Source organism: Streptomyces sp. NPDC044002, from assembly GCF_056434525.1.
Map to the genome: position 1 here is coordinate 128,046 of NZ_JBWKEZ010000008.1, position 40,515 is coordinate 168,560.

The window sequence follows — 40,515 nt, forward strand, 5'->3', positions numbered from 1 at the left end:
ATCTTCTCCCGCCACCTTTCGGCGCAGCGCGGCGCAGCGTAGAGCCTCTCAGATCCCACACCACCCGCGGGACGCCCGCTCTCCCCCCCCCCCCCCCCCCCCCCTCCCCCATGCGCTACGCGCCACGTGCTACGCGCTCTTGAACTCCTGCCGCTGCCGGCCGAGCTTCTCGATCTCCAGCTCCACCACGTCGCCGGCCCGCAGGTACGGCTTCGGCTCCGGCTGGCCCATGGCCACGCCGGCTGGGGTGCCGGTGACGATGACGTCACCCGGGTACAGGGTCATGAACTGGCTCAGGTACCGGACGACCTCGCCCACCGGGAAGATCTGGTCCGCGGTGTTGCCGTCCTGCTTGAGCTCGCCGTTGACCCACAGCTTGACGTCCAGGACCTGCGGGTCCGGGATCTCGTCGGCCGTGACCAGCCACGGGCCGAGCGGGGTGAAAGTCTCGCAGTTCTTGCCCTTGTCCCAGGTGCCGCCGCGCTCGATCTGGAACTCGCGCTCCGACACGTCGTTGACCAGCGTGTAGCCGCCGACGTGCGCGAGGCCCTCCTCGGCGGAGCCCAGGTAGCGGGCGGTGCTGCCGATGACGACGCCGAGCTCGGCCTCCCAGTCGGTCTTCACACTGCCGCGCGGAATGAGCACGGTGTCGTCGGGGCCGACCACGGTGTCCGCGGCCTTCAGGAACAGGATCGGCTCGGCCGGCGGCTCCGCGCCGATCTCGGCCGCGTGCCCGAAGTAGTTCAGCCCGATGCCCACGACCTTGCCGATCCGGCCGACCGCGGAGCCGATCCGCAGCCCTTCGGCGTCCAGCACCGGCAGCTCGCCGCCCTCCGCGGCCTCCCGCACCCGGGACAGCACGGACTCGTCGGACAGCAGGGCGCCGTCCACATCCGTGATCAGGCCGGACAGGTCCCGCAGGGTCCCGTCCTGGTCGAGCAGCGCGGGGCGCTCCGACCCGGCGGGTCCGACACGCAGCAGCTTCATTTGCATTCTCCCGTGGTCGTGGGTGGTCGACCCATGGGCATGCCGGTGGAACGGGCATGGCACGGGCCGGCCGATGGGTTGCGGCCATCGGAGGATTGGTCGATCCTCCAAGATGTCCGCCCAATCCGCAAGACCCCGTTCACAGACTGGAACGCGCGGCGCTGTCCTTGCGGTACTGGAGCCAGGCCCGCTCCCCGACCGACCAGGCGGTGGTGGTCAGCAGGTAGAGCCCGGCGGCCAGCGGGACCACGGCGGCCGTGACCAGCGTCCCGAACGACAGCAGGGGCAGCACGCCGCCCACCTTCCGCATCGCCTCCACCTGCTCGGCACTCAGCGCGGGCTGGCCACCCTTGCCCTTCCCCGCGACCGGCACGGCCACGGACACGGGCACGGGCGCGGCCGCGGCAGCCCGCCGCCCCCGCACCGCGCTCCAGGCGGCCACCACCGCGATGGCCGCGAACAGCCCGAGGAACACCAGCCCCTGCGCCCCGAACGGGCCGCCCTCCTCCAGCGCCCCCGTCCAGCGCGCACCGAGCGGCGCGGCGAACAGCCGGTGCCCGAGCAGCTCACCGCCCGAGGAGAAGGACTGGTACATCAGGTAGAACACCGGCAGCTGCAGCAGCATGGGCAGGCAGCCGGCCGCCGGCGTCGCCGCACGGAACGCGGCCCGGCCCAGCGGGTACAGGGCCAGCCGCACGAGAACGGTGAACAGCACGATCGCGGCAGCGGTCGCGGACTCGGCCAGCACCGGCTCCAGGAGCCGGCCCAGCTCGACGACAAGATCAGTGAAAACGGACACGCGGGCCCTCCGAGGGGTCTCGTCAAACGTCGAAAAAGGTGCATTTCGGCGTGACGACCCGCGAGGGGCGACAACAGCGATGGATCAGCAGAAGGCAGGAGGCACTGCGCGCCCCTACGCGGCCGTCAGGACCAGACGGCCGGGCGCCCTGGGCCGCGACCGGCCCGAGGCGTCGGGATCGCGCTGCGGCAGGAACGCCGTGCGCTGCTCGCGATCACGGATCGCGGTACGTATTCGGTGCGGAGGCACGGGCCGCACGAGGCACGCGGCCAGCACGGCGGCCCCGAACGCGACGGCGGCGGCCAGCACGACCACCCCGGCGGCCAGCCCCGCTTCCCCGGACACCAGCCCGAGGAACCCGCCGAGCAGCAACAGCGCGACGAGAAGGCGCACCACTCGCGAGGACGAGAGGACGAAAGAGCCGGCAGCGGACCGCGCACGAACAAGCCGCTCGAACACCATCCCCACCCCTCCTCGAACCCTCATCGACTGAACGAACTCACGACCGATACTAACGCTCGGCACTGACAACGGTCTTGAGGGTCCCCCACACCACCAGCCGGTACTTGGAGGTGTACTCGGGCGTACACGTGGTCAACGTGATGTAGGACCCGGCCGCCTCGTACCCGTACCCGGGCTTCACCCCACTCCGCGGCACCGCCCCGATCACCCCCACGTCCCCCGGGCTCGTCTCCGCCAGCACCTTCCCCACCACGTACACGTACCGCCGCCCCCGCACGTCGACGTACACCTCGTCCCCGTCCCGCAGCCGGTTCAGATACCGGAACGGCTCCCCGTGCGTGTTCCGGTGCCCGGCGAGCGCGAAGTTCCCCTCCGCCCCGGGCTGCGCGGTCCCCGGGTAGTGGCCGGCGTACCCCTTGTCCAGCACGGCCCGCTTGTCGACCCCCTCGGCGACGGGCACGGCGAGCCCGAGCCGCGGAATCCGCAACACCGCGTACGCCTCGTCCCGCGCGGGCGCCCTCACCGGCGCCTTGCCCGGAGCAGGCTGCCCGGCCGACGGCGACGCCACCCCTCCCCGCCCGGGAGCACGCGACGCCGGAGGACCACCGGAGCCCCCCTCGACGACGACCGGATCCCCACCCCCGGAAGGAGACTCAGACGCGCCCCCGACCCCGGCCCCAGCCCCCACCTCGGCCCCCACCTCAGCCCCGACCTCAGCCCCGCCCCCGGACCGCCCCCACCCCTCCTCCAACACCTGGACCTGCTCCTGCGCGGCGGCCGCGGCCTGCCGGTTCGTCCACCACACCTGGTGCACGACCAGCAGCGCCACCACCACACCCACCGTGGTGAGCACCTCGGCACCCACCCACAACAGCCGCGCGAAGCCCGCCCGCCCCACCGGCCGGCCGCCCCTCTGCACCACCACCCGCACGCGATCCCGCACGGCGGGCACCCTAAGACCTCCCCCCTCAACTGACCAGCAGCAGTACGGTGTGAACCATGCGCCCCGACACGCCTGCCGAGCACACCGCCGAAGCCGAGCGTCTGATCCGCACGGCGACCCGCTACCCCGAGGACCAGGAGCCCTTGCTCCTCCAGGCCGCCGCCCACCTCGAACTGGCCGACGCCCGGGAACGCGCGAGCGCCCTCTACGACCAGCTCCTCTCCAGCTCCCCCGCCAACCCCCACCTGATCAAGGCCCTCCAGGCCGCGAACCTGTGGGAGTACGGCCACGAGGCCGAGGCCCGCGCCCTGATCTCCGGCATCCGCGCCGCGGCCCCCACCGACCCGGCCCCCTGGGAAGTCATCGCGGAAGCGCTCGAATCCCACGACGAACTAGAGGCCTCCCACGAGTGCTTCACGGAGGCGGCCACCCTCCTCACCTCGGAGGACACCCCCCTCACCCACGCCACCACCGCACTCCTGACGGGCCGCCACCGCGTCCGCCGGCTCCTCGCCCTCCCCCACGACGACTGGGACATGGTGGCCGACACCCGCCACACCGGCCCGATCCCGCTGGACGAACTCCACGACCCGAAGCGCATCTGGGCCCTGGGCTCCAACGACCCGGCCGAACTCCGCGCCGAGATCGCCCGCCTGCGCGCCGAACTCGGCGACCGCCGCGCCGCCCTGTCCCGCCCCTTCCCGGTGGCGATCCTGCACTGGCCGGCCCGCGAACTGTCCGAGCTCCTCACCTCGTACCCCACCCTCTCGACGGAGTACCCCACCAGGGAAGCCCACCTCAAGTCCGTGGAATCCTCCCTCCGCGCCCTGTCGGCCTCGGGCACCACGAACCTCGGCATCGTGACGGGCAGCGTCCCCTCGTACGAGGCCTTCGCGGCCTCGGAGAAAACCTCCCCGGCCTCCCCGGCCCTCCTCCCGGAATACGCCACCACCCTGGCCGCCCGAGGCAAAGCCACCCCCTGGCCCCCCACCCCCACGGCCCCCTGCTGGTGCACCTCGGGCAAGCCGTACGCGGAGTGCCACGGTGAAGACGCGGGGGCTGCGCGCGCATGAGCAAGGGGCGTCTCGTCCTCCAGAAGCCGGGCGAGATCTGTACGAACTCCGACGCGGGCGAGCACGTGCTGTTCGCCCCCTCCGATGACCCGGAGGCCCAGGCCGTCCTGGACTGGCTGCGGCCCTTCAATGTCGGCGGCCTGTACACCGGAGCAATTGCCAACTCCATCGACTACGTACTGGACGGAGCACGGACCGGACGCTTCGACCTGCTGTCTCCTGATGTCCACCCGGGCGAGAGGGCTTCGGTAGGTGCGAAGCTCGAATACGAGGTGCTGCGGTCGTTCAGCCTGCCGAAGCAGGCTCCGCTCGACACATGCATCGCGTCGGTACCTGTAGACATCAAGGCGACCGTCGGGGCGAACTGGGCGATACCGTCAGAGGCTCACTGCCAGCTCTGCATCTGTACCCAGATACAGCTCGGGCGCAATCGGCACCGCTCGTGGCTGGTCCGGGCCCACCGCTCGTGGCTCTACCGCGGCAAGGGCAACAAGGACGGCAAACGAGGTCTCGCCGTAGATGCCCGGGAGCTGTGGAGCGTTCCGCTGTACGACTGGACGCCGCTGCCGGTCAACCCCCTGACGCGGCTCACGGCGGAGGAGGCCGCCCGTGTCCTGGCGAAGCGTCCTGGGCAGGAGCACCGTTTCGCCATGATGTTCCGCTACCTCGAAGGGCAGGTCATCCCGCGCAGCGTCATCGCGACGGTCGGCGCTGGCAGGCACGATCCGCTGCGCCGGGCCCGCAACATCAGGAAGCACCTAGCGCGGGACGGTCTTACGCTGCTGTGCGGGAAATGGCGTGAACAGCAAGATCTTGCGGCCGCACACAAGATCACGCTGGGACCGGAGGACTGGGTCGCACTGCGGCTGGAGGAAGGGCTGACCCGTGACGGCTGAGGACCAGTGGCAGCCCCCTGAGGGTTCCTGGGCCTCCTCGGCTGCCCGGCGGCGCAACATGCAGGCGATCCGCAGCCGGGACACCAAGCCGGAGTGGGTCATCAGGCGTCTCGTCCACGCACGGGGACTGCGCTACCGGGTCGCCGCCCGGCCGCTTCCCGGGCTCCGGCGGACGGCTGACCTTGTTTTCGGGCCGGCGAAGGTGGCGGTCTTCGTGGACGGCTGCTACTGGCACGGATGCCCCGAGCACTACGTGCCGCCCAAGACCAACCAGGGCTACTGGTCGGAGAAGGTCGCCCGGAACATCGCGAGGGATCGCGACACCGACCGCCAGCTCGAGGAGGCCGGCTGGCTCGTGCTGCGGTTCTGGGAGCACGAAGGATCGGAGGCCTGCGCGGCGGCGATCACCGCCGCCGTGCAGGAGCGCCGCCGCTAGTTCCCGGCCTGCGCGCCCTCCGGGCGCGGCCCGCGCAGTACCTTGGCGATGGCCTCGCCGACCACGCGGGCGACCGGCGGCGGGAAGGCGTTGCCGACCTGCCGGTACTGCGCGGTCTTGCCGGGGAGCCGCTTCTTGCCCTCGGAAAGGTCCCCCTCGAAGTCCCATTCCGGGGGGAAGCCCTGGATGATCGCGGCCTGGGTGACCGTGAGCATCGGACCGGCGCGGAAGAGGTCGCGGACCGCGCTTTCCTTCTTCTCGACGTCCTTCGGCGCGTTGGCCACGCCGAGAGCGTTCACGCCCAGCTTCGCCCAGGCCGCCTTGGCCCGGCTCGGCCCGAGGTCGGCGCCGCCGTGCTTCTTGGACCCGCCCACGAGGGTGGGGGCGATACCGGTGGCGTTCTTGCGCCACTCCTCCAGCGCCTGAACGGCCTTCTGGCCCAGCTCGCCGCCCTTCTCGATGAACGGCTGGTATCGCTCTTCCATCGTTTTACCGAGGGCTTGGCCCACCGTCGTGACCTTCGCATTCGGAACAGGCCACTGGAAATCGTCAACGCCCGGGATGTCCTCCCGGATGGCTACGAGGATCGCCCGCGGCCGCAGCTGCGGCACACCGAAATCGCTGGCTTCCAGCACCTCCCAGCCGCATACCTTGTACCCGGCACCGGGCAGCTCGCTGCGGACACCCGTCACGGGATCCACGGCAATTCCGCCCTGCAGACGCGCCTTGACCCAGTCCCGGTATTCGATGAACTTGTCGTCCTTGATGCCGCGGACATTCTCGATCATGACCGCCTTGGGCCGGAGCTCGTCCACGAGCTCCAGCATCCGCGGAAAAAGGTCACGTTCGTCGTCTTTCCCCAGTTGCTTTCCCGCATGCGAGAAAGGCGGGCAGGGAACGCCACCCGCGAGGAGGTCCAGTTCCCCCTCTTTCACGGAGTGTCCGAGGAATTTCACAGCCTTTTCCAGCTGCACCGTCGGCTTGAAGTCATTGACATCACCCTCGATGATGTCGCAGAAATCCCGCTCGAATTCCCAGCCGTCCCGGTGGGCGATGTTGCGCCGCAGGGTCGCCGCGGCGTACTCATCGATCTCGACGAGTGCGAGGTGCTTGAAACCAGCCTGGTGGAGGCCGATGGCCTGCCCCCCGGCGCCGGCACAAATCTCAATCGAGGTCAGCGCGTCGTCGCGGGCGCCCATCGAGTCCTCCTGGTGTAGCAGATGCAGACAGGCAAGTGTCGCATCTGCCACCGACACCAGGGGACACATCGGCCCGCAGCGGTGCGCCAGCTCCCGTCCGGCACACCCGGCCGCAGCCTCTCAGTGGACTCCCGCGACCCGTACGTGCTCCAGGAGGGCACGCATGTCGGCCTCGTCCATGCCTGCGGTCACCAGCTGCTCCTCCTGGAGATCGCCCAGCTGCCGCACCGAGGGATCGTCCAGGATGGCCCCCATGAACTCCAGTTTCTCCGCAAGACGCAGGGCCACCACCTCGTCGATCGTGCCCTCTGACGCGAGCACCGTGACCCGGGTCTCAGTATCCGGGGCCAGGCCCAGGCGGTGGATGCGGTCCAGGCTCTGAAGGAACCGGCCCGCCATGAAATCACGGTCCACGTAAACGGCGTCGTGACAGTGACGGTGCAGGCTGATGCCCTCACCCAGCGTGGCCGGGTTGGAGATCAGCACGAGGCAGTCCGGATCATTACGGAACCTGTCGATCTGCTCCTCCCGGTCCTGTGTGCCGCCGTGCACCACGGCGGGCTGGAACTCGCCCAGCAGCCGCTCAAGGCTCGTGATGTTGCGAACGAAGGTCGACCACACCAGGGTTTTACGGCCCGCTGCCGCATTACTGGAAACGATCTCCCGCAGTTCCCGGTACTTGGGCGGCATCTCATATTGAGGAAGCCGCTGCAGCAGAGCGTAGAGCGGCTCGTCCTGCGGAATATCAAGGGGCGGCACCTGGAAATTGAGGGCCTCGTGCCTGCTGCTTCCCTCCACCAGCAGGGCAGGGCTGGTGGCGGCCATGAGCAGCCGGAGCATCGCCTTGCCCAGAGCGTCGAAGTCTTCCCTCGACAGCTCGGCGCGCGCGGTGAACCGCCCGACGAGTGCGTCGTAGATCTCCCTGTGCAGCCCCTCCAGCGGCACCGTCCGGAGAACCGGCTGGAAGGGAGGCAGTCCCAGTTCCTTCTTCGTCGTGCGGGTGAACAGCGGACGGAGTACCGAACTCGCGTGCGCCAGGTCGCCGCCCGCCACCGCTTGTGTCACCACCCGGCGGCCGTGGCCAGGCCAGACGAACGACAGCAGGTTCTCCAGGTCGCGGGCTCCGTTGGGAGCCGGCGTGCCGGTGAGGATCAGACGGCGCCGGCTCAGCGGGCCTAGCGCCATACAGGCGCTCCCGTAGATCCCCTCGGCCCCCAGCTTCATCCGGTGCGCCTCATCGAGGATCACCATCGACGGGGCAGCGCGCAGCCACCCGGCCAGTCCTGTCAGCGAGCGGTCCAGGCGCTCGTAATTGACCACCAGGATCTCGGCGTGCGGATCCGGCGTCCTGCCCATGACGGTGATCACCGGCGGGTTCCCGAAACACTCCAGGGTCTCGGAGATCCAGGACTCATAGGCCGACTTGGGGCTCACCACGAGCAGCCTCCGGGCCGTCCCCCGCTCCCGCATAGCCGCGTAGACCGCCAACCCGACCCTCGTCTTTCCGGCACCGGGGACACTGAAGTTCGCTCCGTGCCTCATGGCGAGCAGTCTGGCGATGTCCCTCTGCTGGAAGCCCGTGAGGTCAGCGCGCCAGTCATCACCGAGGAGACTGGGAACCGCGTCGACGTCTGCTGAACCGGCGCTTCCGGTGCCGTCCTCCTGCGGTGCCTCCTCCAAGCAGGCAGCCGCCTGGTCCGCGTCGTCGAAGACATCGCTGACGAGCGCGAGCAGGTCCGCGTCCCACTCGACGGAATCGGGAGCAGGCCAGTCCGACAGCACGTGCAGACCCGCGAGGAAGTCGTCGAGCGGGACCTCCAGCAGGTGAGGACCGCGCTGTCCGCCGACCGGGAAGCCCGTGGCCACGTGCGTCAGGTCAGCGCCGAACGGCTCGGCAGCACGGAGCACGGCCTTCGTCCGGGAGACGTCGAAGGCCAGGTGCAGTGACGGCCCGCTCACTCCTCCTCCTTGCGCTGCACCGCCTGGAGCAGCCACACCACACCGTCGCCGGGTTCCTCGATGCGCGACGCCTCACGGGCGAGCTTCATCAGGCTCGCCCTGAGTGCCAGGATCGCCTCGTCGAGCGTCTCCTCGTCGAGGTTGCGCGAAGCCCGGGCAAGGGTCATGTCCGTGACGCACTGTTCGATGTCCTGGACGGCGTCGTTGAGGCGGTCCGGGGCAGCCTGCTTGCGCTTGCGGACACGTGCGTCCTTGCCCGCCGGCACGAGCGCTTCCTCCACCGCCTCCCTAGCCTGCCGCCACAGCTCGGCGGCCTCGTCGGATTCCTGCTGGTTCACCGCCCCGGGGGCTCGCTCCACCGCCTTCGCCTGAAGCAGCGTGTTCGTGAAGGCCTTCGCAGCCGCCACGTGCGGATTGTCAGCCGGCAGAGACCGGTTGAGACCCGGAATGACGCGGGCGGCTGCAGGCTGTGCGGGAGCCTGCTTGAGCTGCTCCGGAAGGTGCCGCTGGAGGTACCGGCTGCGGAAGTCCACATCCGCGAGACGCACGTCCGTCTTCGAGAACTCCAGCACGATCAGCGCGAGCCGGTTCTCCTTCAGCAGGTCAGCCTGCCCCGGGTTCTGCCGGGCCGCCTTGGTGAAGGCGCGGTGGAGCTCGCGCAGCTTCTCCTGCTGGTCCTCGAAGTCCAGCAGCTTGAGCTGTGCCGACCCCGTCCTGGACCGCGTGACGAGGTCGTTGAGCGTGGACAGCACCCAGCGGTCCTGCTCGGCGGTCTCCGTCCGGATCCGGAAGTCCTTGGCGATATCGGCGAGCGGCCGGCCTGCCGCGGCCTGCTCCTCGATGGTCAGCAGCCGGTTGATGTACGAGTACGGCCGACGGGTGTCATGACGCAGCTGCAGCGACAGCTCGACCGCGTTGATGTCGGACCAGGTGCAGGACTCCGGAAGCACTCCGACCCGGACGCTCGGCACCCCGAGTTCGCGCAGCGCGGCAACCCGGGTGTTGCCGTTGACGAGGATGCCGTCACGCGTGACGAGACCGGGCTCGTTCTGGCGGTACTCCTTCAGGCTCGCCTTGAGATCCTCGAAATCCCCGTCCCGCTTGGCCGGGTTCGAGGGGAGCGCCTGGAGCAGGTACCGCAGGTAGTCCTGGCTCTCCGGCGTCCACGGGTTCTCGGTGAGCAGACGGTCACGCTCCAGGTCGAAGCTGCGCTGGGCCCGGATCCGGTGCGTGGAGGGGTTGAAGTACAGCTGGTCGACCGGCAGATCGATGACCTGGACCACCAGCGGCTTCGTCCGCCACTCAACCGTCAGTGTTTCCTGGAGGCCGTCGCCCGCGCTGACTTCCTTGAGCCGCTTCTCGACCAGTTCCTCGTTTTCAGCGGCACGGGGCGGCCGGCCGAAGTCCATGCTCACGGTGCATTCTCCTCTGACTGCATGTCCATGGATGCGTAGTTGGGCAGGAGGCGGGTGGGGGCCGCTGCGCCATGCAGCCCCCACCCGTATGCCTATTGTCAGACCGGCGGCAGCGACAGGGCCGCGCGGATCTTGTTCCTGGCCTCGGCCGGCAGCGTACGGAAGTCCGCCCACAGGCGCTCCACCTCGGCGAACTCCCGGGCGTCAGCGGCAACCCACTCCGTCAGGGTCTTACGGTCCAGCCCTCCGAGCCGGCCCACCCGGGCCAGGACAGCCTCCGCGTCAGCCGTCAGCCCCTTCCCTCCCACACGGCAACGGTTGCACTCGGCGACCTGCTCCACCTCGGTGCCGCCGCCCGGCTGGACGACCTTCCGCCGGGCGATGTCGAGCTGGGCGGACAGGAAGGTGTCCGCGTAGGTCTCCCCCGGGGTGATCCCGCACGAGCGGCAGTGGTGCCCGTCACGGGCCAGGATCTCGCGGCGCCGCGTATCGGTGATCGACGAGGCCGGCCGGGATCCCTTGCCCGGCTCCCACACCGGCTCGCCCTGGGAAACGAAGCGCTGCTCGTGCTGGTTCAGCCCCAAGTCCTCACGGTTGGTGTCGATCCTCCACCCGAAGTCACGCAGGTCGCGGACCCTGCGGTCAGCCTGGCTCACACCCGGGAATGCCTGCTTCACGTCTTCCTTCGTGAAGACGTTCCCCTCCCCCACCACCGTGACCAGCCACAGCGCCGCACGCTTCATCGTGCCGAACTTCTCATCCGTCCAGGACGGAAGACTCATGCCCATCTCCTTAATTCTGGTCAGGGTTGAACTGTCCGGCTGTCCCCTAGGGCAGCTGGAGGCCCCCCACCGGCACCTCAGCGAACGACGTAACTGTTGCTCAGCAGCCCGACGGAAAACCAGTGCTGCCGGAATATCGAGGTCAGATGAAAACTCAAGACGGTTCACCAAAGGTCCTTCTGCCGGAAGACTTCTGCGAGATACCGGGGTCTGGGAGGAATGGAGTAGGGATGCCGCGGCGTGCTGGGAAATGGAAGGAACTGCCTGCGGGCCTGTCGGCTGCGCACCGGGAGCTGGTTCAGATGCTGCGCAGGCTGCGCGACTGCAGCCACAGCACCCAGGCTGAGATCGCCAGGTCGGGGTTCCTCGTGCCGAGCAGTCTTTCCAACCACCTCAACGGGGGCAGGATCCCCGAAGAGCCCCAGGTCAAAGCCTTCTTCAACGCGATCCAGAAGGACCTCCAGAGCTCCGGCGCAGACCCCGCGGACCTGCCTTGCTCCCTTGATGAACTGCTGGAACTGAGACAGCAGGCACGTATCCAGCACTGCGCGTGTGTCCCCCACGACGAGGAATCAAGGACTCCCAGGACTGCTGACGATCCGCCGGCTTTGCCGGTCTCCCGCCCGATGGCACATCTCCCAGACCGCCAAACCCGCCGTTTGAGGCGCCAGGCCCTGCAGAGGAGGACGGTTTCGCGTCACGTCCTGCGGAGGGCATCGGCCAGGCCGCAGGTGCCGGTCCCCCTCCCAGAAGGGGACCGGCCGCGTACCGGACACCCCAGCGCCGCCGAGTGGAGCGAGCTGGAAACGCTCTTGGCCTTCCTCACCGACGGCCGTCACCGCGACGCGGGACTGCTGCTGTGGCGTGCCGGGCGGACCCTCTCGCCGGCAGAACTCCTGGAAGCGGTGGGTTCCTGCCGGGCCGCCGGGCAGACAGATGCCGCCGAAGCGGTGCTGACCAGTGCGACCGAACGCGCCGACAAGCAAGCCGTCTTGAACATCGTGGCCGCGTTCCAGCACGCCGGGCGGACCGAGGACGTGGCATTCCTGCTGGCCGCCGCCCTGGCTAGCTGAACGGAAGCGGGAGTTGCTGGTGGCCCCTGGCCGTTGCCGTGGGTGGGGTGGGGCGGGCTGCGGCCAGGGTCAGGAGGGTGCGTAGGGCCCCGATGACCTCGTTCGGGGTGTCGCGGATCACCGACGGGGTTGCGCTGGCCACCAGGATGCCGTGGGACTCCAGGCGGAGGCGGCGGCGGAGGGTGGCCTGCCAGGCGTCCCGGGTGTAGTGGTACTCGGCGGAGTCGACTTCCAGGGCCACGCCCTCGTCGGGCCAGTAGGCGTCCGGGCTGGCCAGGAAGGTGCCGTCCGGGGTGTAGAGGCGGGCGTTCCACAGCGGGGGCGGGAGGTCGGTACCGGTGAGGGCGTCGCGGGCCCGGGCCTCGGCCGGCGAGCGGATCCCGGCCAGGAGTTCCCCGGCGGCGGCGCGGATGGCCGGGCGGGCCAGGAGGCGGGCGCTGCGGAGTTCGGCGTGGAGGTCGTGCGGGTGGCACCAGCCCGACTGGACGACCTGGGCCAGGACCGAGCGGATCCGGTCGGAGCTCATGCAGCGGGCGGCGAAGTCGGCGGCCGCGCGGACCGGGCGGGTGCTGGGGACGCCCGCGGCGGTGATGGTGCGCGGCCAGCGGGAGGTGGTCAGGGGCCGGACCTCCGGGGTGCCGGCGAGGCGGCGCGGAGCGCGGATCAGTACGTCGGCCGGGGCGGGCGGGGTGTCGCGGACGCCGAGGAGGGAGAGGGCGGCGGCGCCGGTGAGGGCGGCGGTCTCGCCGGAGAGCGGGTCCGCGGCCGGCTCGGCGGCGTACAGGACTGCGGCCAGGGCCCGTTGGCGTTGGTCGGGCGGGCCCGTCTGGAGGAGGTAGACGCGGGGCAGCAGGCGTTGCCAGGGCCCGCCGGGGCGGGTGCGGGAGGTGACGGTCCTGCCGGGGACCCCGGCGGTGGCGGTGAGCTGGTGGCGGGTGGCGAGGCCGAGCTGGCGGCGGGCCACTTTGGCGGTTCCGGGCGTGATCATGCCGCGGGTATGCCCGCTGCGCACCCGGTCTAGCGGGGGCGGCCCGGGTGGTTCGGGGACAGGAAGACGACGACGCCCGTCCGGGTGCCGGGGAGCGCGGGCACCTCGTGCCAGCCCAGGCGGCGGTACGTGGCCACCGTGTCCGTGGCGAGCCGCGAGGTCAGCAGCCAGGCCCGTCGCTGCGGGGCGTCCGCGGTGATCTCCGCGAGCAGGGCCCGGCCGGTGCCGTGGCCGCGCGCGTAGGCCCGTACGGCGAGCTCGTCGATCTCCAGCGCCCCGACGAGCAGCTCCCGTACCCGGTCGGCACCGAGCTGGGCGGCGACCTGCGGGTACGCGCGGTGCTGCGGGAAGGGGTCCTGCGTCAGCCAGCCGGTGGCGAACCCGTCGACGCCGGTCGCGGACTGCGCGAAGGCCATACGGAACCCCGGGCGCCGGACGTCCGTCTGGAGGCGGGTGGAGAACTGGCGAATGGTTTCTTCGCACTCGTTCCAGGGCGCGGCGGAGAAGACCTCGGCGTAGGCGTCGACCAGTTCGTGCTCGAGGTCCAGGACGGTGCGTCCGTAGGAGATCACTGTGTCGACTCCTGGGGTGATTGGGTGGATTCCTGCTGGAAGACCGAATTTACGCCCAGGAGGTTCCCGCGTCCGGTGATGCGCAGAAGCGGCGAGTGTGCGACAAATCGCCTCCGCGTCGTCCGTGTCGCGGATGGGGGTGGGGCGTTGAGCAACCCGTGAACACGGACAGACTGCTGCGGGCGGCGGGGCGATACGCGCTCGCCTTCCTCCTCGTCCTCGGGGTCGTCGCACTGCTGCCGCGCGCGGTACGGGAGGCACTGCCGGACGCCGTGGTGGGCGGGGCGGTGCTGGTGCTCGGAGCGGTGGGGGTCAGGCGGGCGTCGAGGCGCCCGCGTTAGGTTTGACGGGTGGGTGCGGTGCCGGCCGCGTGCAGGGCATCTTTGTCTTCAATCTTTATCTTCATATTCATTGGAAGACACGACGTGTGAGGGAGTTCGAGATGGCTCGGGTACCGAGTTCCGCGGTGGCGGCGGCAGGGCTGGTCGGCGGTTACGCCGTGGCCCGCTGGACGAAGAAGCGGCCGCTGGGCGGTGTCGTACTCGGCGCCGCCGGGCTCGTGGCCGGGCGCGAGTGGCACAAGCGCGGCGGGGTGCCGGCGGCGGCCGGGCTGGGGGCGCTGTACCTCGCCGGCTTCGCCGGGGCGCATCCACTGGCGAAGAAGGTCGGGGCGTGGCCGGCGGTCGTCGGCGCCGCCGGTGTCGTCGCCGCGACCGCCTGGGCCGTGGCGGACCGCTCCGCCTGACCGGTCCCTCTGGGGGTTCGCCGAGTCACCCTGGGGGTGTCCTGTCCCCTCGGGGGTGCCCCCTCCCCTCGGGCCGGCGTCCCGTACCCCGGGCGGGGGCCGTTCCCCTGGCCCGGGGGCCGGTGTCCCGCCCTCGGGCCGGGGCCGCTCCCCTTGCCCGGGTTGCGGGTGGGGCCGCTGCGCGGAGCTGTCCCCTACCCGCCCTTCCACCGTTCCCCGGGCTCCGCCCGGACCCGCGCCTCAAACGCCGGCGAGGCTGAAAACCCAGGCACTGCCCGGCCCCGCCCCAACAAGCGCCGACGGGCTGAAGGCCCCTGGGGCTCCGCCCCAGACCCTGCGCTTCAAACGCCGGCGCAGCTCCGAATTGCCGAACGGGGCTGAGGGCGGCCGCAAGGCCAGGATGTGCCGGCGGGCCGGAGCACGGCGGCACCGGCGGGTGGGCCGCCGGACGCCGAGCGGGAAGAAGCGCGTAACGATCTGACGCGCCCACCGACTTCCCCCGCTGCTCTGTTCGTCCTCAGGCGCAGGTGTCAGCCCTAGACGAGCCGAGGACGCCGAAACGGGCGGGAGCGCGTAGCGATCTGCTGCGCCTGGGGCTGGCTCCCCAGGAGCACTGTTCGTCGTTTAGTGCAGGTATCAGCCCCAGGCGGTCGCCGGACGCCGGCACACGAGAAGCGCGTAGCGATCTGTCGCGCCTGGGCTCCCGCCGGGGGCTCTGGGCAGCCTCTCGTGCGGGTGGTCGGGCCTGTGACCCGGGATCACGACTACCGAGGGCCCGGATGCCCGGCCGGGCAAGGCCCGGTCCCTCGCCTCATCCCTGAGAGAGCCGCCCCTTCCCTCTGGACCGTCCCGTTCCTTTGGGGCTTCCCGGCAGTCTTTCGGCTTTCCGGGGCGGGCTGGTCTGTCAAGGGTGGAGCGAAGCGACATCGCGTAGCGACGCGACGAAGGAGCGCCCTTGACAGGCCGGCACGACACGGAAGGACGATGGGACTGACGGGAAACCCCAAACCGGCCGTGAGGCCGCCCAGGGGGATACCGCTCCCCGCCCCACCGGACCGCAGACGGGGAGGCGGGTGGGCAACCGCCGCCCGGCCCCTGTCCCTCGAGGGGGAGATAGCGGGCCCGCATGACACGCACCCCACCGCAGCCCCGCACCACGAGGCGACGCACCCCGAACCGCGCATTCCCCTAAGCCCCATCCCCCATCCCGCTCCCCGCACCCCGCTCCCCTCCGAGCCGGGCCCCCTACCCCCCCAGCACCCGCGACACCGTGTAGATCAGCAGGCCCGCCAGCGCGCCCACCACCGTGCCGTTGATGCGGATGAACTGGAGGTCGCGGCCGATGTGGGCCTCGATCTTGCGGGACGTGTGCTCGGCGTCCCAGGCCGCCACCGTGTCCGTGATCAGCGACGTGATCTCCCTGCGGTACGTGGTGACCACGTACACCACCGCGCCCTCGATCCAGCCCTCCACCTTCCCCTGCAGGCGGCCGTCCGTGGCGAGCCGGGAGCCCAGGGACATCAGCGAGGACCGGACCCGCAGCCGCAGCTCGCTCCGCTCGTCCTCCGCCGCGGAGATGATCATCGTGCGGATCGCGGACCACGCCGAGGCGATCACGTCCTGGATCTCGTCCCGCGCGAGGACCTCGGACTTCAGCCGCTCCACCCGCGCCCGCGTCTCCGTGTCCGACTGGAGGTCCGCCGCGAAGTCGCGCAGGAAGCGGTCCACCGCCCCGCGCGCCGGGTGGCCCGGCATGTCGCGCATCTCCGTGACGAAGCGCAGCAGTTCCTTGTACACCCGGTCGCCGATCTTGCGGTCGACGAAGCGCGGGGTCCAGCCCGGGGCTCCGCCCTGGACGGCGTCCATGACCGAGTCCCCGTGGGTGACCAGCCAGTCGTGGGCCTTGGCGCACACGAGGTCGACGGCGCGGTGGTGGCCGCCGTCGGCGACGACCCGCTCCAGGGTCTTGCCGATGCCCGGGGCGATCTCGGCCGCCTCCGCCCGCCGCGTGATGGCCTCGCCCACCACGGCCTGTACGTCGGAGTCCCGCAGCACGGTCAGGGCGCCGCGCAGCGCGGTGGCCAGCTCCGCCGTGACCCGGTCGGCGTGCGCGGGCTCGGCCAGCCAGGCGCCGAGCCGGCCGCCGATGCCGAGGGAGTGCAGCCGTGCGCGCACGACGTCCGCCGACAGGAAGTTCTCGCCGACGAACTCCCCCAGGGAGATTCCCAGCTGGTCCTTCTTGGTGGGGATGATCGCGGTGTGCGGGATGGGCAGGCCAAGCGGCCGCCGGAAGAGGGCCGTCACGGCGAACCAGTCGGCGAGCGCGCCCACCATGCCCGCCTCGGCCGCGGCGGCCACGTACCCGGCCCAGGCGCCGGCGCCCCAGGCGTTCTGGGCGCACTTGGCCAGTACGTAGACGACCGCGACCAGGACCAGCAGCCCCGTCGCGGTCGCCTTCATCCGGCGGACTCCGCGCTGCCGCTCCTCGTCCGCCGCGTTGAAGACGAACCCGCCCCGTGGCGGGGCCGACGGGCCGCCCCTCGTGCGCTCACCCGTGCTGCTGTTCACGTGCCGCTCCTGCCCTTCCCCCGATGGCCGGTTTTGTCTGCATAGCATCCGACTCCCGGGAGGTCCGGGGAGTTCCCGGCACGCCGCCGGCAGCCCTAGAGCTCCTTGCGGGGCGCACCTCCGCCGAGCCCGTTCTGCCCCTTCTGTCCCTTCGGCCCCTTGGGCTGCTTGACCTTGACCGCGACCCCGCCCCAGAAGGCGAGGCCGTTCACGACGACGCGCGGGGCGCCGGGCTCCGGCCGGTTGTCCTGGGACTTGCCCTGGTCGAAGGCGCCCATGATGCCGATGCCGCGTACGTCGACCTCGACGCCCGGGGGCACGGTGATCTCGATGCCGCCCATGACGGCGACGCAGGTGATGACGACCTCGCGCTCCGCGAAGTCCGCCTCCCGCAGGTCGAGCTCACCGCCGCCCCAGATCGCCACGGCGTTGAACCGTGCGGGCACCGTCCAGCGGCCCTTGCGCTGGAAGCCCGACATGACGGCGACGGCCGTGGCGGAGGTCCCCGTACCGCCGATCCGGTCCGGCCATGCCGACGAGGGGGCCGGAGAGGAGGCGACAGGGGACGGGGAGGACCCGGCCGCCGCCGGCAGGTCGCGGGTCAGCGGTTCGAGTTCCGCGTACGTACGGGACTTGTACGCCGCCTCCAGCCGCTCCTCGAACTCCTCCATGTCGAGCCGGCCCTCGGCGACGGCGTCCCGCAGCCGGTCCACCACGCGCTCGCGGTCGGCGTCCGACGCCCTCAGCGCGGGCGGCTCGGCCGCCGCCGCCTTCTCCAAGGAGGCCTTCTCCATGGAGGCCTTCTCCAAGGAGGCCTTCTCCAAAGAGGGCTTCTCCAGCGAGGTCTTCTCCGGCAACGGCTTCTCCGGCCGCTCGTCACTCATATGGCCCACCCTATGCAGACACCCGCCACCCCACCCCGGGGCGAACCCTGATTTCCCCCTTACCTCAACCCCCCACCCTCACGCCCCCACCCCTCACCCCCTCCCCGCGTACATCCGCGCGATCACGTCCTCGATGTCCGGATCCCGCACCGACAGGTCCAGCAGCGGATACCTGGCCGCCACCGCCGCCACCAGCGGCGCCGCCGACTCCCCCGCCGGGAACGCCAGCCACTGCCGGGGCCCCTCCACCTTCACGACCCGGGCCCCCGCCACCTCCACCGGCGGGAGCGCCCGCTCCAGGTCGACCACCAGCGTCCGCTCGCTGCCCTCCCCCAGGGCGTGCAGTCCGCCGAGCGCCCCGTCGTACATGAGCCGGCCGTGGTCGATCACCATGACCCGCTCGCACAACTGCTCGATGTCCTGGAGGTCGTGGGTGGTGAGGAGCACCGTGGTCCCGCGTTCCTCGTTCAACTGCCGCAGGAAGCCCCGCACCTTCGCCTTGCTGACGACGTCCAGCCCGATCGTCGGCTCGTCCAGGTACAGCACCTCCGGATCGTGCAGCAGCGCCGCCGCGATGTCCCCGCGCATCCGCTGCCCGAGCGACAGCTGCCGTACCGGTACGTCGAGCAGCTCGGCCAGGTCCAGCCGTTCGACGCACCTCTCCAGGTTCTCCGCGTACCGCGCCGCCGGGATCCGGTACATCCGGCGCATCAGCCCGCACGAGTCCTTCAGCGGCAGGTCCCACCACAGCGTCGTGCGCTGCCCGAACACCACCCCGATCCGGTGCGCGAGCCGCATGCGCTCCCGCGCGGGGTCGATGCCCGCGACGCGCAGCCGGCCGCCGCTCGGGGTGAGGATGCCGGTCAGCATCTTGATGGTGGTGGACTTCCCGGCCCCGTTGGGCCCGATGTAGCCGACCACCTCCCCGCGCGCGACCGCGAAGCTGATCCCGTCCACGGCTCTGACCTGCCGTTTCTCCCGGCGCATCAGCCCCACCCGGCGCCGCACGTCGAAGACCTTCTCCACCCGGTCCAAAGAAATCAGCTCATCGGACACGACCCGTTCCCCTAACTCCCCGTACTCCGGTACGAACGCACACCCGCCCGCCACGCCAGCGACGCGGGCAGGAACACCGCGAAGGCCACCAGCGGGCTCAGGAACGCCACCCACCCCGGCAGACCCAGCGGATCGGGCCGGCCCAGCACGTACAGCGCGGGCAGCCAGTTGACGAAGGCCAGCGGGACCACGAAGGTCGCCCCGCGCAGCAGCTCCTTCGCGAACACCGTCGGCGGGTACTGGAGCATGGTGCAGCCCCCGTACGTGAAGGAGTTCTGCACCTCCGCCGCGTCCCCGGCGACGAACTGGAAGGCCGCGCCGGCCACCAGCACCCCGCCGAAGATCCCCGCCCCGGCCACCACCATGACGGGCACCAGCAGCACCTTCGCCGGGGTCCAGTGCACGTCCAGCACCGAGACGGCCCAGCCGAGCAGTCCCAGCCCCTGCGCGATCCGCCCCAGCCGGCGCAGCGCGAAGCGGTCCGCGGCGACCTGGGCGAGCAGCGGGACGGGGCGTACGAGCATGGTGTCGAGGGAGCCGTCGCGGATCCGGGTGCCCACCCGCTCGGTGTTGCCGAGGAGCAGGTCGGCCAGGCCCAGGGAGGCCGAGCAGGCCCCGTACAGCAGCGCGATCTCGGGCAGGGTGAAGCCGCCCAGCGCGTCCACGTGGGAGAACATGACGGCGATCGCGACGAAGTCGAGGGCGGTGATCGCCGCGTTCCCGAAGGTGGCCAGCAGGAACGACATCCGGTACGTCATCGTCGAGCGGATCCACATCCCGGCGATCAGCCCGTACCCGCGCAGCCCCTCCCGGAGCCGGCCTCCGGGCGGCGCCCCCGCCTCGTGCGCCCGCCCGCCCCCGGGCGTCCGCGTACGGCGGTCCACCGTCGCCTCAGCCACCCTGGACCACCACCTTCCGCGTCGCCGCCGACTGGACCAGCCGCCCCGCGCCCAGGAGGGCCAGCGCCCACGCGGCCTGGAACCCGAGCGCCCGTACGGCTCCCCCGGCCCCGGCGTGGGTGCCGAGCAGCACGTCCAGCGGGACCTGGAGCATCGCGGCCCACGGCAGCAGCCGCACCAGCTCGCCGAAGCCGCCCGGGAAGACGGTCAGCGGCAGCAGCATCCCGGAGCAGAAGATGGTCACGACGGTGGCCATCATGTTGACGCCCGCTCCGTCCAGGAGCCAGAACGCCGCCAGCCCGAGCAGGTACCGCACCCCGAACCCGACGACCAGCCCGAGGCAGACCGACACCAGGAACAGCAGCCAGCGCAGCGGGTCGGACGGCAGCGCGAGGGTGAAGGCGCAGGCCCCGGCCGCCAGGGGCAGCACGCCGCGCCCCAGCAGCTGGAAGCCGGCCCGGCCGAGGTCCGCCGCGAGCCACCACGCCTGGAGGTCGGCCGGGCGGTACAGGTCGACGGCGATGTCACCCGTACGGATGCGTTCCTGGAGCTCCTCCTGGAAGCCGCCGCCGATGAGCGAGCCGGCGGCCAGCAGGGACTGGCTGACCCAGACGAAGGTGAGGGCCTGGGCCTGGTCGTAGCCGCCGAGTCGGGGGCGCTCGTCCCACAGGGCGACGTACGTGTACGCGACGATGAAGCCGAAGACGGTGTTGGTGAACACCCCCGCGGCCGTCGCCGTCCCGTAGGTGGCGTACCGCCGGAATCCGCCGGCCGCGACGGCCAAGTACAGGCGCACCGCATCCCTCCGTTTCTCACACCGTTCCCGCTTCGTTCCCACGTCGGCCAAAGCGCGCGAGCTTAGTGCGGAGGGGCGAGCCACGCGACCGTTTTACGCCAGTCCATCTGGACACCATGAGGTAAAAATGTGGATATTTCCCACGGTCACGAGGAGCCCCGGAGATGAGCGACCAGTCACCACCCCCCGGCTGGCCCCCTCGCGACCCCGACACCCCGGGCCGCACCCCGGACGACGCCCCGAGGCCGCGCCCCGCCTCCGGCACCGGCACCGGCACCGGCACCCGCCCCGGACCCAAACCCCGGCGCACCGGCTGGCGCCGCCTCCTGCCCACCTGGCGCATGGTCCTCGGCGCCCTGCTGCTGGGCGCCCTGCTGATCGGCGGCGCGCTCGTCGCCGGCTACCTGCTGGTCGACATCCCGCCGGCCAACGCCGCCGCCACCGCCCAGTCCAACGTGTACCTCTACGCCGACGGCTCCCAGCTCGCCCGCGACGGCGAGGTCAACCGCGTCAACGTCCCGCTGTCGCAGGTCCCCCGGGGCGTCCAGGAGGCCGTACTGGCCGCCGAGGACCGCGACTTCTACTCCGAACGGGCGGTGGACCCCAAGGCGATGGTCCGCGCCGCCTGGAACACGGCGACCGGCAAGGGCACCCAGTCCGGTTCGACCATCACCCAGCAGTACGTCAAGAACTACTACCTGGGCCAGGAACAGACCATCAAACGGAAGGTCAAGGAGTTCTTCATCGCGATCAAGCTCGGCCGCGAGAAGTCGAAGGACTACATCCTGGAGGGGTACCTGAACACCAGTTACTTCGGCCGCAACGCCTACGGCATCCAGGCCGCCTCCCAGGCCTACTACGGCAAGGACGTCAACAAGCTGACCACCGCCGAGGGCGCCTACCTCGCCACCCTCCTCAACTCCCCCAGCGCCTTCGACGTCGTCTCCCACCCCCAGAGCCGCGACCGCGCCGTCGCCCGCTGGAACTACGTCCTCGACGGCATGGTCAAGAAGAAGTGGATGACGCCCGAGGAGCGCGCCGCCGTCCAGTTCCCCGAACCCGGCAAGGTCCGCGCGGCCGCCGGCCTCTCCGGGCAGCGCGGCTACCTCGTCGAGGCCGTCAAGGACTACATCGCCGAACACAAGATCCTCGACGACAAGACCCTCGCCGAGGGCGGCTACCGGATCACCACCACCATCGACAAACGCCGCCAGACCGCCTTCGTCGACGCCGTCCAGAAGCAGCTGATGGACAAGCTCGACCCCGAGGCCCGCCCCGCGGACCGCGTGGTCCGGGCCGGCGGGGCCTCCATCGACCCGGCCACCGGCAAGATCGTCGCCCTCTACGGCGGCATCGACTACACCAAGCAGTACGTGAACAACGCGACCCGGCACGACTACCAGGTCGCCTCCACCTTCAAGCCGTTCGTCTTCGCCTCCGCCGTCCAGAACGACTCCCGCACCCAGGACGGCCGCCGGATCACCCCGAACACCATCTACAACGGCGACAACAAGCGCCGCGTCATCGGCACCCGCGTCCCCTACGCCCCCGAGAACGAGGGCCAGCAGTCGTACGGCGACATCACCGTCAACACCGCCACCGACCTCTCCGTCAACACGGTCTTCGCCCAGATGGTCGTCGACGTCGGCACCGAGAAGGTCAAGCGGACCGCAATCGACCTCGGCATCCCCGAGAACACCCCCAACTTCGTCGTCGGCCCGGCCATGGCCCTCGGCACCATGCAGGCCAGCGTCGTGGACATGACCCAGGCCTACGCCACCCTCGCCGACCACGGCCGGTACACCCCGTACACCTTCCTGGAGAAGATCTCCAAGGACGGCGACGACGTCCACCTCCCCGACCGCACCCCCCGCCAGGCCGTCCCCCGCGAGGCCGCCGACACCACCACGTCCATGCTGGTCAGCGTCGTCGACAACGGCACCGGTACGGAGGCCCTGGCCGCCGGCCGCCCGGCCGCCGGCAAGACGGGCACCGCCGAGCTGGACCGCGCCGCCTGGTTCGCCGCGTACACCCCGGACCTGGTCACGGTGGTCTCGGTGATGGGCCAGGACCCGGACACCGGCACCCTCCAGTCCCTGTACGGGGCGCTCGGCGAGGCCCGCATCGGGGGCGGCGGCTACCCCGCCCGGATCTGGGCGGCCTACACGAAGACGGCCCTGGAGGCCACGGACCCGGAGGACTTCGACCTGGAGCTCCAGCCCGGCGCGGCCCAGCTCCCGCCGCCCCCGCCGGTCCAGCCCACCACCCCGCAGCAGCCCGACGGCAGCCGCCCGCCGTGGGAGCGCCCCGACCGGCCGACCCCGCCGGGACCGCCCACCCCGCCGACCCCGCCGAACGGCGGCCAGACCAACGGGGGCCAGACCACGGGCGGTGAAACGAACGGCGGCCAGACCACCGGGGGCCAGACGAACGGAGGCCAGACCACCGGCGGTGAGACGACGGGCGGCCAGACGAACGGAGGCCAGACCACCGGGGGCGAGACGACGGGCGGCCAGACCACCGGCGGCGAGACCACCGGCGGCCAGACGAACGGAGGCACCACCCAGGGCCGCCGCCGCCCGCCGTCCCACTTCCTGGAGTGAGCCGGTGAGCGCGCTCAGTGCCCGGAGGTGGCCTTCAGCCCCACCACCGCGACCAGCAGCAGGCAGATGAAGAAGATCCGGGCGGCGGTGACGGGCTCCCCCAGCACCGCCATCCCCAGCACCGCCGCCCCGGCCGCACCGATGCCCACCCACACGCCGTACGCCGTACCGATCGGCAGCGTCTTGGCCGCGTACGACAGCAGCACCATGCTGGCGACGATCCCGGCACCGGTGAACACGGACGGCCACAGCCGGGTGAAGCCCTCCGTGAACTTCATGCCGATCGACCAGCCGACCTCGAGCAGACCGGCGACGAGAAGAAGAACCCAGGCCATGACAGGCACCTCCGGGACGAGAGCGGAAACGGGGGTGCGTCGTCTTTGCGTCCTGCTACCCGGTACGGCGCGTCTCGTCGGGGGTTCCGCTCCACCGTAGCAAAGGGCACGCAAAAAGGGCCGGTGACGACGGTCACCGGCCCTTGAGCGAACCCGTATCTCAGAGGTACAGCCCAGTGGAGTCCTTCGACCCCTCCAGCCGCTCCGCCGCCACGGCGTGCAGGTCCCGCTCGCGCATCAGCACGTACGTCGCCCCGCGCACCTCGACCTCGGCGCGGTCCTCCGGGTCGTACAGCACGCGGTCGCCGGGCTCGACGCTGCGCACGTTCTGCCCGACCGCGACCACCTCGGCCCAGGCGAGCCGCTTGCCCACCGCGGCCGTCGCCGGAATCAGGATGCCGCCGCCGGAGCGGCGCTCGCCCTCGGGCGTGTCGGACTTCACGAGCACGCGGTCGTGGAGCATGCGGATGGGCAGCTTGTCGTGGGTGGTGTTCTCGCTCACGACCCGAACCTACCTGCCGCCGTCCGCCCTGTGAGCCGGAGGGTGGTCACCGCTTGCGGCGCGAGGAGGCCACGAGCAGCCCCACCACGCCGACCGCGAGGAGCGCGACCGGCAGGATCCGCTCGATGCGCGGGGCGCCGTCCTCGTGGCGCAGGCCGTCCTTCACGTCGGTGACGAGCCGGTTCACGGCGACGAAGGCGCGGCCGGCGGTGTGGTCCACCGCCGAGGCGACCCGGGCCTTCGCGTCCCCGATGATCGTCTGCGGGTGCATGCGCACGCCGATCTCGTCGAGCGTCTCGGCGAGCTGCTCGCGGCGGCGGACGATGTCCGCCTCGATCTGTGCGGGGGTCCTGGCTTCCGGCACCGCGCTGCCTCCGTCGTCGTTTCGTCGTCTGTGGGCTTGATCCGTCATGGACAGTCTGTCAGCTAAGTCAGCTTAGGCTCATGCCGTACGGATCCCCTCCCGAGGAGAGCACTGACATGAGCGAGCGACTCCAGCCGGGCGACATCGCCCCCGCCTTCACCCTGCCCGACGCGGACGGCAACGAGGTCTCGCTGGCCGACCACAAGGGCCGCAAGGTGATCGTGTACTTCTACCCGGCGGCCCTGACGCCGGGCTGCACCAAGCAGGCCTGCGACTTCACGGACAACCTGGACGTCCTGGCCACGGCCGGCTACGACGTCATCGGCGTCTCCCCGGACAAGCCTGAGAAGCTCGCGAAGTTCCGCGAGCAGGAGCACCTGAAGGTCACCCTGGTCGGGGACCCGGAGAAGGAGACCCTGGCGGCGTACGGCGCCTTCGGCGAGAAGAAGCTGTACGGCAAGACGGTCACCGGGGTCATCCGCTCCACGGTGGTCGTGGACGAGGAGGGCAAGGTCGAGCACGCCTTCTACAACGTCAAGGCCACCGGCCACGTTGCGAAGATCATCAAGGACCTCGGCATCTGACCGACGCCGCCCGGTCCTGCCCCGCGAAGTCCCGCACCAGAAGTGGTGCGGGACTTTCCGTTTATCGGACGTAACACTCCCCATCTCGGTTCGTTACTCCGTACGAGGTCGGAACGCCAGGCTGGAAAGCGGGGGATGACGTGAGCGACCGGTACGAGCCGACAGCGCTGGCAACGGCCGTTGCCGAAGCGCGGGGATGGGCCGATCTGATGCGACGGCTCGGCCTGCGTGAGAGCGGCGGCCAACGACGGGTCCTTCAGGAGAAGGTCGCCGAACAGGGACTCGACACGACTCACTTCAAGCAGCGCAGCCCGTGGCGCAAGTACTCGGACGAGGCCATCACGTCGGCAGTCACCGCATCCACGACCTTCCGCGAGGTGGCCAGAACCCTCGGGGCGACGCCCGCAACGGGAACGCTGTCGCACATAGCCCGCCGCGTCGAGGCATTGGGCCTGGACGTCAGCCACTTCCCGGGCATGAACCGCGCAGGGCTCGACCTGCCCTTCACTGCCACCGAGCTTCGCGAGGCGGCCGCATCCGCCGAGAGCGTGCGGGGCGTCGCCCGCTCGCTCGGGGTGCCGGACGACAGCCGCTCACGAGCCGCGCTGAGCCGCATGCTGCGCGAACACGGCGTCGACACTGCACACTTCCGCAACTCCCGGCGCGTCCTTGCCGATGACGCCCTCCATGCGGCCGTTTCGGAGGCAACCAGCTACGCGGACGTCATGCGGGCCCTGGATCTGGAAGTCAACGACACGAACCATCGCCGGGTTCGACGCCAGGTAGCGAGACTCGACCTCGACACCTCGCACTTCGTACGGCGCCCCTGGGGCAAGGCACCTCGCCCTTCGAAGCCCACGGCACCGAACACACTGGTCACCCTCCCCGAGGGATCACCCCGGACCAACCGCGCGCGGCTGCATCGGGCCCTGCAGGAGATCGGCCGCCCGTACAGCTGCGCCACGTGCGGAAACCCCGGCGAGTGGCTCGGCCGGCCGATCACGCTTCAGATCGACCACATCAGCGGGGACTGGCTGGACAACCGCCCCGAAAACCTCCGCTTCCTCTGTCCCAACTGCCACTCCCTGACGGACACGTGGTGCCGAAATCGTCGCCCCAAACCTGCCGTCTCCCCCGGCCGCCCCGTAGACTGAGGTCAACCCAGGCGGGCTGAATGTCCGAATTGGGCAATATGTCGCGGTTGTGGTGGAATAGGTAGTCACGCTTGGTTTAGGTCCAAGTGGGGTAAAACCCGTGGGGGTTCGAGTCCCCCCAACCGCACATCCACGCCGAAGGCCCCGTACGCAGTTGCCGCGTAGGGGGCCTTCGGGGTGCCTCCGGCCTCAGCCCAGCAGCTCCCGCAGGACCGGGACCAGCCCGCGGAAGGCCTGGCCGCGGTGGGAGATGGCGTTCTTCTCGTCCGCCGTCAGTTCCGCGCAGGTGCGGGTCTCGCCCAGGGGCTGGAGGATCGGGTCGTAGCCGAAGCCGCCGCCGCCCACCGGGGTGTGGCGGAGGGTGCCCAGGAGGCGGCCCTCGACGACTCGTTCGGTGCCGTCCGGGAGGGCGAGGGCGGCCGCGCAGAAGAAGTGGGCGCCGCGGTGTTCCGGCGCGATGTCGCTCAGCTGGGCCAGCAGGAGCTCCAGGTTGGCGCGGTCGTTGCCGTGGGCGCCGGCCCAGCGGGCGGAGAAGATGCCGGGGGCGCCGTTCAGGACGTCGACGCAGAGGCCGGAGTCGTCCGCGATGGCGGGGTGCCCGGTGGCCTGTGCGAGGGCGTGGGCCTTGAGGAGGGCGTTCTCGGCGAAGGTGACGCCGGTCTCCTTGACGTCCGGGACCTCGGGGTACGCGTCCGCGCCGACCAGCTCGTGCGGCAGGTCGGCGGCGGACAGGATGGCGCGGAGTTCGGCGACTTTGCCCGCGTTGCGGGTCGCGAGGATCAGACGGGTCATGCTCCCCATTATCCCGGGGTGCAGACCTTGGAGATCTCGGCGGCGGCGTCGGCGACCGGCTTGACGTCGGGGGTGGTGTCGCCGTTGTTGACGGCGGTGCGGACGTTCTTGACGGCCGTGCTCATGGAGTCGACGGCCTTGCCGAGGTCGGCGTTGCCCGTCGTGTCCTTGATCTTCTTGAGGTTGGTGTCGATCTGGTCCAGCGCGTTCTGGGTGTCCTGGATGCTGTTGCCCGCGTTGGAGACGGCCTGCTGGAGGTTGTTGACGCTGTCCGCGATGGCGACGGCGGTGTTGGCGCAGTCCATGGCGGTGGAGATGGCGTCGCAGGCGGTGACGGCCGGGACGGCGAGGGCCGCGGCCAGGGCGACGGCGGCGATGCGGAGTTTCGGCTTGCTCGGCTTCATGGGTCGGTCCCCCGGAAAGGCTCGGATGCGTGGACGGGCGCACGGTGGTGACACCGTGCGCCCGTATCCGCGTAGACGCGGGCCCGCGTCCGGCGGTTGCCGCGGGGCCGGCAGGGCCTACGGGGTCTGGAGGTCCAGGGCGCCGAGCTGGAGGGCCTCCAGGTCGGCGCAGCCGCCGGCGGCGAGGTCGAGGAGGGCGTTGAGTTCCTTGCGGTCGAAGGGCTCGCCCTCGGCGGTGCCCTGGACCTCGACGAAGCGGCCGTCGCCGGTGCAGACGACGTTCATGTCGGTCTCGGCGCGGACGTCCTCCTCGTAGCAGAGGTCGAGGAGCGGGACGCCGTCGACGATGCCGACGGAGACGGCGGCGACGGTGCCGGTGAGGGGCTTGCGGCCGGCCTTGATGTGCTTCTTCTGCTGGCCCCAGGCGATGGCGTCGGCGAGGGCGACGTAGGCGCCGGTGATGGCGGCGGTGCGGGTGCCGCCGTCGGCCTGGAGGACGTCGCAGTCCAGGACGATGGTGTTCTCGCCGAGGGCCTTGTAGTCGATGACGGCGCGCAGCGAGCGGCCGATGAGGCGGGAGATCTCGTGGGTGCGGCCGCCGATCTTGCCGCGGACGGATTCGCGGTCGCCGCGGGTGTTGGTGGAGCGGGGCAGCATCGAGTACTCGGAGGTGACCCAGCCTTCGCCGCTGCCCTTGCGCCAGCGCGGGACGCCTTCGGTGAAGGAGGCGGTGCAGAAGACCTTGGTGTCTCCGAAGGAGATGAGGACGGAGCCCTCGGCGTGCTTGCTCCATCCGCGTTCGATGGTGACCGGGCGGAGCTGTTCGGGCGTGCGGCCGTCGATGCGAGACATGGCTGTGAGCCTAGTCGGTGCGGGGGTACGCGTGGACCCCGTCCGGTGCGGCCGGTACGGGGTCCTCGTGGTGCCCTGGTGGGGCGTGGTGAGCGGGGGGCTCAGCTCACATCATGTCTTCGATCTCGCCGGCGATCGGGTCGGCGTCGGTGCCGATGACGACCTGGATGGCGGTGCCCATCTTGACGACGCCGTGGGCGCCGGCGGCCTTGAGGGCGGCCTCGTCGACGAGGGAGGGGTCGGCGACCTCGGTGCGCAGGCGGGTGATGCAGCCCTCGACCTCTTCGATGTTGTCGATGCCGCCGAGCCCGGCGACGATCTTCTCAGCCTTGGTGGCCATGTGTTTCTCCCTGAGTGTTTCGAAGGACGAGTCTTTGCGGCCGTGGCCGGCCGGCTACCCGCTGCGTCCTGTTCGTCACGTTAGCTCACGTTGCTCACGGTTGGCCTATCTGCGCGAGCGCGAGCCGGACGCCTGCCGAAGGATGACGATCAGCAGCAGCCTGCCCACAACTGGTCTACACCAGTGTGCCGCACGTACTGCGACCGCCAAAACGGGCCCGGCCAGGGAGGAAGCGGATGAGCGCGAGCAGCGCAGCGGAGGTGCCGCGCAGGCAGTGGTGGAACGGCCTGTTCCAGGGGTTGCAGAAGATGGGGCGCAGCCTCCAGCTGCCGATCGCGGTGCTGCCGGCGGCGGGCATCCTGAACCGGCTGGGGCAGCCGGACGTGTTCGGGAAGGACGGTCTGGACTGGTCGGCCGTCGCGAAGGTGATGGCGGGGGCGGGCGGGGCGCTGCTGGACGCGGACCTGGGTCTGCCGCTGCTGTTCTGCGTGGGTGTCGCGATCGGCATGGCGAAGAAGGCGGACGGGTCGACGGCTCTGGCGGCGGTGGCGGGGTTCCTGGTGTACCGGGGGGTGCTGCACGCGTTCCCGAAGCCGTGCCCGTCCGGGACGAAGGACGTGGGGGGCGGGTGCCTGACGCCGACGGACACGTTCGCGGGGTACGCGTACCAGAATCCGGGGGTGTTCGGCGGCATCGTGATGGGGCTGCTGGCGGCGTGGTTCTGGCAGCGCTACCACCGGGTGAAGCTGGTGGACTGGCTGGGGTTCTTCAACGGGCGGCGGCTGGTGCCGATCATCATGTCGTTCGTGGCGATCGTGTTCGCGGCGCTGTGCCTGTGGATCTGGCCGCCGGTGGGTGACGCGCTGGAGAGCTTCTCGGACTGGCTGGTGGGGCTGGGTGCCTGGGGTGCGGGGATCTTCGGCGTCGCGAACCGGGCGCTGCTGGTGATCGGTCTGCACCAGTTCCTGAACGTGCCGGTGTGGTTCCAGTTCGGCAGTTACACCAAGCCGGACGGGGCGACGGTGCACGGTGACATCAACATGTTCCTGGCGGGCGACCCGAACGCGGGCCTGTTCCTGTCCGGCTTCTTCCCGATCATGATGTTCGCCCTGCCGGCGGCGGCGCTGGCGATCACGCACTGTGCGAAGCCGCAGCGGCGCAAGGAGGTGGGCGGGCTGATGCTGTCGGTCGGGCTGACCTCGTTCGTCACGGGGATCACGGAGCCGCTGGAGTACTCGTTCCTCTTCGTGGCGCCGGCGCTGTACGTGGTGCACGCGGTGCTGACGGGGGTGTCGATGGCGGTGACGTGGGCGCTGGGGGTGCACGACGGGTTCAGCTTCTCGGCGGGTCTGATCGACTACGTCATCAACTGGGGGCTGGCGACGAAGCCGTGGCTGATCATCCCGATCGGGCTGGGTTTCGCGGTGGTCTACTACGCGGTGTTCCGTTTCGCGATCACGCGGTGGAACATCCCGACGCCGGGGCGGGAGTCGGACGAGGAGATCGCGGCGATGCAGGCGGAGAACACCAAGGCGTAGCGCCCCTTGTGACACAAGGCCAGGGCCTTCGGATCCAATGATCCGGAGGCCCTTCTTCCTGTGGCGCAGGCCACACAAAATCGAAGGTTCCTTATCTAACCCCGACCGTGCTACAACTGGTCTACACCACCCAATGGTGTAGACCATGCAGCTGCCGAGCAGCCATTGGTCCCCCACTTCCGAGACGCCGCCACCCCCATTTTCCATGTCCCCAGGCAGCGCCTTGTCCACTGGAGGAACCCATGTCCACAGCGACCGCTGCGGAGAAGAAGAAGGGCGCTGGCGTGATGGCCGTCATGCAGCGCATCGGCCGGAGCCTCATGCTCCCCGTTGCCGTGCTGCCGGCCGGCGCTCTGCTCATTCGCCTCGGCCAGGACGACATGCTCGGCAAGGCGTCGCTGCCGGACTTCATCAACAAGATCGCCACCTACATGGCGGCCGGTGGTGACGCGATCATCGGCAACATGGCGCTGCTGTTCGCCGTCGGCATCGCGATCGGCTTCGCCAAGAAGGCCGACGGCTCGACGGCCCTGGCCGCCGTCACCGGTTACCTGGTCTTCCAGAAGGTGCTCGCCACCTTCACCGACCCGAGCCTGCCGAAGATCGCCAAGGTGGTCGACGGCAAGGTCGCGATGGTCGAGGCGCCGGTCGACGCCAAGGTCCTCGGCGGTGTCGTGATGGGCATCGTCGTCGCCCTGCTCTACCAGAAGTTCTACCGGACCAAGCTGCCGGACTGGGCGGGCTTCTTCGGCGGCCGCCGCCTGGTCCCGATCCTCTCCGCCTTCGCGGGCCTGTTCATCGGTATCGTCTTCGGTCTGATCTGGCCGGTCCTGGGCAAGGGCATCCACGGCTTCGGTGAGTGGCTGGTCGGCTCCGGCGCCGTCGGCGCGGGCATCTTCGGTGTCGCCAACCGTGCGCTGATCCCGGTCGGCATGCACCACCTGCTCAACTCCTTCCCCTGGTTCCAGGCGGGCGAGTACAACGGCAAGAGCGGCGACATCGGCCGCTTCCTCGCCGGTGACCCGAGCGCCGGACAGTTCATGACCGGCTTCTTCCCGATCATGATGTTCGCCCTCCCGGCGGCCTGCCTCGCGATCGTCCACTGCGCCCGCCCCGAGCGCCGCAAGGTCGTCGGCGGCATGATGTTCTCCCTCGCGCTCACCGCGTTCGTCACCGGTGTCACCGAGCCGATCGAGTTCACCTTCATGTTCATCGCCCCGGTGCTGTACGCGGTCCACGCGGTCCTGACCGGTGTGTCCATGGCCCTGACCTGGGCGCTCGGCATGAAGGACGGCTTCGGCTTCTCCGCCGGCGCGATCGACTTCTTCCTCAACCTCGGCATCGCGACCAAGCCGTGGATGCTCGTCCTGGTGGGCCTGTGCTTCGCGGCGCTCTACTACGCGATCTTCCGCTTCGCGATCACCAAGTGGAACCTCCCCACGCCGGGCCGCGAGTCCGACGAGGAGCTCGCCGAGCTGGCGAAGGCCGAGGCCAAGTAAGGCCCCGCGGCCCCGCAGTTTCGTAGGCGGCAACTACGCGACGGAGCCCCCGCTCTCCCGGAAGGGAGGGCGGGGGCTCCGTCGTTTCCGGGCCGCGGATCAGACCTCGTAGACGGCGCCGGCGTGCGCGAGGTCCACCCGGCCGTCGAAGACCGCGCGGGCGTCCGCCAGGTTCTGCGCGGCGTCCGTCCACGGCGGGATGTGCGTCAGCACGAGCCTTCCGACGCGGCCGTCGCGGGCGTACTCGCCGGCCTCACGGCCGTTGAGGTGGAGGTCCGGGATGTCCTCCTTGCCGTGCGTGAAGGAGGCCTCGCACAGGAACAGGTCCGCGCCCTCCGCCAGCGTCCCCAGCTCGGGGCAGACCCCCGTGTCACCGGAGTACGCCAGCACGCGCCCACCGTGCTCGACGCGGATGCCGTACGACTCGACCGGGTGGCAGACCTTCTCCGTGCGGACCGTGAACGGGCCGATCTCGAAGACGGCGGACTTCAGGGTGCGGAAGTCGAATACCTCGCTCATCGAGCGCTCGTCCGGGACGTCCTCGTACGCCGTGGTCAGGCGCTGCTCGGTGCCCTCGGGGCCGTAGACGGGGATGGTGCCGCAGCGGCCGCCCTCGTGCCGGTAGTAGCGGGCCACGAAGTACGCGCACATGTCGATGCAGTGGTCGGCGTGCAGGTGGCTCAGGAAGATCGCGTCGAGGTCGTAGAGACCGCAGTGGCGCTGGAGCGCGCCGAGGGAGCCGTTGCCCATGTCGAGGAGCAGCCGGAAGCCGTCGGCCTCGACGAGATAGCTCGAACATGCCGAATCCGCGGCCGGGAAGGACCCCGAACAGCCGACGACGGTGAGCTTCATGGAGCGTGAACCTCCGGGGACGGTCCGTGGACGGAATGCGGGCCGTGCGTGGGTCGAGCGTAAGGCGCGAAACCTCCGGTCGCTCCTCCGCGGCGGGCCGTTGTGGGGGGAATCACCTGTGCTGTCACCCAGCAGAGCGACGGGTGGCACGGGCGTTGCCGTGCCGGGGGCGGCGTGCGCGGCTACGGTCGGAATATGGACACGTCGTGGTGGCCCGCCGTGGTGGCGGCGGTCGCCGTGGCGGTGGTGGTGCTGCTCCCCCGGCGGGCCACGGCGGTGGCGGTGGCGCCCCCGCCCCACGGGCCGGCGCCGCCGCCGCGGGTGCGGCCGGGTGAGCTGTGGCGGCTGGCGGACGGCCGGACCTGCCTGGTGCTGGCCGTACGGGCGCACCGGGAGCGGGTGCGGGTGGCGTGGATCGCCGGGAAGTACGACGACCGGCGGGCCGGGGTGATCCCGGTGCCGCCGGGGATGGCCGGGTGGCACGGGCGGGGCGGTTTCCTGGAGGCGGACCGGCCCGAGGAGGTGTCGCTGTGGGAGTTCCGCACGCCGGTGGGGACACTGGACCCGGTGTTGTGGGACGAGGCCAAGGGGCTGGGAGGCGGTGCGGAGTGATCCGGCTGCGGCGTGTCTACGATCCCCCGGAGCCGGGGGCGGACGGCGTACGGGTGCTCGTGGACCGGCTGTGGCCGCGCGGGCTGTCTAAGGAGGCGGCCGCGGTGGACGAGTGGCCGCGGGCGGTGACGCCGTCGGCGGAGCTGCGGAAGTGGTTCCACGCGGGCGGCTCGCCGGAGGAGTTCCGGGTGCGGTACGAGGCGGAGCTGGCGGCTCCCGGGGCGCTGGAGGGCCTGGAACGGCTGCGGGAGCTGGCGGCGGTGGGCCCGCTGACCCTGGTGACGGCGGTCAAGGACCCGGACCACAGCCATGCGGCGGTGCTCGCGGAGCTGCTGGAGCCGGGGACGTGAGCGCGTCCCGCCCGCCACGGGGTGCGGCGGGCGGGACGGGCAGGAGCAGGGGGGGCGGGGCCGGTGCCGGCGCCGGCGCCGGGGTCAGATGTGGCGGACGGGCTCGCGGTCCGTGCACAGGGCCCAGATGACGAACACCCCGATGGCGATCGCGATGAGCGCCCACAGGGGCTGGTAGGGCAGCCACAGGAAGTGGAAGATCACAGAGATGGCGGCCAGGACCACGCCAGCGACCCGGCCCCACTGGGCGCCCTTGAGGATCCCGACGCCGACGGCGAAGACGATGACGCCGAGGATCAGGTGGATCCAGCCCCAGGCCGTGAGGTCGAACTTGAAGGTGTAGTCGCCGACCGGCAGGTACACCTCGTCCTTGGCGAGGGCGGCGATGCCCTCGAAGACGCTGAACACGCCGTTGACGGCCATCAGGACGCCGGCGAAGGTCGAACCGCCGGTGGCCCAGGCGTTCGGGGAGGTACTGCCCGGGGTGGTGGTCATGTCGCCACCTTCCTGCTGCGGGGAACCGGTCGTACCGAGCGTGCGCGCGCGGGGCCGGGCGGGCGACCCCGAGGGGGCCGAACGGGTGAACGGGACCGCCCCGGGCCCGGACGCCGGAACGCCGCCGGGCCCGCGTGGTGCGGGTCCGGCGGCGTTCCGGGTGCGTGCTGTGCGTGCTGTGCGTGCTGTGCGTGCCGGCCTCAGGCCCAGAGCTGGCCCTGGAGGACCTCGATGGCCTCTTCGGTGGTTGCCGCCGTGTAGACGCCGGTCGACAGGTACTTCCAGCCGCCGTCGGCCACGACGAAGACGATGTCGGCGGACTCCCCGGCGGCGACCGCCTTGCGGCCCACGCCGATCGCCGCGTGCAGCGCGGCTCCGGTGGAGACGCCCGCGAAGATGCCCTCCTGCTGGAGGAGTTCACGGGTGCGGGTCACCGCGTCGGCCGAGCCGACCGAGTAGCGGGTGGTGAGCACCGAGGCGTCGTACAGCTCGGGGACGAAGCCCTCGTCGAGGTTGCGCAGGCCGTAGACGAGGTCGTCGTAGCGCGGCTCGGCGGCGACGATCTTCACGCCGGGCACGTTCTCGCGGAGGTAGCGGCCGACGCCCATGAGGGTGCCGGTGGTGCCCAGGCCCGCCACGAAGTGGGTGATGGACGGGAGGTCGGCGAGGATCTCCGGGCCGGTGGTGGCGTAGTGGGCGCCCGCGTTGTCCGGGTTGCCGTACTGGTAGAGCATCACCCAGGAGGGGTTCTGCTCGGCCAGTTCCTTCGCCACCCGCACGGCGGTGTTCGAACCGCCCGCGGCCGGCGACGAGATGATCTCGGCTCCCCACATCGCGAGAAGGTCGCGGCGCTCCTGCGAGGTGTTCTCCGGCATCACGCACACGATCCGGTAGCCCTTGAGCTTCGCGGCCATCGCGAGCGAGATGCCCGTGTTGCCGGAGGTGGGCTCCAGGATGGTGCAGCCGGGGTACAGGCGGCCGTCCTTCTCCGCCTGCTCGACCATGTGGAGCGCGGGGCGGTCCTTGATCGAGCCGGTCGGGTTGCGGTCCTCCAGCTTGGCCCAGATCCGGACGTCCTCCGAGGGGGACAGCCGGGGCAGGCGCACGAGCGGGGTGTTGCCGACCGCCGCGAGCGGGGAGTCGTAGCGCATTACTTCGAGCCGCCGGCCACGGCCGGGAGGATGGTGACGCTGTCGCCGTCCTTGAGGGCGGTGGAGATGCCGTCGATGAAGCGGACGTCCTCGTCGTTGAGGTAGACGTTCACGAAGCGGCGCAGCTTGCCGTCCTCGACGATGCGCGCCTCGATGCCCTGGTGGCGGGTGTCCAGGTCCGCGAACAGCTCGGAGAGGGTGGCGCCCTCGCCGTTCACGGCCTTCTCGCCGTCGGTGTAGGTGCGGAGGATGGTCGGGATGCGGACCTCGATGGCCATGGCAGGCTCCAGTGTCGTGAAGGGGGCGAAGAAGTGTGCGGGCGCGCGTTCGTGCAGCCCCCGCGCGGAAGGGGCCCGGTGCTCAGACGGCAGGACAGATGGCGCTGGCGAGGCGGCACAGGTCGACGTGCAGCCGCGCCACGAGCAGCAGCCTGCCGGGCGTCTCGATGCTCACGTCGTGGGAAACCATGCGGTCATGTTAACGATTCCCGGTCCGGTGTTTGGAGTGTGATCCCGCATCGTGGACGCCGTCGGCTCACATAGTGGTCAGTAGGCGGCTACGACCTGCACTTCTTCCTCCGTGATCACGCCGTCGACGATCCGGTAGGAGCGGAACTGGAACTCGCCGAGGCCGTCCTGGTCGGCCGTGGAGACGAGGACGTAGTGCGCGCCGGGCTCGTTCGCGTAGGTGACGTCCGTGCGCGAGGGGTAGGCCTCGGTGGCGGTGTGCGAGTGGTAGACGATCACGGGCTCCTCGTCCCGGTCGTCGAGCTCGCGGTAGAGCTTGAGCAGATCCTTCGAGTCGAACTCGTAGAACGTGGGCGACCGGGCCGCGTTGAGCATCGGGATGAACCGCTCGGGGCGGCCCGTGCCCGCGGGGCCGGCCACGACGCCGCACGCCTCGTCCGGGTGGTCCTTGCGGGCGTGCTCGACGATCTGGTCGTACAGGGCCTGGGTGAGGGTCAGCATGAGCCACAGGATAAGCAGACGGGCCCTCCCGTACCGAGGAGTGGTACGGGAGGGCCCGAATGGTGGACACAGCGCCTTGGGCGCGGGGCCCGGGGGGCGGGTTCCCGGCCGCGGCAGGCGGCCGGGAACCGCGTTCAGCCGGTCAGCGGGTGACCTTGTTGAAGGCGGCCCCCTGCGGGTTGCGGGCCTTCAGGACGAGGTAGGAGACGCCCAGGATCAGACCCCACAGCGGGGCGCAGTACAGCGAGACGCGGGAGTCCTTGTCGACGCCCATCATCACGATGACCATGCCGATGAAGAGCAGGGCGAACCAGCTGGTCCACGGCGCGCCGGGGGCGCGGAAGGCGGACTGCGGCAGCTCGCCGCGGTCGGCCTTGGCGCGGTAGCGGATCTGGCAGACCAGGATCATGATCCAGGCCCACATGCCGGAGATGGTGGCGAAGGAGACGACGTAGTCGAAGGCCTTGCCCGGGGCGACGTAGTTGATCCAGACGCCCACCAGCATCAGCGCGGCGGAGAAGGTGGTGCCGGCGAGCGGGGTGCCGTTCTTCGTGAGCTTGGTGAAGAACTTGGGGCCCTGGCCGTTGAGCGCGAGGTCGCGCAGCATGCGGCCGGTGGAGTACATGCCCGAGTTGCAGGAGGACAGGGCGGCGGTCAGCACGACGAAGTTGACGATCGCGGCGCCGATGCCGAGGCCCATCTTCTCGAAGGCGAGGACGAAGGGGCTCTCGCCGGCCTTGAAGTTGGACCACGGGATGACCGACATGATCATGATGAGCGCGCCGACGTAGAAGACGGCGATGCGCCACGGCACGGTGTTGATGGCCTTGGGCAGGGTCTTCGCGGGGTCCTTGGACTCGCCGGCGGTGACGCCGACCAGCTCGACCGCGAGGAAGGCGAACATCACGATCTGCAGGGTCATCAGCGTCTCGCCGATGCCGTTGGGGAAGAAGCCGCGGTCGTTCCACAGGTTGGAGACGGAGGCGGTCGCGGCGGCGTCGGAGAAGCCGATGGTGAGGATGCCGGCGCAGATCAGGATCATGCCGACGATGGCGGTGACCTTGACCATGGAGAACCAGAACTCCAGCTCGCCGAAGAGCTTCACGGAGATCAGGTTGGCGGCGTAGAGGATCACGGTGAAGATCAGCGCGTACGCCCACTGCGGGAAGCTGTCGTTCGTCCAGTACGACATGTACTTCGCGGCGGCGGTGACCTCGGTGATGCCGGTGACCACCCAGAACAGCCAGTAGGTCCAGCCGGTCGCGTAGCCCCAGAACGGGCCCAGGAACTCGCGGGCGTAGTCCGAGAACGAGCCGGAGACGGGCCGGTACATGAGCAGTTCGCCCAGGGCCCGCATGATGAAGAAGATGACCAGTCCGGCGATGGCGTAGGCCAGGATCAGGCTCGGTCCGGCCTTGGAGATCGCCTTGCCGGCGCCCAGGAAGAGGCCGGTGCCGATGGCTCCGCCGATCGCGATCATCTGGATCTGGCGGGCTCCGAGCGCCCGGTGGTAGCCCTCCCCGTCGCCCTCGCCCTGACCGCCCTCGCCGGGCGTCCTGTCGTGCTGCTCGACCTGCACAGAGGTCATGTTTTGGTGCGCCTTTCTCCACGCCGACCCGCGCCTCGAACGGCTGCGGATCGGGTTCCTCGATCCCCCCGGATACGGATGGAGTTGCACGCCGGCGGTCAGCCGGTTCAAGCGGGCCGGGGGACATGGGTGGCGTCCCGTCGGCGGTCGTGAAGATCTATCACGTGCTCGCGGGCGGGAGAAGGGCGGAAAAGTGACACAGGGCACGGCAATATCAGGACATGGCGGCGCAAAAAGATCAGATCACCGCATGACGGTGATCTGATCGTTATCCGGATTTGAGCGTCCGCTGAGCGAACACGTGCGCGCGGTGACGTCCGCGGGGCGGACCGACCCGCCTCAGAGGGTCTCGATGAGCGTCTCCTGGAGGCCGCCGAGCCAGAGGTACGCCATCACCATCGGCTTGCGCGGGTCGTCGTCCGGGAGCCGGAACAGCACCGCGCTCTCGTCGTCCTCGGTGATGTCCAGCCGGGCCGCGATGGTCAGCCGGAGGTCGTTGAGCGCGCCGAGCCAGCGCAGCGGCAGCTCGCCGGTCAGCTCCAGCACCGCCGCGCCGTCGCCGGCCGGGGTGAGGGAGTCGAGGCTGCGCACGACGGCCAGCGCGTCCTCCCGCTTGCGGGTGCGCAGGTCGTTCTCGGTGAAGCGGCGGAACTCCGCCGAGCGGGCCCGCAGCTCCTGCGGGTCCTCCTTCTCCCCCGGGCCGCCGGGGCCCCCGTAGGCGTCGGGGAAGAGCCGGGCCAGCGCCGGGTCGGACGGGGGCTCCGTGGGGCCGTCGGAGGCGGCGAACAGCACCGCCAGGGGGTCGGCGTCCGGGTCGGGCTCCGGCTCGCCGGGGCCGATCAGCTCCAGCAGCTGCACGGCCAGCGAGCGCAGGATGGAGATCTCGATCTCGTCCAGGGCCACCGCGGCCCCGCCGCCCTTCAGGGGCTCGAACACGCCGCCCATCAGTTGCGGTCCTGCGAGAGGGTCGCCCAGAGCCCGTAGCCGTGCATGGCCTGCACGTCGCGCTCCATTTCCTCACGCGTGCCGCTGGAGACGACCGCCTTGCCCTTGTTGTGGACGTCCATCATCAGCCTGGTCGCCTTGTCCTTGGGGTAGCCGAAGTACGCCTGGAACACGTACGTCACGTAGCTCATGAGGTTGACCGGGTCGTTGTGCACCAGGGTCACCCACGGGACGTCCGGTTCGGGGACCGCGAAGGTCTCCTCGGCGGATTCGGTGCGTTCGATCTCAATAGGAGCAACACTCACTCGTCCCATGCTGCCACTGCGACGGGCCGGTCGCACAAACCGGCCCCTACATCTCGTCACTCTGACGAAATGTGCGCTAGCATCCGTGGCATGAACCCTGCGGACCTGGGCCTGCCGGTGGACGTGCCGTCGACAGCGCTCTTCACGGATCACTACGAGCTGACGATGCTGCAGGCCGCCCTGGCGAACGGCACCGCCGAACGCCGCTCGGTCTTCGAGGTCTTCACCCGGCGGCTGCCCGAGGGGCGGCGCTACGGGGTGGTGGCCGGTACCGGGCGCGTCCTGGACGCCGTGGAGAACTTCCGCTTCGACGGCGCGGTACTGGAGTTCCTGCGGGAGCGGGCCGTCGTCGACATGCGGACGCTGGACTGGCTGGCGTCGTACCGCTTCTCGGGTGACATCTGGGGATACCCGGAGGGGGAGGTCTACTTCCCCGGGTCGCCGATCCTGCGGGTCGAGGGCAGCTTCGCCGAGTGCGTGCTGCTGGAGACGGTCGTCCTCTCGATCCTCAACCACGACTCCGCCATCGCCGCGGCCGCCTCCCGGATGGCCTCGGCGGCGGGTGACCGGCCGCTGATCGAGATGGGCGCGCGCCGCACCCACGAACTGGCGGCGGTCGCGGCCTCGCGGGCCGCGTACGTCGGCGGCTTCACCTCCACCTCCGACCTGGCGGCCGGCTTCCGGTACGGGATCCCGACGGTCGGGACCAGCGCGCACGCCTTCACCCTCGTCCACGACAGCGAACGGGACGCCTTCACCGCGCAGGTCGCCTCGCTGGGCAGCGGGACCACCCTGCTGGTGGACACGTACGACGTCGCCGAGGCCGTGCGGACCGCGGTGGAGGTCGCCGGGACGGACCTGGGCGCGGTCCGGATCGACTCCGGGGACCTGCTGCTCGTCGCGCACCGGGTGCGGCAGCAGCTGGACGAGCTGGGCGCGACCGGCACCCGGATCGTGGTCACCTCCGACCTGGACGAGTACGCCATCGCCTCACTGGCGGCGGCGCCGGTGGACGCGTACGGGGTGGGCACCCAGCTGGTGACCGGCAGCGGGCACCCGACGTGCTCGATGGTCTACAAGCTGGTCGCGCGGGCGGCCTCGGCGGACCCGAAGGCAACGCTGGTGCCGGTGGCGAAGAAGTCCACGGGCGGCAAGACCTCCGTCGGCGGCCGCAAGTGGGCGGCGCGGCGGCGGGACGCCGAGGGGGTCGCGGAGGCCGAGGTCGTCGGCACCGGGCCGGTGCCGGCCGCGCTGGCCGGCTCGCAGCTGCTGGTGCAGCTGGTGAAGGCGGGCGAGGTGGTGGCCCGCGAGCCGCTGGAGGCCGCGCGCGACCGCCACCGGGCGGCCAGGGCCGGCCTCCCGCTCTCGGCGACCCAGCTCTCGCGCGGCGAGGCCGTGATCCCGACCGAGGCCGTTTCCTGACGCGTCGCCGCCCTTTTTGACGCGCCGTTCGCGCGGCTCGGCGCCGGGGCGCCACGCCTCTTCCACGCGCCACTCGCGCGGCTCGGCGCCGGGGCGCCTCACCGGCTTCGCGCCGCTGCGCCGGACTCCGTCCGTCGGGCCCGGGGCGGGGCCACCGGGGGCGGGCGGGGGCCGGTGGCTCGCCTGCGGGTGGGTGGGCCGCTGCGCGGGGCTGGTCCCCTACCCGCCCTTCCACCGTTCCGGGGGGGGGGGGGGGCCCCCCCCCCCCCCCCCCCAAACCCGCGCGGGGGGGGCCTCCCCCCACAAAAAAGCGTTGGGGGGGGGACCC

Annotated in this window: 43 protein-coding genes, 1 tRNA gene, 2 pseudogenes and 1 riboswitch; of the genes and pseudogenes, 15 read left to right on the forward strand and 31 right to left on the reverse strand. The window is 70.7% G+C overall.

The features are described from left to right. Positions 1-129: 129 nt before the first annotated feature. The 4 genes from AC07A6_RS08880 to AC07A6_RS08895 all read right to left on the reverse strand — a co-directional run bounded on the left by AC07A6_RS08880 (position 130) and on the right by AC07A6_RS08895 (position 3,191). On the reverse strand, positions 130-987 hold the full coding sequence (locus AC07A6_RS08880) for a fumarylacetoacetate hydrolase family protein (RefSeq protein ID WP_478776593.1): 858 nt from the start codon (positions 985-987) through the stop codon (positions 130-132). A 139-nt stretch (positions 988-1,126) separates the two neighbouring features. Then, a complete protein-coding gene (locus tag AC07A6_RS08885) occupies positions 1,127-1,786 on the reverse strand; it encodes a YidC/Oxa1 family membrane protein insertase (RefSeq protein ID WP_478776594.1) in 660 nt (219 codons plus the stop codon). 114 nt (positions 1,787-1,900) lie between these two features. After that, a complete protein-coding gene (locus AC07A6_RS08890; RefSeq protein WP_478776595.1) occupies positions 1,901-2,248 on the reverse strand; it encodes a DUF6412 domain-containing protein in 348 nt (115 codons plus the stop codon). Between the two features lie 49 nt (positions 2,249-2,297). Continuing rightward, a complete protein-coding gene (locus AC07A6_RS08895) occupies positions 2,298-3,191 on the reverse strand; it encodes a class E sortase (protein ID WP_478776596.1) in 894 nt (297 codons plus the stop codon). 56 nt (positions 3,192-3,247) lie between these two features. Between AC07A6_RS08895 and AC07A6_RS08900 the strand changes: the two genes are divergently transcribed. Genes AC07A6_RS08900 through AC07A6_RS08910 form a run of 3 tightly spaced genes read left to right on the forward strand, consistent with a single transcriptional unit; the run spans position 3,248 to position 5,596 of the window. After that, positions 3,248-4,264 carry an SEC-C domain-containing protein gene (locus AC07A6_RS08900; protein WP_478776597.1) on the forward strand — a complete coding sequence of 339 codons (1,017 nt, stop codon included), beginning with the start codon at positions 3,248-3,250 and terminating at the stop codon, positions 4,262-4,264. After that, the gene (locus AC07A6_RS08905; RefSeq protein ID WP_478776598.1) at positions 4,261-5,160 is read left to right on the forward strand and encodes a NaeI family type II restriction endonuclease; all 900 of its coding nucleotides are present in this window, start codon (positions 4,261-4,263) and stop codon (positions 5,158-5,160) included. Before AC07A6_RS08900 ends, AC07A6_RS08905 begins: the two co-directional genes overlap by 4 nt. Continuing rightward, positions 5,150-5,596, forward strand: coding sequence for a very short patch repair endonuclease (locus tag AC07A6_RS08910; protein ID WP_478776599.1), 447 nt, complete (start codon positions 5,150-5,152; stop codon positions 5,594-5,596). Before AC07A6_RS08905 ends, AC07A6_RS08910 begins: the two co-directional genes overlap by 11 nt. On the opposite strand, the gene AC07A6_RS08915 is transcribed toward AC07A6_RS08910, so the two are convergent. The 4 genes from AC07A6_RS08915 to AC07A6_RS08930 form a co-directional block, all read right to left on the reverse strand. Continuing rightward, the gene (locus tag AC07A6_RS08915) at positions 5,593-6,795 is read right to left on the reverse strand and encodes a DNA cytosine methyltransferase (RefSeq protein ID WP_478776600.1); all 1,203 of its coding nucleotides are present in this window, start codon (positions 6,793-6,795) and stop codon (positions 5,593-5,595) included. The two genes, AC07A6_RS08910 and AC07A6_RS08915, sit on opposite strands and share 4 nt — an antisense overlap. 120 nt (positions 6,796-6,915) lie before the next feature. Beyond that, the gene (locus tag AC07A6_RS08920) at positions 6,916-8,754 is read right to left on the reverse strand and encodes a DEAD/DEAH box helicase (RefSeq protein WP_478776601.1); all 1,839 of its coding nucleotides are present in this window, start codon (positions 8,752-8,754) and stop codon (positions 6,916-6,918) included. Beyond that, entirely contained in the window at positions 8,751-10,169 is a 1,419-nt protein-coding gene (locus AC07A6_RS08925; RefSeq protein WP_478776602.1) for a ParB N-terminal domain-containing protein, read from the reverse strand. The genes AC07A6_RS08920 and AC07A6_RS08925 overlap by 4 nt, the downstream gene beginning before the upstream one ends. 98 nt (positions 10,170-10,267) lie before the next feature. Beyond that, positions 10,268-10,951: a hypothetical protein gene (locus AC07A6_RS08930; protein WP_478776603.1), complete on the reverse strand. Its 684-nt coding sequence runs from the start codon at positions 10,949-10,951 to the stop codon at positions 10,268-10,270. A gap of 302 nt (positions 10,952-11,253) precedes the next feature. Here AC07A6_RS08930 and AC07A6_RS08935 point away from each other — a divergent pair, with 302 nt between their 5' ends. After that, complete coding sequence (locus AC07A6_RS08935; protein ID WP_478776604.1) at positions 11,254-12,024, forward strand: hypothetical protein; 771 nt, start codon at positions 11,254-11,256, stop codon at positions 12,022-12,024. On the opposite strand, the gene AC07A6_RS08940 is transcribed toward AC07A6_RS08935, so the two are convergent. Continuing rightward, positions 12,017-13,012 carry a hypothetical protein gene (locus AC07A6_RS08940; protein ID WP_478776605.1) on the reverse strand — a complete coding sequence of 332 codons (996 nt, stop codon included), beginning with the start codon at positions 13,010-13,012 and terminating at the stop codon, positions 12,017-12,019. The two genes, AC07A6_RS08935 and AC07A6_RS08940, sit on opposite strands and share 8 nt — an antisense overlap. Before the next feature lie 29 nt (positions 13,013-13,041). Next, complete coding sequence (locus tag AC07A6_RS08945) at positions 13,042-13,584, reverse strand: GNAT family N-acetyltransferase (RefSeq protein WP_478776606.1); 543 nt, start codon at positions 13,582-13,584, stop codon at positions 13,042-13,044. A gap of 158 nt (positions 13,585-13,742) precedes the next feature. Between AC07A6_RS08945 and AC07A6_RS08950 the strand changes: the two genes are divergently transcribed. Both AC07A6_RS08950 and AC07A6_RS08955 read left to right on the forward strand, forming a co-directional pair. Next, the gene (locus tag AC07A6_RS08950; protein WP_478776607.1) at positions 13,743-13,925 is read left to right on the forward strand and encodes a hypothetical protein; all 183 of its coding nucleotides are present in this window, start codon (positions 13,743-13,745) and stop codon (positions 13,923-13,925) included. Between the two features lie 101 nt (positions 13,926-14,026). Further along, entirely contained in the window at positions 14,027-14,329 is a 303-nt protein-coding gene (locus AC07A6_RS08955) for a hypothetical protein (protein ID WP_042800947.1), read from the forward strand. Positions 14,330-15,574: 1,245 nt separating this feature from the next. On the opposite strand, the gene AC07A6_RS08960 is transcribed toward AC07A6_RS08955, so the two are convergent. From AC07A6_RS08960 to AC07A6_RS08980, 5 genes and pseudogenes are all read right to left on the reverse strand, one after another. Continuing rightward, positions 15,575-16,789 (reverse strand): DUF445 domain-containing protein, encoded by a 1,215-nt coding sequence (locus AC07A6_RS08960; protein ID WP_362470407.1) that lies wholly within the window; start codon positions 16,787-16,789, stop codon positions 15,575-15,577. A gap of 206 nt (positions 16,790-16,995) precedes the next feature. Further along, positions 16,996-17,691, reverse strand: a pseudogene (locus AC07A6_RS08965) (DUF1707 SHOCT-like domain-containing protein); the annotation flags it as partial. A 183-nt stretch (positions 17,692-17,874) separates the two neighbouring features. Beyond that, complete coding sequence (locus AC07A6_RS08970) at positions 17,875-18,837, reverse strand: ABC transporter ATP-binding protein (protein WP_478776608.1); 963 nt, start codon at positions 18,835-18,837, stop codon at positions 17,875-17,877. Between the two features lie 11 nt (positions 18,838-18,848). Further along, positions 18,849-19,736 carry an ABC transporter permease gene (locus AC07A6_RS08975; protein ID WP_478776609.1) on the reverse strand — a complete coding sequence of 296 codons (888 nt, stop codon included), beginning with the start codon at positions 19,734-19,736 and terminating at the stop codon, positions 18,849-18,851. Then, complete coding sequence (locus AC07A6_RS08980) at positions 19,729-20,532, reverse strand: ABC transporter permease (protein WP_478776610.1); 804 nt, start codon at positions 20,530-20,532, stop codon at positions 19,729-19,731. Before AC07A6_RS08980 ends, AC07A6_RS08975 begins: the two co-directional genes overlap by 8 nt. Before the next feature lie 164 nt (positions 20,533-20,696). Here AC07A6_RS08980 and AC07A6_RS08985 point away from each other — a divergent pair, with 164 nt between their 5' ends. Then, on the forward strand, positions 20,697-23,135 hold the full coding sequence (locus AC07A6_RS08985; protein ID WP_478776611.1) for a transglycosylase domain-containing protein: 2,439 nt from the start codon (positions 20,697-20,699) through the stop codon (positions 23,133-23,135). A gap of 14 nt (positions 23,136-23,149) precedes the next feature. Here the strand turns inward: AC07A6_RS08985 and AC07A6_RS08990 are convergent, their stop codons facing one another. From AC07A6_RS08990 to AC07A6_RS09000, 3 genes are all read right to left on the reverse strand, one after another. Further along, entirely contained in the window at positions 23,150-23,470 is a 321-nt protein-coding gene (locus AC07A6_RS08990; protein WP_030158619.1) for a DMT family transporter, read from the reverse strand. A 33-nt stretch (positions 23,471-23,503) separates the two neighbouring features. After that, positions 23,504-23,576, reverse strand: a riboswitch (guanidine-III (ykkC-III) riboswitch). 54 nt (positions 23,577-23,630) lie between these two features. Continuing rightward, on the reverse strand, positions 23,631-23,972 hold the full coding sequence (locus tag AC07A6_RS08995; RefSeq protein ID WP_079427293.1) for a GroES family chaperonin: 342 nt from the start codon (positions 23,970-23,972) through the stop codon (positions 23,631-23,633). 46 nt (positions 23,973-24,018) lie between these two features. Beyond that, positions 24,019-24,336 carry a DUF3618 domain-containing protein gene (locus tag AC07A6_RS09000; protein ID WP_362470376.1) on the reverse strand — a complete coding sequence of 106 codons (318 nt, stop codon included), beginning with the start codon at positions 24,334-24,336 and terminating at the stop codon, positions 24,019-24,021. 116 nt (positions 24,337-24,452) lie between these two features. Between AC07A6_RS09000 and bcp the strand changes: the two genes are divergently transcribed. From bcp to AC07A6_RS09015, 3 genes are all read left to right on the forward strand, one after another. After that, positions 24,453-24,920 carry a thioredoxin-dependent thiol peroxidase gene (gene bcp / locus AC07A6_RS09005; protein WP_007264334.1) on the forward strand — a complete coding sequence of 156 codons (468 nt, stop codon included), beginning with the start codon at positions 24,453-24,455 and terminating at the stop codon, positions 24,918-24,920. A 140-nt stretch (positions 24,921-25,060) separates the two neighbouring features. After that, on the forward strand, positions 25,061-26,074 hold the full coding sequence (locus AC07A6_RS09010; protein ID WP_478776612.1) for an HNH endonuclease signature motif containing protein: 1,014 nt from the start codon (positions 25,061-25,063) through the stop codon (positions 26,072-26,074). Between the two features lie 43 nt (positions 26,075-26,117). Continuing rightward, positions 26,118-26,201, forward strand: a tRNA-Leu gene (locus AC07A6_RS09015). A gap of 62 nt (positions 26,202-26,263) precedes the next feature. Here AC07A6_RS09015 and rdgB read toward each other — a convergent pair. The 4 genes and pseudogenes from rdgB to AC07A6_RS09035 form a co-directional block, all read right to left on the reverse strand. After that, positions 26,264-26,866: an RdgB/HAM1 family non-canonical purine NTP pyrophosphatase gene (rdgB, locus tag AC07A6_RS09020; RefSeq protein WP_478776613.1), complete on the reverse strand. Its 603-nt coding sequence runs from the start codon at positions 26,864-26,866 to the stop codon at positions 26,264-26,266. 8 nt (positions 26,867-26,874) lie between these two features. Continuing rightward, on the reverse strand, positions 26,875-27,270 hold the full coding sequence (locus AC07A6_RS09025; protein ID WP_478776614.1) for a hypothetical protein: 396 nt from the start codon (positions 27,268-27,270) through the stop codon (positions 26,875-26,877). Positions 27,271-27,387: 117 nt separating this feature from the next. Beyond that, positions 27,388-28,122, reverse strand: a complete 735-nt coding sequence (gene rph, locus AC07A6_RS09030) for a ribonuclease PH (RefSeq protein WP_478776615.1) — start codon at positions 28,120-28,122, stop codon at positions 27,388-27,390. Positions 28,123-28,228: 106 nt separating this feature from the next. Further along, positions 28,229-28,480: pseudogene (locus tag AC07A6_RS09035) on the reverse strand (PTS sugar transporter subunit IIB); the annotation flags it as partial. Positions 28,481-28,698: 218 nt separating this feature from the next. On the opposite strand from AC07A6_RS09035, the gene AC07A6_RS09040 reads away from it, so the two are divergent. Together AC07A6_RS09040 and AC07A6_RS09045 are read left to right on the forward strand one after the other, a co-directional pair. After that, complete coding sequence (locus AC07A6_RS09040; protein WP_386273684.1) at positions 28,699-30,000, forward strand: PTS transporter subunit EIIC; 1,302 nt, start codon at positions 28,699-28,701, stop codon at positions 29,998-30,000. Between the two features lie 242 nt (positions 30,001-30,242). Beyond that, positions 30,243-31,499 (forward strand): PTS transporter subunit EIIC, encoded by a 1,257-nt coding sequence (locus AC07A6_RS09045; protein ID WP_362470360.1) that lies wholly within the window; start codon positions 30,243-30,245, stop codon positions 31,497-31,499. Between the two features lie 99 nt (positions 31,500-31,598). Here AC07A6_RS09045 and AC07A6_RS09050 read toward each other — a convergent pair whose 3' ends face one another. Next, positions 31,599-32,351: an MBL fold metallo-hydrolase gene (locus AC07A6_RS09050; protein WP_362470357.1), complete on the reverse strand. Its 753-nt coding sequence runs from the start codon at positions 32,349-32,351 to the stop codon at positions 31,599-31,601. Between the two features lie 195 nt (positions 32,352-32,546). Between AC07A6_RS09050 and AC07A6_RS09055 the strand changes: the two genes are divergently transcribed. Together AC07A6_RS09055 and AC07A6_RS09060 are read left to right on the forward strand one after the other, a co-directional pair. Next, positions 32,547-32,963 (forward strand): hypothetical protein, encoded by a 417-nt coding sequence (locus AC07A6_RS09055; protein ID WP_362470355.1) that lies wholly within the window; start codon positions 32,547-32,549, stop codon positions 32,961-32,963. Then, positions 32,960-33,313 (forward strand): DUF488 domain-containing protein, encoded by a 354-nt coding sequence (locus AC07A6_RS09060; RefSeq protein ID WP_478776616.1) that lies wholly within the window; start codon positions 32,960-32,962, stop codon positions 33,311-33,313. Before AC07A6_RS09055 ends, AC07A6_RS09060 begins: the two co-directional genes overlap by 4 nt. 84 nt (positions 33,314-33,397) lie before the next feature. On the opposite strand, the gene AC07A6_RS09065 is transcribed toward AC07A6_RS09060, so the two are convergent. The 8 genes from AC07A6_RS09065 to clpS all read right to left on the reverse strand — a co-directional run bounded on the left by AC07A6_RS09065 (position 33,398) and on the right by clpS (position 38,774). Then, a complete protein-coding gene (locus tag AC07A6_RS09065) occupies positions 33,398-33,808 on the reverse strand; it encodes a DUF7144 family membrane protein (RefSeq protein ID WP_478776617.1) in 411 nt (136 codons plus the stop codon). A gap of 200 nt (positions 33,809-34,008) precedes the next feature. Next, positions 34,009-34,959, reverse strand: a complete 951-nt coding sequence (locus tag AC07A6_RS09070; protein ID WP_285345810.1) for a PLP-dependent cysteine synthase family protein — start codon at positions 34,957-34,959, stop codon at positions 34,009-34,011. Then, positions 34,959-35,237: a MoaD/ThiS family protein gene (locus AC07A6_RS09075; protein ID WP_007264347.1), complete on the reverse strand. Its 279-nt coding sequence runs from the start codon at positions 35,235-35,237 to the stop codon at positions 34,959-34,961. The genes AC07A6_RS09070 and AC07A6_RS09075 overlap by 1 nt, the downstream gene beginning before the upstream one ends. An 82-nt stretch (positions 35,238-35,319) precedes the next feature. Further along, complete coding sequence (locus AC07A6_RS09080) at positions 35,320-35,427, reverse strand: putative leader peptide (protein WP_312847437.1); 108 nt, start codon at positions 35,425-35,427, stop codon at positions 35,320-35,322. 77 nt (positions 35,428-35,504) lie between these two features. After that, the gene (locus tag AC07A6_RS09085) at positions 35,505-35,927 is read right to left on the reverse strand and encodes a M67 family metallopeptidase (RefSeq protein WP_007264348.1); all 423 of its coding nucleotides are present in this window, start codon (positions 35,925-35,927) and stop codon (positions 35,505-35,507) included. A gap of 142 nt (positions 35,928-36,069) precedes the next feature. Further along, a complete protein-coding gene (locus AC07A6_RS09090; protein WP_478776618.1) occupies positions 36,070-37,515 on the reverse strand; it encodes an amino acid permease in 1,446 nt (481 codons plus the stop codon). Positions 37,516-37,854: 339 nt separating this feature from the next. Next, positions 37,855-38,460: a DUF2017 domain-containing protein gene (locus AC07A6_RS09095; protein WP_362470345.1), complete on the reverse strand. Its 606-nt coding sequence runs from the start codon at positions 38,458-38,460 to the stop codon at positions 37,855-37,857. Beyond that, a complete protein-coding gene (gene clpS, locus AC07A6_RS09100) occupies positions 38,460-38,774 on the reverse strand; it encodes an ATP-dependent Clp protease adapter ClpS (protein WP_362470342.1) in 315 nt (104 codons plus the stop codon). Before clpS ends, AC07A6_RS09095 begins: the two co-directional genes overlap by 1 nt. A gap of 81 nt (positions 38,775-38,855) precedes the next feature. On the opposite strand from clpS, the gene AC07A6_RS09105 reads away from it, so the two are divergent. Then, the gene (locus AC07A6_RS09105) at positions 38,856-40,187 is read left to right on the forward strand and encodes a nicotinate phosphoribosyltransferase (RefSeq protein ID WP_478776619.1); all 1,332 of its coding nucleotides are present in this window, start codon (positions 38,856-38,858) and stop codon (positions 40,185-40,187) included. Positions 40,188-40,515: the final 328 nt, after the last annotated feature.

Bases quoted from the DNA above. Each gene is read 5' to 3' on its own strand.
- AC07A6_RS08880 (WP_478776593.1), bottom strand. From the start codon at position 987: ATGAAGCTGCTGCGTGTCGGACCCGCCGGGTCGGAGCGCCCCGCGCTG.
- AC07A6_RS08890 (WP_478776595.1), bottom strand. From the start codon at position 2,248: ATGGTGTTCGAGCGGCTTGTTCGTGCGCGGTCCGCTGCCGGCTCTTTC.
- AC07A6_RS08900 (WP_478776597.1), top strand. From the start codon at position 3,248: ATGCGCCCCGACACGCCTGCCGAGCACACCGCCGAAGCCGAGCGTCTG.
- AC07A6_RS08905 (WP_478776598.1), top strand. From the start codon at position 4,261: ATGAGCAAGGGGCGTCTCGTCCTCCAGAAGCCGGGCGAGATCTGTACG.
- AC07A6_RS08915 (WP_478776600.1), bottom strand. From the start codon at position 6,795: ATGGGCGCCCGCGACGACGCGCTGACCTCGATTGAGATTTGTGCCGGC.
- AC07A6_RS08930 (WP_478776603.1), bottom strand. From the start codon at position 10,951: ATGAGTCTTCCGTCCTGGACGGATGAGAAGTTCGGCACGATGAAGCGT.
- AC07A6_RS08935 (WP_478776604.1), top strand. From the start codon at position 11,254: ATGCTGCGCAGGCTGCGCGACTGCAGCCACAGCACCCAGGCTGAGATC.
- AC07A6_RS08940 (WP_478776605.1), bottom strand. From the start codon at position 13,012: ATGATCACGCCCGGAACCGCCAAAGTGGCCCGCCGCCAGCTCGGCCTC.
- AC07A6_RS08955 (WP_042800947.1), top strand. From the start codon at position 14,027: ATGGCTCGGGTACCGAGTTCCGCGGTGGCGGCGGCAGGGCTGGTCGGC.
- AC07A6_RS08960 (WP_362470407.1), bottom strand. From the start codon at position 16,789: ATGAAGGCGACCGCGACGGGGCTGCTGGTCCTGGTCGCGGTCGTCTAC.
- AC07A6_RS08985 (WP_478776611.1), top strand. From the start codon at position 20,697: ATGAGCGACCAGTCACCACCCCCCGGCTGGCCCCCTCGCGACCCCGAC.
- AC07A6_RS08990 (WP_030158619.1), bottom strand. From the start codon at position 23,470: ATGGCCTGGGTTCTTCTTCTCGTCGCCGGTCTGCTCGAGGTCGGCTGG.
- bcp (WP_007264334.1), top strand. From the start codon at position 24,453: ATGAGCGAGCGACTCCAGCCGGGCGACATCGCCCCCGCCTTCACCCTG.
- rdgB (WP_478776613.1), bottom strand. From the start codon at position 26,866: ATGACCCGTCTGATCCTCGCGACCCGCAACGCGGGCAAAGTCGCCGAA.
- AC07A6_RS09025 (WP_478776614.1), bottom strand. From the start codon at position 27,270: ATGAAGCCGAGCAAGCCGAAACTCCGCATCGCCGCCGTCGCCCTGGCC.
- rph (WP_478776615.1), bottom strand. From the start codon at position 28,122: ATGTCTCGCATCGACGGCCGCACGCCCGAACAGCTCCGCCCGGTCACC.
- AC07A6_RS09040 (WP_386273684.1), top strand. From the start codon at position 28,699: ATGAGCGCGAGCAGCGCAGCGGAGGTGCCGCGCAGGCAGTGGTGGAAC.
- AC07A6_RS09045 (WP_362470360.1), top strand. From the start codon at position 30,243: ATGTCCACAGCGACCGCTGCGGAGAAGAAGAAGGGCGCTGGCGTGATG.
- AC07A6_RS09050 (WP_362470357.1), bottom strand. From the start codon at position 32,351: ATGAAGCTCACCGTCGTCGGCTGTTCGGGGTCCTTCCCGGCCGCGGAT.
- AC07A6_RS09055 (WP_362470355.1), top strand. From the start codon at position 32,547: ATGGACACGTCGTGGTGGCCCGCCGTGGTGGCGGCGGTCGCCGTGGCG.
- AC07A6_RS09065 (WP_478776617.1), bottom strand. From the start codon at position 33,808: ATGACCACCACCCCGGGCAGTACCTCCCCGAACGCCTGGGCCACCGGC.
- AC07A6_RS09070 (WP_285345810.1), bottom strand. From the start codon at position 34,959: ATGCGCTACGACTCCCCGCTCGCGGCGGTCGGCAACACCCCGCTCGTG.
- AC07A6_RS09075 (WP_007264347.1), bottom strand. From the start codon at position 35,237: ATGGCCATCGAGGTCCGCATCCCGACCATCCTCCGCACCTACACCGAC.
- AC07A6_RS09080 (WP_312847437.1), bottom strand. From the start codon at position 35,427: ATGGTTTCCCACGACGTGAGCATCGAGACGCCCGGCAGGCTGCTGCTC.
- AC07A6_RS09085 (WP_007264348.1), bottom strand. From the start codon at position 35,927: ATGCTGACCCTCACCCAGGCCCTGTACGACCAGATCGTCGAGCACGCC.
- AC07A6_RS09090 (WP_478776618.1), bottom strand. From the start codon at position 37,515: ATGACCTCTGTGCAGGTCGAGCAGCACGACAGGACGCCCGGCGAGGGC.
- AC07A6_RS09095 (WP_362470345.1), bottom strand. From the start codon at position 38,460: ATGGGCGGCGTGTTCGAGCCCCTGAAGGGCGGCGGGGCCGCGGTGGCC.
- clpS (WP_362470342.1), bottom strand. From the start codon at position 38,774: ATGGGACGAGTGAGTGTTGCTCCTATTGAGATCGAACGCACCGAATCC.
- AC07A6_RS09105 (WP_478776619.1), top strand. From the start codon at position 38,856: ATGAACCCTGCGGACCTGGGCCTGCCGGTGGACGTGCCGTCGACAGCG.